The following is a 56,737-nucleotide window of genomic DNA, read 5'->3' as shown; positions in this document are numbered from 1 at the left end:
CACCCACCACAACAAACGTGATGAGGTCCTGCCAGCGGTAAAGCGGGCCGTTCAGCGCATACAGCATACACACGATGCCCGTCAGCCAATAGCGGCCGTTTGAGGGCTTGTACTTTTCAATCATGTCCTGCTTGCGCGGCGCTTTTTTCGGCTGCTGCACGGGCGCACCGTTCTGCGAAACGGTATTTCGCGGCGCTGTGCCGCGCGGCGGATTATACGGTCCGCCGGGCGCGCTGCTCGGAGCCTGATTCGGGTTTGTATTCGGGCGCTTGTAATTCGAGTACGCCGTCTGCGTGTAGGAATAGTGGTACGTACCGTCCGGATTCTGCCCCTGCGGCGACTGATAATTTGTCCGCGCGTTCGTGTTAAACTTGCGGTTTACGGTCTCCGCCACACGGTTCACTTCGTTTACAACGCCGTTCACCGCACCCTGCACCTCGCGGGAAATCTTCTCCCCATCGAGGTTATTCACGCTCTCCGTCACCTTGTCGCCCACCTTGTGGATAACGCGGTACGTTGCGGAGTTTTCAAACTCGTTTTGGAGCGGGTTCGTGTAATTCGCGCCGTTCGGCGTATTCGCGTTTCTGTTTTGTTCGTTCGGATTTTGTGTGTTCGTTTTTGGCACCGCCTTTCTAACGGTAATACTTCATAAATCTCCATTTTTGCTGTGGTGTGTCCCGACAAAGCCGGAACACGCCTACTTATTCGACTTTACTCCATTATTGTACGTTTTTCTGAAACCCGGGTCAAGAACTTCCGGGTGAATTTCAGAGTTTTTTTAGGAATTTTCCGGCGCGGGAGTCGGCGTTACCTGCACGGGATCTTTTCCGTCCTGCACAAGGTAATATTCCACCGTCTCTTCACCCGCTATGTGCAGCACGTTGTACTTTACATCCAGCAAGAATTCCGGTGCCGCGCCGAAGGATTGTAACGACGCCTCCGCGTCAAAACGCGTCATTAGAAGCTGCCGGTCGGAGGGCTCGCCCGCCGTGCCGCGCAGACCGAGCACAACGCCCGCGAAAATCAGGATTGCAGAAAGCAGCCACGCGCCGAGCGGGGCCATCCAGTTTGCACCCGTAAGCTTGCCCAGTACACTCACGCGTCTCTTTAAAAGGCTACGCGTCAGCGTAAAATGCAGCACCGGCACCACAATCATCAAAAGCGAAAAAAGCCAATTCTGCCCGATGATCTGCACAAGCCCGGCTAAAAATTCCAGCCCTTTTATACCGGCCTTCAGTCCCATGCAGACGCCGAACATCTGCCGGTATAAAAACTGCACGAACGTAAAGCCCCAAAGGCCCACCGTCCACACGGTTAAAAGCAGAAAGTTCAGCCCTTTTAACGGCGTCGTGCGCGAAAGCGCCAGCGCGACGCCGCCAAGTCCCAGCGCCATCCATACCTTCACGGGCGTTATGGGCATATGCGCAAAATATGCAAAAATAAATTCACTGTATAAAACCGATAAAAACGGAAGCAGCGATGCCAAAACCGAGACGCTTTTCTCCCGTTCCGCAGCCTGATGCCGCGCCATACTTCCCACCTCCAAATGCGAAACGTGCTGTTTTCAGCCGCTTTGTTCACAGTATACTATAAAAGCTTGAACTTTTCAATCATTTCCGGCAAACCGAAGAAAACGCATCGTTTTCGGCGTTTATTCCGCAAAAAGGCGGGCATTCTATGGGTAACGCGGCATACCGCCGCGCACGCTATTTTTGTAGAAAGGATCGATCCGATATGAAAAGAATTTTTCCCGCTCTGCTTGCTTTGCTCTTGGTGCTTTCATTCACGGGCTGCGCAAGCCGAACGACCGAAAGCTCGTCCTCCTCATCTGCCGCAAGTGAAAAGCCCGCGCAGTCTGCGTCGCCTTCCCCGGATGTGAGTGAATCCCCGAACGACACTTCCGTTATGCCGGAGACCGCGCTCGGCCTTTCCGCCTTCCGCGATGCCCTGCGTGAAGCCTATGGCGACAAATATTATCCCGATACGAAACTGACCGAAGATGAAATTCGCTCAGAGCTCGGCATGGACGACTCGCTTTACGAAGAGGTCTACGCCGAAACCACCGCGCAAAAGGCCCACCCGGATACGTTCATCGCCGTAAAAGTCAAAGAAGGCAAAACGGACGAAGTCAAAGAGAAACTCGCGGCTTATAAGCAGCGCCTGCTTGCAGATGAAGATTTCACCGCAAGCAAAGACAAAATAGAGGCCGCCGAAATTTACGCCGACGGCGATTACGTATTCTTCCTTCTGCTCGGCGAGCCGGAAACGAGCGGTGAAAGCAGCGAAGGCATGGCAGAGGCCTTCGGTAAAGAAGTACAACACGGCATAGACGCCATTAAAAAGGTCATTGGCATGGAGTAATTTTGTGTCGAAAAGCTCCATAAAACGCCCCTTATATCCTTGAAATACCCCCGCCTGCGTGGTATACTTCTAATGTATATGCACGTGGGCGGGCTTTTTTGTCCGCCTTTTTGAAAGGAGCTTTCATGTTCAAAGATTCCGAAAAGATCCGCGCCGCCATTTTTGATGTGGACGGTACGCTTTTAAACAGCACACCCATGTGGAATAAACTCACGTTCGCGTTCGCCGAAAAAATGGGCATCGCAGCACCCGACGATCTGTTCCGCACCCTAAACAGCCTCTCGCTTGAGCAATGCGCCAAGTATTACCACGATGTACTCCATGTTGAGGGCACCGTTGAGGAAATTCATGAGGGCATCATCGCACTCGCCCGCGAGGGCTACGCCAAAGAAGTGCCCGAGATCACCGGCGCGGCGGCGTTTTTAAAAGCGCTCTCAGAGCGCCATATTCCCGCAGCCGTCGCAACCGCCTCGGACATTGCGTCCTTAAGGCCCGCGTTCGATCGCCTTGATATGTCGCCGTACATTTCCGTCATCGAAAGCTGCACCACCATCGGCAAAAGCAAAGAGCACCCGGATATTTATTTAAAGTGCGCGGCCGATTTAAATGCCGCCCCGCATGAGACCGTTGTGTTTGAAGACGCGCTCTACGCCGCCAAAACGGCAAAAGCCGCCGGCTTTTCGGTCATCGGCGTGTTGAGCGAAGCTGTGGAAGAAGGCGACCGCATAGCGCTTCAAAAGCTCTGCGACCGCTGCATCACAGACTACACAGCGCTTTTGGGCGAGCTTTTGCCGCCCGAAGACCGATAAAAACCGTCAAACGGACGGTTTTCTTTTGGGAACAGAACAGACGCACGCAGCCGTGTCACGCGAAGCTCTGTTTTGATGATATAAATTTTTAAAAATCAAGCTTTAGGATATTTTGGAGGAGTTATGTTCAAAAAATACAAAGAAAAATTCATCGGCGACCGGGAGTTTTACGCAAACCTCATCCGCCTCATCATCCCGATGATCGTGCAGCAGGGCATCACAAGCTTTGTCAGCCTGCTCGATAACGTCATGGTCGGCCGCCTCGGCACCGAATCCATGAGCGGTGTCGCCATCGTCAATCAGCTTTTGTTCGTCTTTAACCTCACCATCTTCGGCGGCCTCGCGGGCGCGTCCATTTTCGGCGCGCAGTTCTACGGCAAGGGCGACCACAAGGGCGTGCGCTTTGCGCTGCGTTTCAAGCTCATTTTCAGCGTTTTAATGGCCGTCATCGCCATCGTCGCGCTTCTGTTCTTCAATAACCCGCTCATTTCGCTGTTCCTCTCGGAAAGCGAATCCGGCGGCGACCTCGTCTTAACGCTTTCCGAAGCGAAAAACTACCTGTTTGTCATGCTGATCGGTCTCATACCGTTCAGCTTCTCGCAAAGCTATTCCAGCACTCTGCGTGAAACCGGCGAGACCGTATCCCCGATGACCGCCAGCATCATCGCCATCGTCACAAACTTTGTCTTAAACTACATTCTCATTTTCGGCAGCTTTGGCGCACCACGCCTCGGCGTCGTCGGCGCAGCCATCGCCACCGTTATCGCAAGATATATCGAAGCAATCTATCTCATCATACATACCCACCGCCGCGAAAAAACATTTATTTTTGCACAGGGCTTATATAAAAGCCTGTATTTGCCCGGTGCCGTCGTGAAAAAGATCCTCCTCACCGGCACGCCGCTCATGCTTAACGAGCTCTTCTGGAGTATCGGCACCACGATGATCAACCAAAGCTACTCCACGCGCGGTCTGACCGTCGTCGCCGCCACGAACATTGCCGGCACAGTATGGAATCTCTTCTGCGTCATCATGTTCGCCATGGGCAACGCCGTTTCCATCATCATCGGCCAGCAGCTCGGCGCGGGTGAGATTGAAGAAGCAAAGCGCACGGATAATAAGCTTCTGTTTTTTACCGTCGTGCTGCACATCGGCGTTGGCGCGCTCATCGCCATCACCGCGCCGTTTATCCCGCTCATTTACAACACCACGCCGGAGGTACAGCGCCTCACAACCGAGCTTCTGTTCGTCGCCGGCGCAGCACTGCCTATTCAGGCATTTGCGCATGTCACGTACTTCACCATTCGCTCCGGCGGCAAAACGTTCATCACGTTTCTGTTTGACTGCGTATTTACTTGGCTCATCCCGCTGCCCATCGCGTTTTTCTGCAGCCGCTACACAGCGCTGTCCATCATCGGCATCTATGCGCTCGTGCAGTTTGCAGATATCATCAAGGTCATCATCGGCTCCATCCTGCTGCGCTCGGGCATTTGGGCGAACAATGTGGTTTCCGACGTTGACTGATCCCACATGAAGGAGAATTTATTATGGAACAAAGCAAGATAGACCGCATCAACGCCCTCGCAAAGAAAGCAAAAACCGAGGGTCTCACCGAAGCGGAGACCGCAGAGCGCAAAGCTCTGCGCGAAGAATATATCGCAGCCTACCGCAAAAACCTGCGTGCACAGCTCGATAACATGGTCATCGTAGAGCCGAACGGTGAGCGCCGTAAATTAAAGCCGAAAAAATAAGTGGAAGAAGGCATCCTTATGCTGTATAAATACGAGATGCACGTGCACGACAGCCTGTGCAGCCGCTGCGGCCACAACCCGCCGGAGGTCATTGCCGAGGTCTATTATGACCGCGGCTACGCCGGCATGTGCTTTACAAATCACTTTTTGCAGGGCAGCACCGCCATCGACAAAACCCTGCCGTGGGAAGACAAGGTCCGCGCCTACTGGAACGCCTACCTGCGCGTAAAGGACTGGGCAAAGGATAAGGATTTCGATATTCTGTTCGGCCTTGAGCACCACTACGGCTCCGGCAAAGAGGTGCTCACCTACGGCATCGATCTCGATTTTCTGCTCGCACACCCGAATATCGACGTCGCGCCCATCAAAGACTATTGTGACGCCGTGCACGAAGCGGGCGGATTCATCTCGCAGGCGCATCCGTTCCGCCGTGCGCCGTACATCGACCCCAACGTACTCCCGCAGCCGGAGCTATTGGACGCCGCCGAAATTTACAACGCCGGCAGCTCCGACGAAGACAACAGCCGTGGCTATGATTTTGCAAAAGAAAATCATCTTTACGGCACCAGCGGCGGCGATACGCACGAGCAGCACGAGCCGAACATCGGCAAAGCCGGCATGGCGTTCCCGTATCGCATCAAAACCGAAAAAGAGCTTGCAAACGCGCTGTTTCGCCACGACGGCCGCTGCATCATCAACGGTGTCATTCAGCCCCCGCAAGATATTTGACCCGATTTCTGAAAGGAAAACACATGGAATCACTCAAGGAACTTTACCGCATCGGCACAGGCCCCTCCAGCTCCCACACCATGGGGCCGGAGCGCGCCGCACGCCGCTTTAAAGAAAAACACCCGCAGGCAGACCGTTTTCTCGTCACTCTGTACGGTTCGCTCGCCAAAACGGGCAAAGGCCACTTGACGGACGACATTCTCGTCAAGACCTTTGCACCGCTGCCGGTGGAAATTCGGTTCGACCTTTCGGATAAACCTCTCCCCCACCCGAATACGCTGGAGCTCACCGCCATTGAAAACGACAAAGAGATCGGCTTTGAGCGCGTCATGAGCGTCGGCGGCGGTAAAATTCTCTCGGAGGGCGAAACGGAAGACGCCCCCGCAGACGTTTACCCGCTTTCCACATTCGCCGACATCAAAGCTTACTGCGCCTCGCGTCACATGCGCCTTTGGCAGTATGCGGAAGAGTGCGAGGGCGCAGAGATTTGGGACTATTTAAAGGAAGTCTGGCGCTGCATGCGCGAAGCCGTCACCCGCGGTTTAGAGACCGAAGGTACCTTAAAAGGCGGTTTAGACGTGCAGCGCAAAGCGAAAATGCTCTATCGCCAGAACCATATCGATGAAAGCGCCGAAACACGCGAAAACCGCCTTGTGTGCGCCTATGCCTACGCCGTCAGCGAAGAAAACGCGGCAGGCGGCATCATCGTCACCGCGCCCACGTGCGGTTCCTGTGGCGTGCTGCCGAGCGTTCTTTTGTATATGCAGGAACGCCGCGGCTTTACGGATACCGAGATTCTCCACGCGCTCGCGGCGGGCGGCATCATCGGCAATCTTATCAAGACGAACGCCTCCATCAGCGGCGCGGAGTGCGGCTGTCAGGCAGAGATCGGCAGCGCATGTTCCATGGCGGCGGCAGCCCTCGCGGAGCTGCACGGCATGGAGTTAGACCAGATTGAATACGCTGCCGAGGTCGCTATGGAGCACCACCTCGGCCTTACGTGCGACCCCGTGCGCGGACTCGTGCAGATTCCGTGCATCGAACGCAACGCCGTCGCCGCCATGCGCGCCATCAACGCGCTGAGCCTTGCGAATTTCCTCACCTATACAAGAAAAATCTCGTTCGACGTCGTCGTCAACACCATGTACGAGACCGGCAGAGATTTGTTCTCCAAATACAGAGAAACCGGCGAAGGCGGGCTTGCGAAGTATTATACGGGCAAGAAATAACACAAAGCTTACGTGAAAGCGTGTCTAAAAGTTTTTGATCCAACTTTTTTCAAAAAGTCGGTCAGGTTCCAAGGGTGAAGCCCTTGGTCGCTTTCCGCAGAAAGCGAAACCCTTTTGCTTACCCAAAATCAGGACTGGGAGAAACCAATGCTTCGCATTGCTATTAAGCAGTCCGGTGGACTGTTTACTCGTGGGAGACCCAATTAGGGGGTCTCCCGAAGAGCTTGCAAAAAGCAAGCTCTTAAAAAGAACACATATCAAAAAGTAAAGCGCACAGCCTCGAAAAGAAGCTGTGCGCTTTCGTTTTATATAAATTCTTTACTGATTCAAGATCTCCATAAACTCTTCGCCGGTGATGGTCTCTTTCTCGTACAGGAACTTTGCAAGCTCGTCGAGCTTCGGGCGGTTCTCCTGTAAAATCTGCACCGCCTTCGCGTGCTGCTTCTTCACAAGGTCAACCACCTGCCTGTCGATCTCTGCCTGCGTTTCGGCGCTGCACGCCAGTGAAGCATCGCCGCCGAGGTACTGGTTCGTCACCGTCTCCAGCGCGACCATATCAAAGTTGTCGCTCATGCCGTAGCGCGTGATCATTGCGCGGGCAAGCTTTGTCGCCTGCTCAATGTCATTCGATGCACCCGTTGTAACGGAATGGAACACGACTTCCTCCGCGGCTCTGCCGCCCGTGAACGTCGCAATCTTGTTTTCAATCTCCTCGCGGCTCATCAGGTAATGGTCGCCGTCCTCCACCTGCATGGTGTAGCCCAGCGCGCCGGACGTGCGCGGAATAATTGTAATCTTCTGCACCGGCGCAGAGTTCGTCTGCTTCGCCGCCACCAGCGCGTGACCGATTTCGTGGTACGAAACGATGAGCTTTTCGCGCGTTGTGAGAATAGAGTTTTTCTTTTGATAGCCCGCAATAACAACCTCGATACTCTCCTCAAGGTCGGCCTGCGTTGCGGAAGCACGGCCGTCACGCACGGCGCGCAGCGCAGCTTCGTTCACAATGTTCGCAAGCTCTGCGCCGGAAGCGCCGGAAGCCATGCGCGCGATCTTCGCAAGGTCAACGTCGGGTGCAACCTTAATCTTCTTTGCGTGTACACGCAAAATCGCCTCACGGCCCGCAAGGTCGGGCAGCTCCACCGGCACGCGGCGGTCAAAACGACCCGGACGCGTCAAGGCGGGGTCAAGCGACTCCGGGCGGTTCGTCGCGGCAAGGATAATAACGCCGTTGTTGCCCTCAAAACCGTCCATTTCGGTCAAAAGCTGATTTAAGGTCTGCTCGCGCTCATCATTCGTGCTCAGCTGATTATCGCGCTTTTTACCGATGGCGTCGATTTCATCGATGAACACGATGCAAGGCGCTTTTTCCTTTGCCTGCCTAAAGAGGTCACGTACTTTCGATGCGCCCATGCCAACGAACATCTCGACAAATTCCGAGCCGGACATGGAGAAAAACGGCACGTTCGCTTCGCCGGCGACCGCCTTAGCCAGCATTGTTTTGCCGGTTCCCGGAGGGCCCACAAGCAAAATGCCCTTCGGCATGGAAGCGCCAATCTCTTTATATTTATTCGGGTTATGCAGGTAATCGACAACTTCGGAAAGGTTCTCCTTCGCTTCGTCCTCGCCCGCAACGTCCGCAAACTTAATGCCGTCCGAAGACTGCACATACACCTTCGCACTGCTCTTGCCCATGTCGAACTTCATGGCGTTCGGGCCGCCCATTTTCTTCATGAGCTGCCGCGACAAAAGCTGTCCCAGCACCACAAAGAGCACAACCGGCAGCACCCAGCTCACGATAAAGCTCATCAGCGGGGACATCTGCTCCACAATCTCGCCGGAAAATTCCGCGCCGGAATCGTAAAGGCGCTGTACAAGGCCGTCGTCATTCAAAAGGCCGGTTTTATAAATCTTGCTCTTGTCCTTATTTGTGAACAAAATCTGGTTGTCTTCAATCTCCACCTGGCCGATTTCTTTGTTCTCCGTCATCTTGATGAACGTGCCATAGTCCACTTCTTCCACCTGGTGCTGTGTAATCAGTGGCATCACCAGCATGTTTAAAAGCAGCAAAACGACCATCGCAATGCCGTAATAAAAAACAAGCGGCTTTTTCGGCGTTTTCACTTCGTTCATGTTCTCTCTCCTCTCGCGCGCGATTAAAATAGGCGCGATGTTATTTTAGCCTATTCTATGCGTTTTTTGGCGGAAAGTCAATCTCAAAATTTCCAACTTTTCGTGAACAAATCATGAAAGCACGCGGATATTCTCCTGCACCGTTCCCGCGGGCAGCGCTCCTCTCCGGTCATAATCAGTCGCTTCTCGGCAAGGCCGGCAAAAACTCCCGAGAAAATATCGTCCTTGCCACAAAACAGCACCGCCCGGGTTGACACTTCACCCCGGCGGTGCTATGCTTTTTCCAAATTTACGATTTGTATTTGAGCTTTTAGGGGGTATTTTCATGAGCACTGTTTTGATTCGTGACGCCAAGCTTTCCGACGCACCGCGCCTTCTGGAAATTTACAGCTATTACGTAAAAAACACTGCCATCACCTTTGAGTACAACGTGCCGTCGTTCGAAGAGTTCCGACACCGCATGAAAAACATCACGCTGCGCTACCCGTACATCGTCCTCGAAGCGGACGGCAAGGTCATGGGCTACGCCTACGCGGGCTCATTCATCGGCCGCGCCGCCTACGATTGGTCATGCGAAATGACCGTTTACCTTGACCGCACCGCCAAAAAACTGGGCTTCGGCAGAAAGATCTACGAAGCCATGGAGCAGCGCCTCAAAGATATGGGCATTTTAAACCTTTACGCCTGCATCGGCTATATTGACAAGGAGGACGAGTACCTAAACCACAACAGTGCCGATTTTCACGCACACCTCGGCTACAAAACGGTCGGTATATTCAAAAAATGCGGCTATAAATTCGGCCGCTGGTACGACATGATCTGGATGGAAAAGTGCATCGGCACGCACACCGATACCCCTGCCCCCGTCCGCTTTTTGACCGATGCACCCGACCCAAACGCGCATTGATTTTATGCACCCCATACCTTACCGCATGGCAAGCAGCGCTGCGGACTTCTTCAATCTTGTTTTCGCGCGGTTTGCGCAGGCGGAAAGCTCCGCGGCGGCGCGGCAATCGTCCATTTTTAAAATGCGTTCCAAACGTAAGAGGGCTTTTTCGTCCCACTCTGCCTTGTTCTGCGCCGCAGCGCCCAGAAGCGCCATCGCATCCAGATAAACCTTTTCGGGCGTGCGCAGGCGGCGCAGCGTCTTTATAAGCGTTCTGCAGTCCATCTGGCCCTCGCTCTGTTTGTGTGCAAAGGCGAAAAGCTCGTCCGGGCGGTCGTGCAGCGTCTCGTACACGGCCTGCACCATGTCGGCGCTCATCATCTCGCCCAGCACCTCGCGCTCCGTGTTTTCTTCACCCGCAAGGCTCGCGCCAAGTGCCATGCTGCCGTCTTCTCCCTCAAGCTCACGGTCTAAGCTGTCCGGCACGGCTTTTTTAAAGCGATCGCCGAGGATATTATTCATCACATACGCGAACAGCGTCGGGATAAAATGCGCCTCCCCCTTTTTGAAAAATAAATCAAGGCGCACTGCGCCCTTGTTTTCGCCCTTTGTAATGGGGCTCATCAGGCCGATGAACGTCTCGTGCGTGTATTCGGTCTGCGCCGTCTCCGCTTCGCCGCCGCAAAAAGCGCACAGTGCGCGCAGCTTTACACCCGCCGCAGCACTGCCCAAAACGTCCTTTAAAAGAAACGCATACAGGGTTTCCTGAAAGCGTGCGGAAAGGGCCGCGTCCGCCCACAGCACAGCAACGCTGTTTTTTCCGCTTTCGTACACTTCTTTTAAAACCGCGCGGAACGTTGTTTCCTCCGCGCTCTTTTCAAATACCTTCGCTGCCATATCCGTTCCTCCTTAAAGCGTTTTTCTTGTGCTTTAAGGATAAAAAACGGTTCTCGGTACTATCCCGAAACGGTCTCGATTTTTTCTCGATTTTCGCCGAACAGCGTTGAAGAACCGCACATTCAATGCTATAATCGGGTTATCCATAAAAAAGGAGGAAACGCGGTGGACGAGCTTTATAAAATCCAAAACGTCACGTATAACGCCACGGGCGGTACTTTAAAAAACGATAAAGCGGTCATCGACCTCACCGCACAGCAAAACCGCCTGCTGCACTACCTTGTCTTAAACGCCGGGCAAACGCTCACAAAAGAGCAGATCACCGCGCATGTGTGGGGGTATGATGTCGATTCGGACGTCAGCAACCTCATTTACGATACCGTCTCCGCCGTGCGCCGCCTGCTGAAAAAAGCCGGGCTAAACGGCGCCGTCACCACCAAAACCGGCATCGGCTACGCGTTTACGGAAAGCGTCGAAAAAGTCAAACCCACAGCCGCCAAAACCGAAGAAACATGCGAAAGCCTGCCGCCCGTTTTTGCGGAAAGCGCCCCGAAATTCACGCTCGATACGGTCTATCTGCTGCTTATGGGCGACAGTATGTATAAAAAAGCGTGGTTTTTGCAGTCCGTCGGCCATGTTGAAAAGCTTCCGCCGCTCAGCTTGGAGCCCGGCTCAGCCGACACCGTCGCCGAGGACGCGTTTTACAGCTGGATTTTACCCGAAAGCATCTGGGCGCGCATTTTGTGCACATACCCCGAAGAAAGCGACCGCAGAGCGTTGTATGGCGGCGAAGGTGCAAGCGAACTGCTCCTCGACTTAAAGCAGGATTTTCAAAACGACAGCGGCTGGCGCGGGCGTGAGCTTACACGAAACTGCAAAACGTATTTGGAGCGTATGCTGATTCCGAGCGTGATTGAGACCACACTCGGCGCCGTGCTGCAAAATTCGCCGCAGCTAAGCGAGCTTTACCACCTGTGGCAACGGTGCAGCGAAGAAAACAACGTTCATCGCGGCGTCGCACTCGTCATTCTCTGCGCCCTGCTCGGCGAGCGGAATTTCAAAATGCTTGCGGAAACCTGCGATGTCATTGAACTGCTGAATGAAAATTTCTGACCGCAAACGACGAATAAAGTTTTTGATCGACCTTTTTTCAAAAAGGTCGTGGGGTCTCGGGGCAATGCCCTGAATCGCCATTCGCAAATGGCGAAACCCTTTTGCCTCCAAAAAATCAGGAGGGGAAAACGGAACAGTCCGGTGGACTGTTCCGTTTAGGGGAACCCTATTAAGGGGTTCCCCTAACGGCTCTCCCAGAGCCGTTCAAAAACAAACAAACCCATATAAAAAGAGGTGCAAAGCCACATGGAAACCCCTGTTAAAACTATCGCCCAAAACACACTGCATATCTGCTCCGCCGCAGAAGCGCTCGCTTTGCTCAGAAAGCACGGCGGGCACGGCAACGCCGCGTTCATGCGCAGCCTTGCGGATGCCGTCTCGGATGAAAACAACCACATCACCGGCACTGTCGGCGATTTCAACAACCTCATCGACCGCTTTGAGGCGCTCGGCGATTATTTCGACGCTTTGCGCGTGTGTGATTTTGCACTTAAAATCTATCCCCGCAGCGCAACGTTACTCGCCATCACGCTCAATACCTGCGCCCGCAGCGGCGCGGACGGCGAAACCTATCTTGCCGCAGCCGAAAGCCTCGGGCGCGAAAACTGGAACGAGCCGCGGCTTTTTAAAGACGCCGCCGAGTATTGCCGCACCCGCGCCTTGTGCTGCCCGCCGGAGCAGACCGAAGCGTATTTTGAAAAAGCGCTCTCCGTCTGCCGTGATTTTCAGCGTATTTTCCCGCTTGATGAGCGTGGTTACATGAAAGAAGCCACCGTGCTGCTCGACAAAAACCGCACCGCAGATGCCGAAAACGTCCTGCGCCGCGTCATTTTTGAGAAAATCACCGCAAACGGCCGCCCGCAGCCCTTAAACGCCGCAAACTGCTGCAAGCTGTACCTTACGGAAATTCTGAAGAAAAGCCTTGAATACGACCTCATCCTGCGCATTGCGCAAAAGGGACTTTCGTTCTCTGCCGCCGAGCAGAATTCCGAGCACATGGGCTACTTCAGCTACCGTCTGGCGCTCGCCAAAACAGCGCTCGTCATTGAAAGCGATTACCGCAATAAGGCCGATATTGAAGAAGCGCTCACGTGCTGCCAGCGCGCGTTCGACCTTGTGACGTTCCAAAGCTACGCGGATGATTTAAAGCGCTGCTACGTACAGCTGTGCGAAAACCCGCAGAATCCCATCGACCTCAAAACGCACCGCCTTGTAAAGCACGTTTTAAACACCGCAGAGACCGCTTCCGCACCGACGCAAAACTAAATTTAAGCTTTAAAATGCCTTGTTCTGTGAAAAGAACAGGGCATTTTTCTTTTGTGCGCTCAAAATTTCGTCTGCGCCGTTCGTAGTAAAGGTGAAAACAAACGGATCTAAGGAGGTTTTTACTTTGCCTACACAAAACAGCACCCAAACCTACGAAATGCTCAAAACATATTTGGATGAGACCGCGGACAGCTTTGAAAAGCTCGACGAGGAACCCGGTTTTTTGTACCGCAAAACGGACGGCCGCACCTCGCTCGTTTTCTGCGCCCGCGTGGATAAAGAGCTCGGCTTTCTGCTTTTAAGCGCCTACCCCGGCATTTTAGTCCGCACGTCTTACGTGCCGATGGTCGCCGATTACTGCCAGCGCATCACGCCGGAGGTCGGCGTCGTGTGTGTAGAATCCAATTTGTGCGAGGTCTATTACCGCACGGAGGTCGCCTTTGAGCACGCGCCCGTCTCCCGCGCCACACTGGAGCTTTTGGAGCGCACCGCGTTCGCCGCACTCACGCCGCACATCAGCGCTCTGCGTTCGCTCAGCGCGGGCGTACTGCCGGAGGCGCTCCCGGAGCCGCAGGAGATCCACATTCCGTCTCCCGCCCCGTCCCACGCGGAAGATTTTCTGCCCCTCATGGAGGAATATTTTCAAAAAACGCACTTTACCGTGCTTGCAAAACATGCGCCCGATGAAACCGGCGCGTGCTACCTCTACGAGTTTCTGGCCGCGCACCGCCGCTGGAAGCTGCACGTCACCTTAAATGATGAGAAGACCTTTTTCATCCTGCGCCTGTTTCCCGGCCGCAACGCCCTTGTTTTTGATCCACGCTACCTGCACGCCGCCGCGCAGATCTGCAACGCGGAAAACGATTCCGTAAAGTCCGGCGCACTCTTCGTCGGCCGCCGCCCGGAGGGTCTGTGCGCAAAAATGGCCCTTTCCGCACTGGAAGTTCCTACATCACTCGAAGAAACGCTGTACTCCGCCGTTTCCATCCTCGTTTCGCTTTTGTATAGCCGCGAAGCAGAGCTGCAAAAAGCCGCCGCAGGCGTGATTTTTCCGACAGGGTTTGATGCTGAGAAGCTAAAGCCCTCCGCGTCAGACCGCAAAAAACGGCTTGAAGACGCGCAACGATTTTTGGCCATGACCGCCCGCCCAAAGCCGCTTGATCCCGCGTCTGCCGAAAAAGAATTCGATGCCCTGTTCGGCGGCGACATCGCCGAGACCGATGACGACGACCCCGAACCGTTCCGATAAGGAGGCTCTTATGCCGGATTATTACATTGCCGAAGACGGCACCATCCACGACCGCGAAGCCGAGCACCGCAGCCGCACACAGCACACCGCAGCCCCCGCCGTTGCCGATACCACCGCCGAGGACACCCCCGAAGTCAGCTTTGCGCGCCAATTCGTTTACTGGCTTTTCGCGCTTTCCGCTTCCGTCTTTGCTGCTGTTTGCGTGTTTCATGAGATGCAGGCAGCGTTCACCCCGCCCGCGCACCTCGATTTTTTGGAAGACTACGTACAGCAGTTCGTGTTTGAGCACGCCAAAGCGCTCGTTATCATCCTAACCGTATTCTGCATCTATCTTTACGGCAAAACGGGCGCGAAAAAACACCGCTATAACGTGCTTGCCTACCTCTGCACCGTCTCCGTCTGCTGCTTTGCGCCGCCCGCCGCCGTGTTCGTACTCATGGCCGCGCCCATCCTTATGGCGCTCGCGCTTGCCGTGCTCGTGCTCGGCATCGTCGGGCTCGTCAAAATGGCGTTCGGCTAAATTTTTCGAAAAGGAGTTTTCCCATGAATGCACCGTTTTCCGCCGTTTTCCGCACGTTAAACGGCACCGCCGCTTCGCTTTCCGCGCTGCACGAAACGCTCCGCCGCATGGAAGCGGAGACCCGCACCGCGCTGCGCCTGAACGACCAAAACAGAGAACGCCGCGTCTGCGCCGTACAGGACGCAACCGACGAGCTTTTAGAAGACTTCGCGCACGAGCACGACACACTTAAAGGCGATGCCGAAAGCCTGATTTCCGCCGCCGAGATTGCGATGAACGACATTCTCGATCCGCACTTTCACCGCATGCAGCCGCAGTATTTTTCCGCCGCCATGCAAAAGCCGTACAACACCGCAAACGTGTGCGCGGAAGCACTCATTACACGCATGCAAAAAGCGCTTTCCGCCATTCAAGCCGGCGCAAAGAAAATCAAAAACGCGTTTTTGCTGCCGGACGCCGCGGGGCTCATCGGCTCCGTTTCTCCGGATTTCCGCAAATCGCTCTACATGCCCATCCTCGACGCCTACGCGCACATGCGCCGCTGCGCGGAGGCCATAGAAAACGCGCCCGCGTTTACCGAAAAAACCGCCCGCGCCCGCGCTGTCTGCACGCGCAAAACGCGGCAGATTGAAGCCGAATGTACCAATCGCCGCGCGGAGATTCTGCAAAAATTAAAGGTCGATACCGAAGCCGCAATCGCCCGCACAAACGCTGTGCTCTGCACACCGCCAAGCGCTGCAATTTTCGCCGAAAACGCCGAACATGCCCCGCTTTCCCTCGGCACGCTGCGCATCGCGCTCCCCTCCGGCAAAATGTTTGCAGCGCCGTTTACCTGTACAAAGCTCGACCGCAGCGTGCTGTTTTTAACGGATAACACCGCCCCGCACGCGCTCTTTTGCAGTTTGGCGCTCGATCTGCTTAAAAGCGATCCTGCCGCCGTCGTGCACCTTGCAGATCCCGCCCACTGCGGCAATGCGTACAAGGACGTTTTCGCCGCGTTTACGCCGAGCGGCCGCGCGGAAATTTGGTGCAGCACGCAGGAATTTACCCGCGGCATAGAAGCCTTGTGTCGCGCCGCCGCAGAAAATACGCCGAACTCGATGCACTACGTCTTCATCGAAAACATGGAGCAGAATATCCCGGAGCAGATGCTGGAAGATCTCATCCGGCTCATGCGCGCCAACACCTGCGTGCGTGTGCTCGTTTCCGTGCGCAAGGCGATCTCCCTGCCGCACGGTTTTCAACAGAAATTTCCCGCGCTCGTGCAAAACGCCGCGTGCTGCACCGCAAAAAACGACGGAATTTACATCTCCGAAGACGTTTTCACCGTCCCGCCGGAGGATCTCCCCGCCCGCCGCGCAGCAGCGCTTTCTGCCGTCACCGCGCAGGTTAAAAAAGCCGCCGTGCTGCCCCTCAACGCCCGTTTGCCGCATGCCGAAGGCTGGCAGAAAAAGAGCAGCGAAGCGGGCATTTTCCTTCCCATCGGCCAAAGCGATGTCACTCGTCAGCCCGTCACGCTTGCGTTTACGGAAGAAAAGCCGTATGCGCTCGTCATCGGCGATGTAAACTCCGGCAAAAGCGCACTTCTGCATACCGTTGCCTTGCAGATTTTCGCAAACTACACGCCGGGCGAAGTGAAGCTCGCCATTGCCGATTTCAAAGAGGGCGCGGAGTTCGCGCTTTACGGCGCATCGCGCCTGCCCGCAGTCGAAGCCGTCGTTGAAAACGATGACCCCGATTGCGCCGCATCCTTTCTTCGGTACTACGTTTCGGAGCTGCACCGCCGCCAAACCTGCTTTACGGCGCTCTCCGCCGAGACCGGCCGCCTCATCCGCAAGTACGAGACCTACCGCGCCGTGCAGCGCGAAACGGGTGCGTTGTCCGAAATTCTGCCGCGCATTTTGCTTATGATTGACGAATACCAGTCGCTTTTTGAGGGCAACACAGAGACTGCCGCGCTTTTAAGCGAGCTTGTCCGCAAAGGGCGCACCTACGGCGTGCACCTCATCATGGCGAGCCAGCGCGGCGTAAGCGAAAGCGCGCGCAACACGTTCACGGCCGAGCTGAAGGACCACTTTTCCACACGCCTCGTTTTCCGCTGCCCGCCTACCGCCGCCCGCCGCCTTTTCAGCGACCGCGCGGTCGATACTGGGCGCGAAAACACCGGCATTGCGGCTGCCGTGCTGCTGAAAACCGGCCACGCGCTTTTAAACGACGAAGCGGGCCAAACCGAGCGCGCCACCGTCTCCGCGCAATGCTTTTACGCCGGGGATGACCTCATCGGGCGCATGTGCAGCCTGCTGCCACGCGTAAACGGCACGGGCGAAACCGCGTGGCTGCGGTATAACGCCGCCTCCCGTGCTGCACCGAGCGCACTCCCGCACGGCGAAGTCACCTTCGGCGACTCCGTATGCCTGCATAAGGACCGCGCCGCTTCCGATGCGGATAGCTTAAAAGACGACGGCTTTGTCTCGCTTACACCGAACGGCACGCACATTCTGTGCACGGGCAGCGACCTGCGCGTGCCGGTCTCTGTGCTGTGCAGCGCCGTGCGGTTTGCGGAACAGGAAGGGCTTTCGCTGCATGTTTTCTGCGTGGAAAGCCACCCGCTGCTGCGGCTTTGCCCGGAAACCGCCACGGTTTATACCACACTTGCCGCACAGAGAGAAGCGCTTTCCCGTCAGCTTCGGGAAGGTCAAAACCGCGCCGTCAACGTGTTTTTGGAGATGAGCGCGGAAAAAGAATTCACCCAGCCGCTCGGCACACTGCGCCCCTCCGCGGATGTGGCGCTTCTCAAAAACGCCGTCGCACACAGCCGCCTTTCCGTCGTGTTTGAGCGCCGGTGCAAAATCGTGCGCAGCGAGCTGCCCCAGATTTTGGCGCTTGCGCCCATCCACATTACAGCCGTCGGCGACAGCGAAAATCTGCGTGCCGCCCTGCCCGATACCGCCCGCATTACAGCAACAGCCTTTGACGTCCCGCAAAAGGACAGCATCCACGCGTATTACTGTAATCGGGATACGGAAAAATGGGGTAAGGTCGTGCTGTTTCAGCCCTTTTCCTCTTGTCAAGGACATCTTTTCAAATCTCCTTGAGGTGTCGCAAAAAACAGACACCTGCCCTTTAAAACCTCGTTTTCCGAAAAAATCTTTGAATGTTCGATTGACAAATTACGAACATTTGTTTATAATACGAGATAGCAAAGAAACAAATGTTCGTAAAGCGCTGATATGCCGCACAGAACCGTCTGTACCATGCATCAACGCACAAGCGAAACTCGGATGGGGGTATTTTTATGATTCTGTTTCTCTTTAGTATTGCCGTTTCCTGCCTGTTGATCGCGCTTGCACAGGGTGCGGTTTTCTTGATCTCTCTTGTAGCGAAATCTGCGCACCGCGCGAAAAGCACCTCCGTGCGCCGCAGCGTGCAGAAATTTACGGGGCTGCCGAACCGTGAAGAAGTGAAGAACATATATTCCCTTTCAGACCAGTTTGCAGACCGCCTGCGAGAGGTCGTGCAGTCTTGACCGATACAGAATTGAACGCCGTGAAGGCGTTTTTATCCGCCTACCGCTACACGGAACTCGACCTCCGTGTACGCAGGGCGGAGCTCACCCGGCTGACAGCGCGCAAAGAAGCGCTGATTTTGGAAGGAAACACCGACCTTGTTTTTCACTTAGAGCACGCGATATGCGCAGCAAAAGACGCCATACGCGTGCTTTGCACAAGGCAGGCAGAAATTGAAGCCGCCATAGACACGGTGGAAAGTGCCGCTTTGCGTGAGATTTTGACACAGCACTACATCTGTGCGCTCGACCTCAAGGAGATTGCAGAGCGCATGCACTACTCGGACCGCCACATGCGGCGGCTGCACCGAAAGGCGATTGAAAGCGTTTCGCTTTCCGCCGTTTCGCCCTTTAAAAAGCGGGGATCCTCTCCGCGCACACTTCCTCTTGTCAAAAGAATTTGAGACTGCCGCGGCAAAGTCGTGGGGTCTCTTTTCTTTTCCTGAATTTCGGCATCTGCTCCGCACGGCAGACGCCGCCCGTTTTGCCGTGCCGTACCGCGGTGAAAACGGAGACTTTGAAAAGGAGTTTATTTGGAATTTATGAAACCGACTATGTTAAAAACCGCTTTTACCGTGGTGTTGGCAGGGCTTTCCTCGTACTTTGGTATGCTGACGCAGCCGCTTTTGGTGTTGTTTTTTGCCATGGTGCTCGATTACCTCACCGGCATGACAAAAGCCTATATTTTCTCACAGCTCAGCTCGCGCATCGGCGTGAAGGGTATTCTCAAGAAGCTTTGCTATATGGCCATGGTCGCCGTAGGCGCGGCGGTGGATTACCTGCTGCACGGCGCACTGAAGCAGGCAGGCATCGACCTGCACATCGAGCTTTTCTGCGGCCTGCTCGTCACCGTTTGGCTCATCATCAACGAGCTCATCTCGGTGCTGGAAAACTTAGCCGCCATCGGTGTGCCGGGCTTTCCTCGCCTCAATCGGTTACTCTCTCGCCTGAAAAGCACCGTGAACGAAAAGGAAGACGAACATGACACATGAAATGAGATTGAAAAACTGCAATGCCTATCATGCCGAGGCCCCTTTGAGCCTTGGCACAAAGAGCAGCAAGGTCAAAATCCGGGGCGCAAAAGCGTGAGGAGGAGCTATGGTACCAATCAAAGAAAATCTTGTGCCAAAGGACAAATATGCCATTAAATGCCCGTACACCCGCACACCGACGCGCGTTGTCATCCACAACACGGCAAACGATGCGCCCGCCGCAAATGAGATCTCCTACATGCGGTATAACGACCTTGAGATCTCGTTTCACTACGCAGTGGACGATGTAAACATTGTGCAGGGCATCCCGGAAAACCGCAACGCGTGGGCAAGCGGCGACGGGCACGGCAAGGGCAACATGGAGGGCATCCATATTGAAATTTGTTATTCCAAATCGGGCGGTAAAAAGTTCGATAAGGCCGAGCAGAATGCGGCCGAGTTCACCGCGAGTTTGCTCAAAAAGTACGGCTGGGGCATCGATAAGGTGACAAAGCACCGGGACTATGACGGCAAGTACTGCCCGCACAGGACGCTCGACCGCGGCTGGCAGCGCTTTTTGAGCATGGTGAAACGCTATATGGAGCCGGCAAAAGCGCCCGTCGCGAGCAAGTTTACCCCCTATCTCATCCGCAAAAATTGCCGCGATGCGCTCAACATCCGCAAGGGTCCGAACACGAACTACGGCATTTTAGGGCAGATCAAAGATACGCTGCGCTACACAATCGTTGAAGAGCGCAGCGGCCCCGGATCCGATAAAGGCTGGGGCAGACTAAAGGCCGGCGGCTGGATTGCACTCGACTGGGTGAAGAAGGCTTAAACTCATTGCAGCGCACAAATTATACATTTCAAATGTGACGTTATGCGCTGCAATGGCAGATTTACTCGAACGAAAGTGGGCACTCTTTTCCCCTCTGCCGCTTATACTGGGGTTAGGTAAAAGGAGGGACTTTATGGACAGAGACGTCAAGCAGAACATAGCGGAAAACGCGCCGATTGAAAATCCGCCGGAGGGCGGCGCGGGGCGCGATCCTTTGCAGGATCTCTCACCCGAGGCGCGCACGTTTGAGGTGTTTCAACAGCTAAATTCCAAAACGGGCACGCTGCGCGTGCAGGCGTATGCGGGACAGCGGACATTCCCCGTCCCCGGCGCTTCGGTACTTGTGACGCACGACTTTGCGGACGGCACGCGGCGGTTTTCTGCCGGGGTGACGGACGAGAGCGGTGTTTTCGGCGACATTTTGCTGCCCGCGCCGAATAACGCGTTGGCGCAGTCGCCGACGGGCGAGATGCCGTATGCGCTTTACGACATACGCGTGAGCCACCCGGGATGCCGCACGGAAATTTACCGCGCGGTGCCTGTTTTCCCCGGTGTGACGTCGATACAGCCGGTGCAGTTTTTGGCGGTCGGTGAGGGGTGATGCTATGCCGAACAATATAGACACGCCCGTTGTGCCGGAATACATCACGGTGCACCTTGGGCTACCGGACCAACCGGCCGAGAATGTGCGCGTACCGTTTGCGGCGTACATTAAAAACGTTGCTTCGAGCGAGATCTACCCGAACTGGCCGGAAAGCGCGATACATGCGAATATTCTGGCGCAGATTTCTTACGCAATGAACCGCATTTACACGGAGTATTACCGCAGCCGCGGGTATGACTTTGACATCACCTCGACAACGCAGTACGATCAGAAGTTTATTTTGAACCGCGATATTTTTGAAAACATCTCGCAGATCGTCGATAATATTTTCAACGATTATGTCGTAAAGCAAGGCACGGTGCAGCCGTATTTTACGCAGTACTGCAACGGCACGACCTCGACATGCCCGGGGCTTTCGCAGTGGGGCACGGTGGGATTAGCGCGGCAAGGGCTTGTGCCGTATGAGATTTTACAGCATTTCTACGGCGATGACATCAACATTGTGTTCAACGCACCTGTTGGGAACAACGAGGAATCATACCCCGGCGTGGCGTTAAGACTTGGGAACATCGGCGAAAGTGTGCGTGTGCTGCAAAGAGAGCTGAACCGCATCGGCGACAATTACCCGGCAATTCCGCGCATTCCGCAGATCAGCGTGTATTACGACCTGCCGACCGAAAATGCGGTGCGGGCGTTCCAGAAAATTTTCAATTTAACGCCAGACGGCGTGGTTGGTAAGGCGACATGGTACAAAATCAAGCTCATATACAGCGGCATCAAGCAATTAAACGAGCTGATGAGCGAGGGCATCACGCCCGAGGAGGCCGAGCGATTCTACCCGCCGGAGCTGAAAGAGGGCGACAGCGGCACGGCGGTGGAACAGATGCAGGACTTACTGACGATCATTGCGTATTTTGACAATTCCATTCCCCTGCCCGCAATGAACGGCGTATTTGACGCACGAACGAAAAATTCGCTCACGGCCTTCCAAACGCAGTACGGACTGGAGCCGACGGGCGTACTCAACCGGCAAAGCGTGAATATGCTTCTTTCCGTTTACCGCGACACGCGGGCGATGGCGACGGAAAACGGGAAATCCGTAAGTCGTCTTATCTACCCCGGGCGGGCAATCCTCAGGGGACGTACAGGCGCGGATGTGGAAGATTTGCAATCGCTCATCAACCGCGCAGCGGCACAAAACGCATTTATCCCGCAGGTCGCGGAAGACGGGATCTTCGGCGAGGCAACGGAGAATGCCGTGAAGGCCGTGCAGGCGCACGAAGGGTTAGACGTGAACGGAGTCGTAGGGCCGCTGACGTGGCAGGCTTTGCTGCGGCTTAGCGGGCTTTCTCCGTAGTGACAAAATGAAAAAGCACGCAGGAATTTAAGCCTGCGTGCTTTTATTTTGCCCTAACTATTACTCTTTGCCGATAAAGATGTATTCGCGGATGAGGATGAGGATGAGGATGCCGCAGAGGGTAAGGGCGGCACTTTACAGGGCTCATTTTATACGAAAACCGTGGGAAAAGCCACCATGTCAACTTGGAATTTCCGCAATTTTGAGTTGCGGCGGGCGATTTTCGGGGAATTTTGCAGACTTTTTGGGGGAAAGGCGTTATTTTGCTTCGTATTCTGCGTACATATCGCGGACGTAGCGGGAGACGTTTTCGTCGTAATCGGGATAGGTGTAGCCGTATTTTGCAGCGAAATTTTTAGCGGCATCTCGGAAGAGCTCGTGGCAGGTGAAAAGCGACCGCCATGTGTTTTCCACAGAATCCGTGCGATACGTGGAAAGAAGCGCTTGCCACTGCTCTGCGGGGAGATATTGATTGATGAATTTATAGTTTTTGCCGACGCTGAACGTGAAGCCGTATGCGCTGCCGACCTGCCACGAGAGCATGCGAAGAAGTTCATTGCGCATCATTGCGAGCAAGTCAATGGCGAATAACAATTCGCGGCGACAGAGGCCCTTGACGACATATGTCGTGATATTCCAGAACTCGTTGCAGCAGTCGTCAAAGCTGCGGGCGCCGGGCTTTTGAATGTGATATTCTTTGTCTGTAGGGGTGGGCTTTTCTTCGACGCGACCGTCTTTATCGAGCAAAATCTCGCGCAGGCCGTCGCCGTTTAAATAGTCTTCGAGCGCGGTGAGGGGCAAAATCGTGAGGTCGATCTTGTTGTAATCCGTGAAGAACATCAAGAAGCTGTACCCCTCCTCGACGGCGGGGAAAAGCTCCATGTCCTCGGGCTTTTGCATGATGAGGCGCTCGCCGAAGACATTTACCCATGTGTCGTCTTTGGTGTAGAGCGCGGGGTCATCGACAAAATAGGTGACATCGAAATCCTGAAAACGGTCTTTCGGGATGTTTTGATTTGTGCGCGAACCTTCCATGCCGACGACACGGATGTGCGCGTCGTTTTCGGCACGGGAGAGGATGAGATTCATCATTTCTTCGGGGGTTCTTTGGGTCATGGCGAGCTCCTTTTTATCGGTCTGCATCAAAAACGATCCGGACCGTTTTGTTAAAGTCTGTATGTTTTTATCAGTTGTCCGTGATCACAAATGATGAAGATCACCGATCTTCATCATTGGGAAAGTGATCCCAAAAGTTTTCAAATTCTGTGTTTGTGATGGTGCCGCTGTTGACTAAAATTTCGTACTGCTCGCCCTGCCAGATGTAACGTACCTCGGACGGGGTGTAGCCGTTGCGCAGGTAGAATGCGCGGCGCAGGTGGCGCTGGGGCTCGTTTTCGGCGGTAGGGATGTCGAGTTCCAAGTCAGCGATGAAGCGGTTTTTCGGGTACAGCGTGTGCATGAGCTTTAGCGCTTCACTGCCGTAGCCGTGCTCGCGATACTGCTCATCGATGGCGAAATACAGAATGTGCGTGATGTCTCCGTAGGTGAGCAGGCTTGCAAAGCCGCAGAAGTTTTCGTCTTTGTCGTAGAAGCCGACGAAATCGTGGCCGTCGTGCCGCATGAGACCGCAAATGGGCGTGCGCTCGTTTGCGGGGAACGCGCGGACGTAGAGGTTTTCGGTGCGGTGAAAATCTTTAGAGTGCTCCGTGATCTTTTCCATGTGGAGTGCGGACATATCAAGGTTCCTTTCGGTGTTTTTCGGCGGCAAGCTCCATGAGCTCGCGCTCGGTTTCGACATCGGCGAGAGCGGGATAACGCAGCGCGACGCGCTCGAATTGCAGGCGGATTTTTCGCGCGGCTTCGGCGTCGTTCCCATACAGAAGCGCCATAGCATACTCCGTACGCAGGGCAGCGAGGTTTCCCCCATTGTGCGAGCGAAAAAGCTCCCACGCGGGCGTTTTATAGCCTGCGGCGGACTTGTCTTCCATGAGGCAGAGGTAAACACAGTTATTGAGCAGATCGCCCTGCAATGGGAAGGGGCCTTCTGTGTTCTGCGCGAAAATGCGGTCGGCAATCTCTAAAGCCTCCGTGAAACGGTGCTCATCCATGCGTTTGCAGTGAAGCTGAAACGCTTCCTCTGCGCCGTCTGCCATGCGGAGCTCATAATCGCGCGGCATGTGAAGCCAGTCTTTCGGCATATCGCGCATACGCACGCCGGAGAGCTCGGCAGCAAGGCGGTTTAACTTTGCGTGGCAACGTGAAAGACTTTCTTCCGTTTTGCCGGCCATGACGGCGCTGCACGCGTGGTTGATGTAGTTTTCCGTGCGCAGCGGGATGAAATTTATAAGCGCCGACCAGAAGAAGAGAAACGCGGCTTCTGCGGCTGCGCAAAGCGCGAGGGGCACTACGCGAAACCGCACGGCCAAAAACGCGGCACAGGCGGCGAGGAGCAGGTTGAAAATGCTGCCGCCGAGGTAATAGAGCTTATACGGGAAACGTCCGTTTTCCATGGGCGGCGGCACCATGATGCAGTTGAGCTTTTTGGATGATGTGCGGCACAGGCGCAGCTTTCCCCTTTGCTTTGCGAGTGTGAACCGACCGAAAGAGAAGGACGAAAACTTGTAGCCCGTTAAAAGCCCGCAAAGCAGGCGACCGAGCTCCTCCGTAAAGGCCGCGAGGTAGTATAAAAACGCCATTAAAAACACTAAAATAAGCGTGACGGCGGCCGCTTTTCCGGAGCTGAAATGCCCCGGGTAAAACGTTTTTTCCAGATACCGAATGCACAAAAGGCAAGCGACGACGGGCATGCAATCGAGGGCAGTCAGAATACGGGACTTGATGAACATGGCAGCGCCTCCCCTTTTTCTTTGATTGTAGCGGAAAAAACACAAAAATGTCAAGCAAAAAGCGCGTATTCTTTTGCAATTTCTTCCTTTTTAGGGTGAAACTGTGATATACCACGTATGTATGCGGCATGATATTTCCATTTGGGGGGAAATTAATATAGCCGTCTTCGACCGATATGATAATGGAGGCACACTTCACAAGAAAGTGTGCCTCCAAATTCGTTTACAGGATTTTCTTAACCCCGGGGATCTTCTTCAGAATCCACGTTAGGATGAACGAGGCAAGGAAGATGCCGAGGGTCAGGCCGATCAAAACAAACGGACTGCCTGCGCCGTAGGGGTGGAGCTTCGTGTGCTTTAAAATACCGCGCACAAAGATCATGTGGATGAGATAAATGCCGAACGAACATTTATCAATCTCCAAAACGAACTTGCCGAAAACGCCGGGAGATTTTTCTTTTCGCGGTGCGCCGGTTTTGTCTGCCGCGCAGCCAAACAGCGTGAACACGCCGATGGACTGGAGAATGACAAAAATGGAAGAATAGCTGTAGAACACGCCTGCGGCCTTTATGGTGCCGTTTTCTTTCAGCACGGTGAACAGGACGACCGTCGCTGTGCCGATGAGGAGAAACAGCAGGCCAAGCCCGCGATTCACGCGCCACACGCCCTGCCGCAATGCGTAGCCGCAGAAGAGGTAGAACGGGTAAATGGTAGAAACGCAGATATAAAACCCGACGGAGATGCCGAACGTTTTTAAAACGGGCACAAGCGACAGGAAGATGACGTAGACAATCATGAGGTAGCGCAGCTCCCCTGCCGTGCTGTTTGACGCGATTTTGTGGTAGAACGGCAAAAGGAGATAGATGCCGATCATGAGGTAGAGATACCAGACGTGCGACCACGAGGTGCCGGAGAAAATCTCATAAAAGCCCGAAAGCAGCGTTTCGGCATTGACGGACTCATGATTGACGAGGATCTCCAATGCGCGGAACAGGAGACAGAACACGACGAGCGCGATGAACATGCGCGGAATGTACTTTGTGAGGCATTTTTTCACCGTGACGGGGCGCTCCGGGTTTAAAAGCAGCGCACCCGAAACCATCAAAAAGCACGGCACTGCCCACATCATGTTGTTGACGACGATGTTGGAGAGGAGGGCCTGCATGGCAGATGCTTCCTCCGGGAAAAGCGACACGGCACAGAACACCGTGTGCAGAAGCACGATGGCAAGGCACGCCGCAGCGCGCAGATAAGAGAACGAATAGACGCGGGAGTTGTTTGCGGAAGTCCCTGCTTCCGCTCTCATGTGGCGGCTCATCAGTTGAACAGCGCGCCGTTCACGCAGCCTTCCTGCCCGCCGTTATCCGGGTTTTCCGGGGCAGCGGGTTCTTCATAGCTCGGTTCCTCGTAGGAAGGCTCCTCATAAGAGGGCTCTTCATACGACGGTTCTTCGTAGGTGGGCTCTTCCGTAACGACCTCTGCCGCAGATGCGGGCTTTTCTTCGGTCTGTACGGAAACTTCGCCGTTTTCCGCTTCCTTTGTGGCGCGCTCCGCTTCTTTGGTATCGATCTTTTCCTTCGTGGAAACGGAGGTGTATGTGATGTAGGTAATGTCATCCTCTAAAAGAACAGTGCCTTCTTTGATATCTTCAAACGGGAAGCCGTGCAAAACGTAGGTCTTGCCGTCCTTCAGGGTGAGCTGCACATCATAGCGCGGGGAGACAAAATATTCGTCGCCGGAACCGGAGGATTCCTCTTCCGCTTTGGGCGTGTAGTAAAGCTCGAACTTTTCGTCCTTTGCGAGGGTCTCGCCCTTTTTCATCATGCTCTCCGGGAACTTTTCCTCGCTGCCGGTCTTAACGGACACGGCGGTGATCTCCTGCTTTGTACCGTTTTCAAGCGTGACGCAGAAGGTATCTTTGCTGTCGGACTTTTCGCCGACGACTTTCAGCTCCGGAACAGGTGTGGCGGTGGGCTCTGCCGTAGCCGTGGGGGCTGCGATGGGAGACGGTGTGGCCTCTGCGGAAGACGAATTCTCCGCAGCGGAGCAGCCGGCGCAAAGCACGAGCGCCGCGCAGACGAACGCCAACGCGCCCGTTTTCATTTTATTGTACATGGGGTAAATTTCCTTTCCGATTTAGGGTTTGCCGTTAATCTACACGGGCATAGTCGATATACTTGAACGTACCGGACATACCGTAGTTGATCTGGTAGCCGTTGCCGTAACCGCCGTACTCGAAGTTCGGGTCGAACACGTAGGTGGTGCCGTTCATGTCAATCTCAACCCACCCGTGGCGGCCGCGGCCGTTATACGTGCGGATGTAGCCCTCAACAAGGTGTGCATCATAGCCGAGCAGCTTTGCCATTTTCTGGAATGTGGCTGCCATGACGTAGCAGTTGCCCTTGTGATTGTCAAAGCCGAAGTTTGCGTACCACTCGGAATGAACGCTGTTGCCGGTGACCTCCGGGCCGAGCGTGTAATACGGAAGCGCGTGTGCGGACCAGTTGTAGGCCGCGCGCAGGTCCCAGCCGATCGTATCGAGGACGGCTTTTGCTTTCTGTTCGGCTTCGGTGAGCGTGGAGGGATCGGTGGTCTCCTCTTTCTTGACGCTGTTGATGTCGCCGGAGGTGACGGTGACATACTGGGCATAGAGGTAACCCTCTGTGCCATCGGAAAGTTTTACTTTATACCAGGTGTTGGTGGCTTCCGTGACCGTGACGGCGGTGTTATTGCCGACAACGCGGATAACGCCGTAATTTGTGCCTGCACCCTTGCGCAGGTTGACGTCTGCCGTGGTCTTGGCACGGACGGTGCCGTCTGCCGGGGCCTCGGTAGGCGCGGGCATTGCGGTAGCGGAAGTAATCTTGATGTACTGTGCGAAAATGTAGCCCGTGGAGCCGTCAGCAAGGCGCACGGCATACCACTGGGAGTTGCTCGTATCCGTTACGGTAATCGCAGTGCCGGATGGAATGACGCCCTTAGAGCTGTAATTTGTGCCCGGGCCCGTGCGGAAGTTGACGTATTCCGTTGTCTTGGCGGTCTGTTCTTTAGACGGATCGGACGGCGCGGGGGTCGGTGTGGGCGCAGGCGTTGCCGTTGCGGACGGTGTACTCGTGATTTTGATGTACTGTGCGAAAATGTAGCCCGTGGAGCCGTTAGCAAGGCGGACGGCATACCACTGGGAGTTGCTCGTGTCCGTTACGGTGACGGTGGTGCCGAGGGAAATGACACCCTTGGAGCTGTAATTTGTGCCCGGGCCCGTGCGGAAGTTGACGTACTCCGTTGTCTTGGCGGTCTTTTCATTTGCCGGGTCGGACGGCGCGGGCGTAGCCGTAGGCGCGGACGTATTGCCCGTGAGCTTCAAATACTGCGCGAAAATGTAGCCGGTGGAACCGTTAGACAGGCGAACGGCGTACCACTGGGAATTGCTCGTATCCGTCACGGTGACGGTGGTGCCGAGGGAAATGACACCCTTGGAGCTGTAATTTGTACCGGGGCCGGTGCGGAAATTGACGTACTCCGTCGTTTTCGCAGTCTGCTCCGCTTCGGGGTTAGAAGGTGCAGGTGTTGGTTCTGCCGGTGCGGACGGCATGCCGACATCGCCCGTGATGCGGATATACTCCGCATAGATATAGCCGGTGGAGCCGTTTGTAAGGCGCACGGCGTACCACTGGGAATTGCTCGTATCGGTAACGATGATGCCGGTGCCGGAGCCGATAACGGCTTTGGAATTATAATTCGTGCCGGGGCCGGAGCGGAAGTTCACATCCGCAGTGGTTTTAGCATTTACCTCCCCGTCTTCGGTAGTATTGCTGCCGGAAACGGAAATGTACTCGGCGTAAATGTAGCCGGTGGAGCCGTCAGAGAGGCGCACGGCGTACCACTCGGAATTGCTCGTATCCGTTACGGTGATGCCGGTGCCGGACGGAATGACGCCCTTAGAGCTGTAATTTGTACCGGGGCCGGTGCGGAAATTGACATATTCCGTCGTTTTGGCGGAGACCTCCTCCGCAGAGACCGCAAACGGCATTGCCGAAGCGAGCAGCAACGCGGAAAGTAACAGCGCCGTACCCTTTCGGATCATACGTTTTCTGTATTGCATTTGTTTTCACCTATCCTTAAAAACCCTGAGTTCGATCTGTTTTAAATGCAGATCTTTACAAGCTGATTTGATTATAACGCATTTTAGCGTTTGATGCAATTTATCCGTGCAAATTTATTGCAAAAAGTTATCTTCTGCGGCTCCAGGTGTCGGGGCTGAGGAGGAGCAGGAGAGGGAAAATCTCGAGTCTGCCGAGGAGCATATCGAGCGAAAGGACAATCTTCGAGAGATCGCTGTAAATGCTGAAATTTTGTGTGGCGCCGACAAGCTCAAAGCCGGGGCCGATGTTGTTGAAGCAGGACGCGACGGCGGAGAAATTGGTACCGATGGAAAAGCCGTCCACCGAGATGACGGCGAAGCTGAGCACGAGGATGACGCAGTAAATGGCGAGATAGGCGTTGACGTTGTCGCAGACCTCTTCGCTGACGGCGCGGCCGTCCATATAAACGGGCTGCACGCGGCGCGGGTGGAGCGCCTTGCGGATGGTGCGGCGAATGCTCTTCATCAGGAGCAAAACACGGGAGACCTTGAGACCGCCGCCCGTGCTGCCTGCGCTGGCACCGATGAACATGAGCGAAAGCAGGATTGCTTTGGAAAACGCCGGCCACTGCTCGAAATCGACCGTGCCGTAGCCCGTTGTGGTCATGATGCTGACGACCTGAAACGCCGCGTGGTGCACGGCCTCGTAGACCGTATTGTACATGCGGCTGATATTGATGGCGATGAGAACGATGGAGCTTGCGGCGATGCCGAAATACAGGCGAAGCTCCTCGTTTTTGAACACCGCTTTGAACTTGCGGAGCAAGAGCATGTAATAAAGGCTGAAGTTCACGCCGAAGAGGAACATGAACACGGTGACGACGGTTTGCAGGAAGTAGCTGTACCCGCCCATGCTGCTGTTTTTAATGGCGAAGCCGCCGGTGCCGGCCGTGCCGAACGCGATGCAGAAGCTGTCGAACACGGGCATACCGCCGAGCAAAAGACACACAATGCACAGCGCGGTAAGCAAAATGTAGATTCCGTATAAAATCATAGCGGTTTGGCGCAGGTGCGGCGTTAATTTATCGACGCTCGGTCCGGGGCTTTCCGCACGCATGAGGTAGATGCCGGTGCCGCCGTTTTTGCGCGCGCCGGGCACGACTGCCAAGAGGAACACGAGCACGCCCATACCGCCGAGCCAATGGCTGAAGCTGCGCCAGAAAAGGTTGCAGCGCGAGAGCGCTTCAACATCCGTCAGGATAGACGCGCCGGTCGTTGTAAAGCCGGAGACCATCTCAAAAAACGCATCGACGTAGCTCGGGATCTGGCCGCTTAAAAAGAACGGCAGTGCGCCGAACGCGGACATAAAAATCCACGAAAGACCCGTTGCGGCAAAGCCCTCCTGCGCGGAGAACATGCGGTTGCCGCCGCGGCTGAACAGCAAAAGCGCGCTGCCGACGAGCAGAATGAGACACAGCGACTCGATGTAGGCGAGTACATTTCTCGGCTCGTGATCGATGACGGCGATGAGCAGCGGGAAAAGCTGAAAAATGCCCGTGATGAGCAAAATCAAGCCGACGGTGCGGCTGATACTTTTAACATTCATTGTGCAGCCGCTCCTTTACACAAAAATGTCGTTGAACTGCAAAACCGGCTGCTCGCGCGTGGTGACGACGATGACGGTATCGCCGAGCTGATAGTATGATTCGCCGTCCGGAATGACCGTGTTGCCGTGGTGTGTGATGCAGGAGATCAGAATATTTTTCTTTAAGCGCAGGCGCAGGTTTTTCAGCGGCTCGCCGATATACTTCGACTGCTTATTGACGATGAACTCCAGCGCTTCGGCACGGCCGTCTGCAATGCGGTGCAGCGTGACGGCGGCACCCGTTTGGTGCTGCATGGCGCGCACATACTGCACGATATTCGCGCTGCACAGCTCCTTCGGGCTGACGACGCTGCCGATGGGGAGCGTTTCCACCATGCCGGTCGTCATGATGCGATTGACCTTTGTGACAATATGCGGCACGCCCTTTGCGTTGCCGACCATGGAGGTGATGATGTTCTGCTCATCGATGCCGGTGAGCGTGACAAGAGCGTCCGTTTCGTTGAGACCCTCCGCCTCCAGAATTTCCTGATTGGCGCCGTCTGCGCAGATGACCGCCGCCTCCGGCAGCATCTGTGCGAGCTGTTCGCTGCGCTGGGGGTTGTTTTCGATGATCTTGACATGGACGTCCGCGCCGATGAGCATTTGCGCAAGGTAATAGCTGACGCGGCCGCCGCCGATGAGCATGGCGTGGCGGATCTTTTTCTGCGTGATGCCGAGGCGCTTCATGAGGTAGGAAAGCACCGTGACCGGCGCGGTGACGTAGATGTGGTCGCCGCGGCGCAGCATGGTATCGCCGGACGGAATGAGTGCGTGGCCGTCACGGATGACGGCGCAGACGAGCACCTTGCAGCCCAGCACGTGCGGCAGGTGATTTAAAATGACGTTTTCGAGCGGGCTGCGCTCCAAAACGCGCAGCTCGACAATCTCTACACGGCCTTTTGCGAATGTTTCGCGCTTTAAGAAGCCCGGTAATTGCAGAAGACGGAAAATCTCCTTTGCCGCCTCGCGCTCCGGGTTGATGATGAGCGAAAGGCCGAACTCGCCGCGCATCATGTAGAGCTGTTCTCTGTATTCAGGGCTGCGCACACGCGCGATGGTGTGCAGCGTGGGGTTCATTTTTCTTGCTGTAAGACAGCACAGCAGGTTGATTTCATCGGCGCTTGTGGCGGCGATGAGCACTTCTGCCTGCTGTACCTTCGCTTCGTTCAGCGTGGCCATGGTGGCGCAGTTGCCCACCACGGTCATGACGTCGAACTGCTGCATATCCCGTTCCAAAACCGCCCGATTGGAATCGATGGTCACAAGGTCGTGGCCCTCCTGTGAGAGCAAACGCGTAAGCGCAAGACCCACTTTTCCGTCACCGGCAATAATGATCCTCATTTTTTTTCCTTTCTCGAACCGCTTTCGGTATATCCCGAACCGAAAACTTCCTAAACACGTAATACTCCGCCCGGGACGACACGTTTCCCCTTTGTATCGCCATGGGCATACATGGGTAGTATACACCCAAAGCGGTATATTGTACAGTGGCATTTTGTCCGTTTTTACGGGGCGGCTTTCGGCGAGTTTGTAGAAAGTCTGCGGGAAGATGGAATCCACGTAAAAGTGCAGCCGGTGTGTTAAATACACGGCTGCGCTTTTTACGATCGGTAATATTTTTTGTCCGGGCGCGTGAGGGGGTGCTCGTAACGGTAAAAAAGATGCGGGGCTTCGCCGCACTGCACGACGCGAGATGTGCCGTCGCGCGTAAAGCCGGCGGCTTCAAAGAATTCGCGGGCGCGGCGGTTTCCGGCGGGCAGCCAGACCTTGCAGATCTTAAAGCCGCTGATGTAGAGGATGGCGAGGGCGTCCTCTACAAAAGCGCGACCAATACCGCTGTGCTGCGCTTTCGGAAGGACGCACAGCGAGAAAATTTCCGCGCAGTACGGGGTGTCGGCATCCCGGCAGGCGTAGCGGCAGCAAAAGCCGACGACTTCGCCGTTTTGCTCTGCGGCCATGATGTACTCGAACCCGACCTTTTTATCTTCGAGCAGTTTATTCGGGTCAAAAAGTGCCGAAATATCTTCGGTCAGCGTTGTGCGCGCGATGTGTTTGAAAGCGGGCAGGTCTTCCCAATCGGCGGGACGGAGCGTAAAGCTTTGCATAAAATCACCTCGGCTTGACTACGAACGAAGCCGACGGATTTTACGGCTTCTCCCCCATAAATCTTTGCGGCCGCGCACCGAAATTTACGGTTTGCACGGCGGCGATGATCTCCTCTTTCCGTGATAAAAGGCTTGCGTCATCTATGCGCACGTCGTTTAAATCGTACGGGCCGTTGCGGAAGTGGCCGACGACCGCGCCGTGGAACACGCCGTCGATGAGAAGATATTGCAGTGGGTCACAATCATACGGCAAACCCTCTGTGAGGGATTTTGCAAGCGATTTTAACGCCGGCTCGAACGCTTTATAGAGCGGGTCATTGCGGTGGAGCGCATAGACGCTGTGAAATTCGGGTTCGGTGTAGGTTTTGAGCGTTTCTGCGTCTTCTTTTAGGAGATAGCCGCCGTCGGACTCGACCAAAACGTCTTCGGACACGAGTCCGGCTATCGCGAGCTTGATCTCTTTTTCGGGCAATTTGTAAAACGATTTCGCCATGGCGGGCGTGAACCACACAAAGCGGTGCGCAAAACGGCGGAGGACGATTTTGAGGGCTTCCGTTTTGGAATAGCGGTCGAGGCTAAAATCGGAAAAAAATTCGCCGAAGCGATACCAGCCGCGATCCCACTCGCCGTCGTACTGGTCTTCGTAGATGAGAAATGCCTCCTGCAAGCGGTGCAGGGCGGGCGTGATCTCCTTGACGAGCAGTCCGCTTTCCTCTTTCAGCTGCCCGATGGTGTACGGGCCGGACATTTCGATGCGCTCTAACAGCATTTGCTGCGTCATCGTCGCGTTTTTGAGCGGCTTGCGGTACAGCGCTGCGAAAAGCTCGAGGTCTTCGGGCAAGATCCAGCCGAGGTTGCCGCCCGCAAAGCGCCCTTTGATGAGTTCACGGCGGAACTGGCAGCTTTTATTATAGGCGAGGTCGTCGAAATCCGCGCGGAACGAAAGCGTGGGCGGTTGCCCAAAGCCGTTCCAGTAGACATTCTGCCCGGGCTGGAGGTCGCGGTACAACGCGTCGTATTCGGTTTCATTCGCCGGAGTAAGGAGATGCTGGCGCTCCATGCGCAGGGCGCGTATTTTTTCATCGTACATTACGGTTTTCCTTTCGTTTCCGCGCGCCATATTCGGCACTGTTCCACGCGTGCGCCGTGCGGCGTATCGCCCTGCTCGGGATCGCATGTATAGCTCCATAACAACTCACAGGGCAGTTCCGGACATTCTCCGCAGTGGTAAAAGCCTTTTTCCTGACAGCACTGCGCCACAGGGCAGGCTCCGTGGAACGGGTGTCCGTTTGTCTCTATACAGCCGCCGCACCCGCAGGGCTCTTTATACGTACAGGTCGTGCAATGCAGTCCGCATCTTGAATCGATCATGTGTGTTCCTCCTAAATTATGATATTCAGATCGTAACACACAGAATATGACAGCGGGGTGTCATGTTTTATAGCGCTTTTTCATTTTTTTGATCGCAGAACGCATTTTCTTTACCATTTCGGGCGGGGCTGTCACCTGCACGTCGACGCCGAAGCTCAAAAGCCAACGCAGGGCGTCCTCCGGGGTAGAAAATCCCCATTCGGTGTAGAGCTTGCCGTCTTCCCGCGTGATGAACGACGCGGGGCCGTATTCTTCCACAAGGCGGTATTTTACGGCGGGCTCGTAAACGGCCGTGACAATGTAATCATCCGTCATGCTTTCGGTGCGGCTGCGGTTCGGCTCTTTTTCAGGCGGGACTTCACGCGGGGTGAAAAATTCATCGGTCACGTTTAAATTCCACAGGCGGCGGAGCTTATAGAGGCGGAAATCCTCGCGTGCGGGGCAAAAGCCGAAAACGTACCAGTCCCCCCAGCGGAACACGACGCGATAGGGCTCGACAAGCTTATCCGCCTCCCCTTTGGCGTAATAATAGTGAAACACGATGCGGCGCGTCTCTTTTACGGCGCGGCGGATCGTCTCGATCTTCTCCGCCAAGTCGTTTTTGTAGAACGACGCGAGATCGATCTCCATGTCCCGCGGTATATCGGTATCTGCGCCGAGCTTTGCGGCGAGCAGGTCGGATGCAGGGGCTTTGGAAACGCTGTCGAGCGAGCGCAGCCCTGTGAGGACGGCGGAAAGCTCCTGCCGCGTGAGCACGGCGGCATCGAGCGAAAAGCCTTCCATGATGGAAACACCGCCGCCCGCGCCCTGTTTGGTAAGGAGCGGGATGCCGGCTTTGCAGATGTCTTCGATATCACGGTTGATGGTGCGGCGCGACACGCCGAATTTTTCCGCGAGATACGGCGCGGTAACAGTGCCTTTTTGCTGAATGGTCGTAATGATGCCGATGAGGCGGTCGGTTTTCAAATTAAAGCCCCCTTTTATCCACAGTATAGCACACCTATGTGGAAAACAAAACGAAAAACTTGCAATGCAAACGAAAATGTGGTATAGTACCTTAGAAATCAACAGGAACACGCCGTCTGCCACCGGGTAGGCGGAAGAACGTGCCCACAGAAAACCGATAGGTCTGCGCTTTTAAAGTGCTCAGCAGGTTTTCTGCGGGCACGTTTTGTTTTGGAGGGACTATGCGCAAATATCTTCGTTTTGTTTCCCAGAGCGTTTTGGGCATGCTGGGGCTTTCCGTCTACATTTTGGCGGACACATTTTTCATTGCAAATTACATCGGTGCGGACGGGTTGGCGTCTTTAAACCTCGCGCTGCCGATCTACGGTATCATCAACGGCACGGGGCTGCTCATCGGCATTGGCGGCGGTGTGCGGTACACGCTGCGGCACACGCGCGGCGACGAAAACGCAGACAGCGTATTTACGGCAAGCTTACTGATGGGCGCTGTTTTGTCGTTCATTTATGTGCTGTGCGGCGTGTTCGGGGCGGAGCATCTGGCAAGATTGCTTGGCGCTTCCGGCACGGTTTTACAGCCGACAACCGTCTATTTGAAGGTTTGCTGCCTGTTTTCGCCGTTTTTTATTTTGAATAACATCTTAACGGCGTTCACGCGCAACGACGATGCGCCCGGGCGCGCGATGGCGGCGATGCTGACGGGCTCTTTTGCGAATATTGTGATGGATTGGTACATGGTGTGCGTCTTGAACGCCGGTATGCTGGGTGCGGTGCTTGCGACCGGCATGTCGCCGATTTTCGGCGTAGCGATCTGCCTGACGCGAAAGCGCGGGTATCACATCGGGAAGCACCGTATTTTTGAGGAAATTCCGAAAATTTCTGCGGCGGGTTTTTCCGCGTTCATCGGAGAGTTTTCTTCGACGGTCGTTATTTTGATATTTAACTATCTGCTATTATCACTTGCGGGCAGCACGGGTGTTGCGGCTTACGGCATCATTGCAAACGTGGCGCTTGTGGCAACGGCGGTGCTGACCGGCGCGGCGCAGGGCGTGCAGCCGCTGATCAGCATTGCGTTTGCGGAGCATGACCGCAGCACGCTTACAAAGCAGACGCGGCACGGCGTTGTGACGGCGGTTTTACTGGGCGCGCTGTTTACCGTGGGCGCTTTGCTCTTCCCGCGGCAGGTGACGGCGGTGTTCAGCAAGGGCAGCGCGGAGCTGACGGCGCTTGCCGTGCCGGGACTGATGCTGTACTTCTTAAACTATCTTGTGAGCGGTGTGAATCTGCTGCTTATCGCGCGGTTTGCGGCAGCGGCGCGCAGCCGGGACGCGGCTGTTTTGTCTCTTTTGCGCGGTGTGATCTTAGTTGTGCCGTGTGCGGTGGTGCTTGCAAATATATTCGGGCTGACGGGCTTGTGGCTTGCCGTGCCGACGGCGGAGGTGCTTTCTCTTCTTTGCGGGCTTTATCTTTTATACCGCGAAAAGAAAAGCGAAAAAACAGCTTTGCAGGCGGCATAAAACGCGGTATAATCTTTTAAAAGACGACGATTTGCGACAAAAGGAGACCGACATGCACATTCCGAAAAGCGACACGCAGCACACCGAAATTCTGACATTTGAAGAAGCACAGAAGCACCGCGAAGAAAGCGCCGTTTACGACCGCGAAAAATGGCTTTATATCCCGGATTTTTACTCCGAATACCGTTACATACTGGGTACCGCCGGTAAAAAGCCGCTCATTACCATCGGCATCAACCCCTCGACGGCGGAGCCGGATAACCTCGACAACACACTGAAATCCGTAGAGCGCATTGCGCTTTTTAACGGGTTTGACTCGTTTATCATGTTCAACGTCTACGCGCAGCGTGCGACAAACCCCGACCACATGGATAAGGCGTTTAACCGTGCGCTGCACGAGGAAAACATGAACGCGTTTCGCTGGGTGCTTTCGCGCAGCGGCGGAGAGCCCGGCATTTGGGCGGCATGGGGCACGATTGTGGAAAAGCGCGACTATCTTAAAACCTGCCTTGCGGACATGACGGCCATCGGCGACGCATTCCATGCAAAGTGGTATCAGGCAGGCAAGCCCTCTAAAAAGGGACACCCGCACCACCCGCTGTATCTGCGAAAGGACTCGAAATTGGAGGGCTTTGACATGGCGGCATATTTGAAGGCGCTTTAAAAAACTTGAAAATTTAATTTTGACTATAAAAAACGCTCCTTATGGTTCGTAGATCAGGTGGAAGCCGAAAACGGCAAGCCTAAACGAACTTTGAAGGAGCATTTTTTATGAAAACTTTTATCCCGCACTCTTATTTTTCCGCACCCGAAGACACCGTAGGCGACCTTGTGAACCAGATCCGCCGCGAGAGCGAGATCCCCGGCACGGCAGAACCGAAGCCGGAAATGAAGGACAGCGGCAAGAAAAACATCATTCCAAAGACGGTCGTTTCCGCTGCGAAAAGCGAGCTTGACCGCGTTTATGACCTGCTGACAAGCGGCGAAGACCTGCAGATGAACCCGGACGGCACGCTGAGCCCCGCCTCTTCCCCGAAAAAGCGCGCAAAGCCCGCGCCGGGCAGCGAGCCGAAAGCGCCGGTGAAGACGAAAAAGGAGATCATTCCGCACACGGTGGTCTCCGCGCCCGAAAAGGACACCGTGGGCGACCTTATCGAGCAGCTGCACAAGGAGCCTGAGCCGCTTCCGGAAGAACAGCCCGAGGAAAAGGCAGAAACGCCGGAGAAGACCGACGGCAAGAAATCCATTATTCCGAAGACGGTCGTTTCCGCGCCCGTGCAGCAGTGGTACAAGACGAACAAGGCGCTTTATAACGCGGAGGTCGCCGCCATGCGCAAGGAATTCAACGACCCGAACATGCAGCCGCATTTTATGTCGGACGGCCGCATGTACTGGCTTGTGAAGACCCGCCCGAACCTCGGCCGCGGCTTTAACACCATGACATACACAATGAAGCTTGTCTACGACCCCGACCACCCGAAGGTGCGCTATTCTTCCTCCGTGAAGCCGTATCTTGTTTCGCCGACGCTCGGCGAATTGCAGAAAATCGTCAACATGCTGCCGCACATTCCGCTGGACGCGGACGGCAAAAAACTCATCCCGCACACGCTGACGGACAACCGCGGCGAGCGCTATATTTGCTCCAGCGACGTGGCGGACGTACATGCGGAGGACACCTGCACCACGAGCGCCGTGACCTCCTTCCGCTTTGCCTACCGTTGGCTGATGGTGTTTGAGCTTGCCATCCGCAAGCCGGAAGCATGGAAGGATTTTCAGGCGCATGGGAAGATTTAACGGAGGCTTTTTTATGAAACTCTTTTCGACCCCGCCGGTGCTTTCCGGCAAGAAAAACAAGAAGCGCAAAAAGCTTTTAAAGGCGCAGCGCAAGGCGTTAAAGCGCGCCGACCACCCGTTTGAATCCGACAAAGCTGCCGACTGCCGCGGCGTAGTGCTTTCAAACCGCGCGTATCTCTCTGTTCTGAGCGAGGTGTATTCCCGCGACCCGTTGGAGACGGGCGGCATTTTCTTCGGCAACGTGAAAAACGGCGTGTGGTATGTGGCGGAAGCGAGTGACCCCGGCGTTTACACACTACACACGCGCGCCCACCACGAGATGGACAATAACTACCACAACCACATTTACCCGGTGCTTTCGCGCTTATATCAGCACGGGCTGTGCCTTTTGGGGCTTTGGCACCGCCACCCCGGCTCGCTCGACACGTTTTCAAGCGACGACGACCGCACAAATCACAGCTTTGCCGAGGTCATCGGAAACGGTGCGGTTTCGATGCTCGTCAACCTCGACCCCACTGCGCGCCTGACATGCTATTACCTCAGTAAAAACGGCGAATACCGCACCGTGCCGGTCATGGTCGGCGACAAATACTTTGCGGGTACCGGCTTTTTGGAGCTGACAACATCCGAGGCGCTTTTAAAGAACAAAGACCGTCTGCAAGCTGAAATTTTTGACCCCGAGGAGGCTTAACTGTGGAAAAAATCATCATCACACGTCGTGAGCTTATCAGACAAATTCCGGCTGATCTATCCGAACACGACAGAACCGTGTCACTTTTAAACGCACTTTCCGAGTACCTGCCGAAAAACACGGAAAAAGAGGACGTTGACTTACAGTCCGGCGACTTTGACGAGGCGTTTCGTTTGCTAAACGCGTTTGACCCGCGCACGTACAGCACCGTGCAGCTCGGCGAGAGCCTGCGCGAGGAGCAGACGGATACGGCAAAGGAGCACGTGGGCGTGCTGGGACTTTCCGACACGGCTTTGCCCGGCAATGATTATGTGGGTGAAGTGACCGGCGCGGGCAGCGCAGACACCGGCTACTACTACCTTTTGGCTACCGATGAGACCTATGCCGATACGTTCAAAAATCCCGACCACACCACCCGCGGTTTGATCGTATCGGGTACTGCATACACGGCGCTTTTGAGTGAAAACGTGGTGCTGACGGGCTACGATTACTTTGGCACCTATAAGGACGGCGGCTGGCTTTTCAACCGTTGCGACGAAGCGAAAAGCACGCTGACGGTGGACAGCTTTACGCTCATCCACGACCTTTTCAGTCGCAACACGGGCCTGTTTGAATCTGCCGAGATGCTGAAAAAGTTCGCTGTCATCATCGGCTGCGGCTCTGTGGGCGCACGCGCCGCTTTGGAACTGGCCCGCGCCGGTGTGGGCAAATTTCTGCTCATCGACGACGACATTTTAAAGCCGCACAACATCTGCCGCCACACGCACGGTATGCGCGACCTCGGCCGCTTTAAGGCTGACCTTCTGCGCAAGGATATTCTGAACATTGACCCCGCAGCCGAAGTGACGGCTTTCCGCGGCAAGCTGGAAAACGCGCCGCTTTCTCTCTTTGAAAATCTCGGCAAGAACGGCATTGTCTTTGCGACAGCGGATGACAGAAGCGCGAATGCGCTTGCAAATGCGCTCTCCAACACACTCGGCATGCCGTTTATTGCCGTAGGCTGCTGGGCACGCGCCCACGCGGGCGAGGTGTTCTACCACATTCCAAACCGCGGCATGAGAACCTACGGCGAGACCTTCTCCTCGCTTTTAAAGGACGCCCCGGCGCGCGACACGCACGGCGATTATTTTGGCGAAGCAGATGCCCGCGAACGCCTTCATTTTGAGCCCGGCACCTCTACGGACATCGGCTTTGTGACGCTGGTCGGCGTGAAATTCGCGCTTGACCTTTTGAACCTTGAAAGCGAAGCCTATACCCCGCGCGTTTTGAACGACTACACGCCGTATACGCTCGTCTGCAACACAAACCGCCCGGAAATCGGCGGTGAAAACGCGAAGATCTTCCCGTACCCGCTGTACATCAGCCGCTCCATTCGCCCGGCGGGTGAAGCATGACGGACACGGACGCGCTCACGGCTTACCTGCGGCAGCTTGAGCGCATAAAGGACGAGTGGGACGACCGCAAATACGCGGAAATCGAAAAAGACTGTCTTTTGCCGCTTTGGCAGCTCTGCCGCCGTATGCAGGAGACCGAGCAGGACATTTATGCGTTCATCTTCGGCACAGAGCACGAACTTGCACACATAGACACCGACATTTATTCTTGAAAGAAGGCATCGTTATGGCAAACGGAAGCGTTGTGGTACACGACATTGATTCCCTTGAAAAATTCGGCATGGAGCTTGCGGCGCGCAGCGCGGAGCTGGAATCGCTTTATAATGCGCTTACGGTGAGCTGCGCGGCACAGGAAACAAACTGGCACGACCCGCAGTACGACCTCTTGCACGAGCGCGTAGAGCTGTACGCCGGTGAAGCCCGCGCACAGCTGCTTGCGCTGAACGACGCGGTGCAGTATATTTCCGTGCTGGCCGCAAAGCTGCGCGCTTTGTGATATGAGCGACGTAAACGTATTGCTCTGCGCGGTGGACAGCGCCATGAATGCGCTTGCGGCCTTTGACCATGATCGCGCCGATGTGACCGCCCGCGTTTCGTTCGCGCTGGGCTCCGTGTTAGCGCGTGTGGCACTGGAGACCGAGCAGTGCCGCCGTGCGCTTGCAGACGCAGAAGCTACTTCCTATACGGACGAAGAAACCGGCAATACGGCAGAAAACCCGGAGGCCGCCCGCCTGCGCGCCAAATTGGATGCCTTGGAGGCCCTGAACGAGCGCTGCATTTTAGCCGGCGGTGCACTTTCCGCCGCATGGGCACAGGAAAGCCGTCAATCCGAAATGCACGTAAGCGATGCTCTGCACCGCTGCGGCGTTTATCTGAAAAAGCTGAACCGCATTGCACTTTCGCCCGGCCCCGGCAGCATAACAGTTTCAAACCACGGTGACGCGCCCGTTTTCGTCTGCATCGTGGACAGCGCACTGTACCCCGAAACTGCCGAGCACATCCGCGTGGCGCAGGACATCGGCTTTCCGGATATACTGACGCTGGACCGCGGCGGCGCGGCAGAGCGCAGAAAGGCCTCCCTTGCGCCGATCAAGGCGAGCCGCATCTGGGACCGCGACGAATACCCCTGCGCGTGCTTTAAAGAGGGCGGCGCAGGTGCGCACGTGATGTACGTTGCGGGCACGGATAACCGCGGCGCAGGTTCTTACATGGGCTGGCAGATGCGCGGCCTGCCCGACGGCGCAAAAGTGCGCGTGCGCGTGATATAAGGAGAAAACTATGACCCCGAACACTAAGATTTTCACAGACCTTTTAAGAGAAAGCCGCGCATTTCTTACCGTTTCGGCGGCGGAATACGGCGCGGGCCATAACGCCGCAGAAGCGTTTCGCATTCTGCCGGATTCCATGCTCGGCGTCCTTGTTTGCCACTGCGAAACGGTCTCCTGTGCGGGCGGCTTGCTGCACCTTTACGGCGGCGGGCAGCTTCTCGCCCGCAACACAAAAGACAACAAGCCGTTTTCTGAGTTGCTTTTCCTCGGCGACCTTGCAGACGGCGGCCTTTTCGCCGTCTCCCGCATCGATACTGCGAGTGCAAAGCGCGGCGAGATGCTGTTTCTCTCCCCGGGCGCGCTGAACTTTGAGCCTATGGGGATTGACACGGCGGAGTTCATCCGCTGGGCGCTCGAAAGCTGCGAAGAGACGCTGAAAGACGTTTGGCTGACAGGGGAGATTTTATCGCCCCGCGCGCTCAAAAAGCACATCACCGCAAAGCTTGACCTTTTAGACCGCCTTGACATGCTGAAAACGGAGGGAGACGCATGAAATTCTTTCCAAAATCCGCAGACGGCTTTCTTTCTGCCATGATGATGGCGGAAAACGCGCTTCTGCGTGATTTTTCACTGAACTGCCCTGCTTCGCTTTTTGGCGCAGAGCCCATGGAAAGCGCCAAAAAAGCCGTGAAAAGCTGCATGACGCTTTCATCGTTTCCATGTGCGCAAATGCTGAAAACAAACACGCGCTACGTGCACGACTTTGCAAAGCGAACGCTGACCGTGACGGTCAACGCGCGGTACATGAGCACCGGCAAAGAGGTGAACGACCTGCGGTGCATTGCGGCGGATATTGCGGAGAGCATAAAGCGCGGTCTGCCGGAAAACACCGACTTTTTTCAGGTGATTGCGGCTTATCAAAGCTGGCTGAAACGCTTTTTCGTCTACAAAAAGACCGGTGCTACGCGCGACCACGCCGCTGTGGGGCTCTTGCAAACGCGGCAGGGCGTGTGCCAGGCAATCGCCGCGCTTTCCATGGTGATTTTGCCGCACCTTGGCATTTTGGCGCGGTACGTTTGCGGCGAAGGGTATTCCGGCACGGATTGGGGCCCGCACGCGTGGAACGCGGTATGGGCGCCGAACGGCGCATGGCACCAGGTCGATTTCACATTCGGCCTGCACCGCAAAACGACGCCGAACACGTTTACTCTGCGGGACGACCTTTCCTTTCGCGAGCTGCACCGCTGGGACGAAGTAGCGCAAAGCCCCGCGCTGTTTCAAAACGTGCAGACCCTCGAAAACCGCCTGCAAGCTAAGACCGTTTTGCTGTTCGCGAACAACCCGTTCAAAGCCGAGATCGGCGGCGTCCCGATGCTGTTTGACGAACCTGTGTTGCAAAACGGCTGCGTGCGCCTTTTGCCGCTCCTCACCCTGCTCGGCGGCGGGTGCGAGCTGCTCGAAGACATGCTGCACATTGTGCTCGGCGGAAAAACGCACCGCATTCCGTGCGGCACGCCGATTTCAAACGGCTTTGTGCCGATAAACGAGGTCTTAGCGCAAAGCGGCTTTTGCACCGCAGAACAGCGCGGCGGGATGGTTGTGGTGAAGCTTAAGCCATGACCGCCTGTTTTTTCAGTAACAAGAAGATTCCCACGCATGTGTTTTAAAAAGGAACTCCCCGCGATGATGCAGAGAGTTTCTTTTTTACACCAATTTTTCCAGCAGCGCGATTTTCTCCGCGTCTTTTTTGCCGCGGGTGTTCACGCGGTAGCCGTCTTTTGCGGAGGCCTTGTAGACGGCGAGATACTGTTTTACGGAGAGCAGACGGTACTTTGCGCCGCTTTCCGTGCGCGTTTCGATCTCTGGAATCGGAACCTCGGCGAAGGTCTCGAGCTCCTCTAATGCGGCAAAGGAGCAGTGCACGCCACGTTTTTCAAATGTGTGCTCGTGCGCGTCAATCAGGCGCCAATCCTCCGCTTGCAGCAGGGTTTGAAACGCGCTCCACTGCTCGGAAAGCCACGTTTCCGGAAGCAGGACGTCGATGTCATCGGCGAAAATCGCCTCGCCTGTGCGGTGCCACAGCCCGAGCGAGCCGTACAAAAGCGGCGTTGCTCCGCGGCGGTTCAGCGTGCGTGCGACCTCTAAAAACAGCTTCCATTTTTCTTCGTTCATTTTGGACACCCCTTATGTTTTCGTCTGCCCGCCGGAAAACAAAAAATCTTCCGGCACGAGCAGCATAAGCCCCCGAACGCGCGGTTCGGCAGCTTTGCCATTCATGCGGAAGATTTCGCCTCCGTCATTATTTTCGGTTGACCCGGCAGACGCGCGCGAATGGTCGAATTGCGTGTCTGCGCGTTTACTGTACCATACCGCGCCGGGTTTGTCAACGCGTTTTTGCACGCGCCGACACTTGACATTTTCTCCCCCTCTGGGTTATAATACGTTTTACGGGACACGCCCGCTTTTAAAACAGAACACCGAGGTGTAGCGCAGATGGTAGCGCGCTTGGTTTGGGAGTGCCGTGGTTGTATCCGGGATAGGGTGAGGCGAAACGCCGCAAAGCCTTGCAGCGCCTGCGTTTGCGGGATTTCCCCCGGTTGCAGAAAACGGCACAAAAGCGGTTTTGACCACAGGAATGACCACAGACAGAAAAATCTTTGATTTTTCTTCTCGCCGTGATATAATGGCAGAAAAATGAATATCCGGGTATAGCGAAGTTGGTATCGCGCCTGGTTTGGGACCAGGAGACCGTGCGTTCGAGCCGCACTACTCGGACCAAAATCCCTCTGAAATCAACGATTTCAGAGGGGTTTTTCTTATTCTTTGTCTATTGCGGCGCAGAATTTGAGTTTGTCATTCTTAACATATCTTTTCGACAGTTCTTGTGCAAAGTGTGAAACGATTATACAAGTTATCAGATTGTCCTCTATTTTTAGCTGTATGCGAACTCCGTCAAGTCGACTAAGTAACTTTACTTTTCGCACAGAAAGTGCAGACCAAATATGTAGACAGGCATGCTTAATTACTATATAATGATTCTATATAATGCTATAACGACGGTAACTCAGTTGCCCTGCGCCTTGCGTAAAGAATCAGTCTATACTAAAGTGCAGCGGGAAGGGGAACAAATATGAACGAGGAGAATCGAATTACTTTAATCTTAATTGACACATGCGCCTTTAGGGATGCAAATAGTGATTTCCCTGGCATAGTAAAAAGTTTGCTTCCCTCTTTTTTCTCGACAGCAGATGAGAAAGGCATTACCTTGTTAACGCATCCAGTGCTCGAAAATGAAATTCATAAACATATTGAAGATTCCGGCATATTTAAAGACTACCAGTCACTACTTACTCAGCTTCGCAAGTGCACCAGCACTTTAAAACATTACAAACTTGATGATGTACTATTGTCTTCCAAGATTTCGGAGTTGGATATTCAGACTAAACTTTTCGAAGCTTATCAACAATATTACCAAGATGCGATTCGTCTTGATTTTGGTGACCCTGCTTCTGTATTTGAGCTTTATTTTAATAGTAAAGCCCCTTTTGCGATGTCTGGTAAAAAGAAAGCTGAATTTCCAGATGCCTTTGTTTTTGATGCTACAAGAAAATACCTTGAAAAGCATCCGAATGATATCTTGCTGGTCATATCTAAAGACAGTGATTGGACGACCGCATTTAATCAGATAGAGAATGTCATAATCTGCGATTCTATTTCTAATGCGCTAACTAAAATCAGCAATATCGATAGCATACTAAGTCAAGAAATGCTCAGCCAAATTTTCAGAGGTGCATATAAAGAAATAATTTCAAACGCACAGCAGAACGTTGAATGTGAATGTTTTGAACTTGATGATTACGAAAACCTCAACGAGTTGGAAATTGAGTCTGTAAAGATCGATTGTGTTAGCGATAATTTTATCCCGCTAAAGATTGCCCGTGATAGCTTGCTGCTAAGCACCAATGTCACAATTAAAGTTTCTGGCTATGCTGAAGTATTTGATGAGGAGAACTCAATTTGGGATAGCGTTGACAGAGAATATTTCTATATGGCATATGCTGATATAGATTTCACGGATGCTGAAGCAGAAGTTGACTGCGAAATTCTTATTTCATTTGACTTTGATGATCCCGAAAATACCGCTCAAGTAATGGAATTTCATCTTCTTAATCAAGGTAATATTTGCATTGACTGCGAAGGCGCATCAATTAGAGAGATTGATGAAGAGGAGTTGTCGGTAAGGGTCTTGCGTGAAGATAAAGGGTACCCTCGTAGAAATACAAAATAGTTTTTGTATGTAACTCAAAATGCCGCCTTGAATACTCAAGGCGGCATTTTACTTAATTATTTCTTCTTTCCCCGCTTGCCCTCCTTTCCCTCTATTGGCCGCCCATCACCTTTGCCCTCGTCCTTCAGCCGCTGCGCTTCCGCAATCTCTGCCTTCATCTCTACGATCAGCACCTTTAGCTTTTCCTCGCACTCCTCGCGGGTGTGGGCGTAGACATTGCGGGCGTGCTTTTTGCCGTCGGGCTATTTGGGAGAATAGCGTCCTTCAAAGAGGTGGTCGTTGATCTCACTGACGCAGCCGGTACCGGATCTGCGCTTGCGGCCCACGTAGGGCTTGAAGTCGGTCATACACGGCTTTTCCGCCTGGGCTGGGGCAGTTTCCTGCCCCGGCTCTGAAGCGTCCTCCTGCGGCGCTGCTTTGCCGATGCCACGGTCGATGTTGGCGGCGGCCGTGAGCCGCATATCGTCGGTGATGTGGGTATAGATGTCCAGTGTGGTGGCCGCCGACACATGCCCCAGCATGGCGGAGAGTGTTTTCACATCCATGCCGTTTTCCAGTGCCAGCGTCGCGAATGTATGCCCTTACGGTATAATAAGGACAAACGGAAAAACCCAGTGTTTTCAAGGGTTTCAGCGTTTGTCGTTGCCTATTCAATTCCTTTTCCAACCTTGATAGCCAGCGAAAAATCTGTCGAATGATGGGAGGTGTCACTTAAAAGACAAAATTGAATACTGCTGCAACGGTGCGGTGTTTTACCGGACCGCTGCTTATCAGGGCGTTTCATCTGATCTGATGGGCGCCCTTTTTTTTGCGCCCATTTTCAGAAATAGGAGGAAATTTACATGGAACTGAATGAAGAAGAAAAGAGGCAGTTGTTTCAGGTTGACGGCGACTGCCAGGCCAAAGTGCTGGATGAACTGTATATGACAGCCCGTTTTACCCGTAACCCGGAGCAGCGCGATATGGTGCGGGGACTCATGGCAAAGCTGCGGATTCTGTCAAATGAACAGTGCATGGATCTGGTGAAGGACATCCAGAAGAACTATCATCTGCCTTACCCCCGCACTATGGGTGAGCGGATCGCACTGGCCCGGCAGCAATCCGGGGCCGAAAAGTTGAAAGGGCATGACATCATGGCCCTGGAGCGGTTTGACCCGGAGGTACGCCACATGGTTGTCTTTGATGTGCTTTCTTTTGAATCCCCTGTCGGAGATAAAGGCGATAAGATGCGCCTGTTTCTCACAGACGAGGGGTATCGGAAAGCAAAGGAAAATCAGGAACGTGGCTTTATTAAAATTCAAAACCATGCCAAAGTACACAATGGCTATCTGAATTACGACCATAAGGACAGGGTCTTGTAGCTGCTTGCCCTGTATCAAACTTAGCAGAAAGGAGGCTATCACAATGGCTGTTTTTCGCGTTGAACGCACGAAAGGCTTTACAGTGATGTCAAATTATCACCTTAATGATAAGACTATCAGCTTGAAAGCTAAGGGCCTTTTGTCTCAGATGCTTTCTCTGCCTGATTCCTGGGATTTTACCTTGCGTGGGCTGGCAAGTATCAACAAGGAAAACCTTGACGCCATTCGGACAGCGGTTTTGGAATTGGAAAAGCATGGGTATATTACCCGCCGCCAAATGCGTAATTCGAGTGGAAAACTCGCCAAGATCGAATACACCATTTATGAACAGCCTCAGCAGGCAAGTCCATTGTCACCGCGTTTGGAAAATCCCAACACGGCGCTCCCGCCGCATTTGGGAAAACCGTGTTTGGAAAATCCGAACACGGTAAATCCAAATACAGAGAAACCGAATACGGATATTCCAACGCAATTAAATACTAAAAAACAAACTACTGAAAAATCAATTACGGATATATCAAATACCCATCAATCAATCTATCCGGCTTCTGGAAAGACGCCTGGTGATAACGCGGAGATGGATAGGGATAGGATTGATCGGATAGATACCTACCGGGAGATCATCAAAGAAAATATTGAATTTGAGGCTCTTGTCCACCGGTACGGGTATGAGCGTGTGGACGAACTGGTTGAACTGATGCTGCAAACCGTCCTCTCCCAACGGCCATATATCCGCATTGCCGGGGATGACTACCCCCGTGAGGTAGTAAAAAGCCGCTTCCTGAAAGTGAACTTCTCCCATGTGGAGTATGTGTTTGACTGCCTGGATAACAACACGACCAAGGTGCGGAATATCAAGTCTTACCTGCTGGCGGCTCTCTATAATGCCCCAACGACCATGGACAGCTATTACCGAGCCGAAGTCAATCACGATCTTTACGGATAGAGGGAGCGGCTTTGATGACAGAAAATATCGCAGAAAGGAGGCTGCGCGCCATGAAAAACCATGAAACGCCGAAATTATGCCGAGCTTGACCCAGGAACAGATCACCCAGGCAAGGGAAACGGATCTGTTAGATTATCTGCTTTCCCACGAAAGCGGCGTGCTGAAACAGGAAGGCGCCAATTACCGCCATAATGAGCATGACAGCCTGGTTTATGTGGCAAGCAAGAATTACTGGTATTGGAACAGCCGCGGACGAAAGATCAACGCCGTGGATTACCTCATGGAAATCCGCGGGTACAGCTTTGTGGACGCTGTGGAACATCTGATAGGCAGTGGAACCCCTGTCGTTTCCCATTATACAGCTCCCAGCAGACGGGAACAGCGGAAACCAGTGGAGAAAAAGCCCTTCCATCTCCCCAGAGAAAAACGCTGCGCCACCTTTGCTGTTTCTTACCTTCAACGCCGGGGAGTCCATTCGGACATCATCAGGCGGTGTATGCAGTTGGGCCTTTTCTATGAGTCCCGCTATAACAACGAGGCGGTTTGTGTTTTTGTTGGCCGGAATGATACCGGCACGGGCCGGTTTGCCTGTGTCCGCGGCATAGCGGGTGATTTGAAAAAAGACATCAGCGGCAGTGATAAGCGGTTTAGCTTCTGCTACCCGCCGGATCAGCCAGGCAGCCGCCACCTGGCGGTTTTTGAAGCTCCGATTGACGCCCTTTCCCACGCAACGCTCCAAAAGCTGGAGGGATGGCAATGGAATGGCTACCGCCTTTCCCTGGGTGGGACCTCCCATGTGGCCCTGGTCGCTTTTCTGGAGCGCCACCCGGAGATCACCCGTGTTGCCCTCTATCTGGACAATGACCTTGCCGGTCGGGTCAACGCCCGGAAAATCAAGTCGCTGCTGAAATCAGACCAGCGGTTTTCTAAAATCCGGGTGTCTGTCAACCCTCCCCGCGGCGTGAAAGACTACAATGAGAAATTACAGCACACGCTTCAAACGATCCGTGAAGAAAAACACGCAAGCCGCCAGAAACAGGCGGCTGTTTCAATTTAGGAGGAAAACACGATGAATAACGAAAAGTCTGCGATTCAGGTAATCGCCGGGGCTGCCCGCTGCCCGGAATACAGCCCGTCCATGGTTAAGGCTTTGATGAAAAAGCTGGAAACCAATGAAAAAGCCTTCGCCCTGCTGATGAATGTCACCCCTTCCACGGTGCGCCTTTGGACAACGGGCGCTGCCCAGCCCTGCGGCATGGCCCGGAGGCTGATGCAGATTTATGAATCCGGGCCGGAAATCGTAAGTAAGATTGCCGGGGAAAGCTGCTCGGAGAAAGGAGGACGCCGGACGAGTGAAACGAAGGAACAAACAGCTTCTTGCAGAAAATGAATATGTAAAAGAACTGCTGGCCGTCCTGAAAGAGAATCCTTCCCCAAGCGGCAGGGATTTTGCTGAAATGGTTGCCCATGTAGGCGAGCTGGAAAACCGGCTGGCCGAGGCCGTAGAGGAATTGAGAACCATGCGCCAGGAGCTTTTGCAGGTGCAGAACCGCTCCCTGAAAGCTGTTCTGCAAAGAAGCTGTAAAGCGTTGGAACAGAACATTTCTAATATGAGCCGGAAATTGTCAGAACTAAAGGAGCTCATAATTGGAGGGTGTAAAGAAGCCCTTGCTGCCTTTAAGAAACATGGTACGGCTGCCCTGGATGGCCTTTCCCGCTTTTTTCACATCAAGCCGCTGCTGGAGGGGATCAAAAAGGCGGCAGACGCCAGCATCCGTATTGACGATAACGCTGTCTCCAAAATCCAGAATTTTGCTGCGGAGTATCACCAGGCGGGCAGGCATTTAAAGAATATGGGCCGGACCCTGATAGGAAAAGAACCGGTGCCGGAGCCTAAAGCCCCCGGCAGACTGTCTAAAGCGATTGCCGCTCCGTACAAAGTCAACCGGGCCTGCATGACCGCCGCAAAGCGGAATATTGAAAAAGCTATCGGCAGTCTGGACCGTTTACAGGAATCCTCAGAGCGCAGGCCATCCGTTTTGAAGGCCATGCAGGAAAATAGTGAAAAGGTACAGCCTGCGGCAAAAAAGGAGGCGCCGGTTAAGGCGGCGGACCGGGTGGAATTATGATGATGCGTACAAATACTGATTTATTAGATACAATCGCAAGACGGTTAGGGGTGTCCCTTCCAGACCTGCGGGACTGGTGCCCGCTGTTATCTTTGCAGGCGCTTCTTGAAGTAGATAACCGTGCCTTTCCCGTAGAGGAATGGAACCGGGCGCTGGCTTACCTTTTAGGCAGACCTTGCGCCTTTTCTTATGTCTTTGAGGCAAAAGCATATACCAAAACCGTGATAAGGAGGTGGTGGTTTTAGTTGGCGAAGGAAATTGTGCATGAAGATTTTGGTGAAAAGATCGGCGGCGCTAAAAAAGACCTTTGGGCTGCCCGCGGGCTGTATGTGGATGACCTGCTGGGGATGAATGAACGCGAGGCCGAAAAGTATGTGAAAAAAGATAATGTCTGGAAAAAGCCGGATTATAACGCCTTGATTCAATCCGGTGTCCCGGTGGACATTCTGTATTTTCAGAAAGTGGTGCGTGACAGCCTGAACGCCTCCCCGCGGTATCTGCGTTCTGATGATACGCCTCAGAAGCGCCTGGCGCGGCAGAAAGAATATATCGCAACCGTCCGGCAGGTACAGGAAGCCGTTGAAAAGGTTCAGACAGTGCAGGATGCCATGGATGTATTCGACACCCTTATTATCGACGGTGGTTACTGCGAGCGTATTTCCCATGGGATCGGCGGCGGTTATATCCGGGCCACCCAAAAGGGCCGGGATAATCCGGTCATTACCGATAAGCTGGTAAATGCCCTGTATTTCCGTGGGGAACGGGACTTTGAAAGAAGAATCGTCCAGGGGGCCGTAAAAAAGCAGTTTGGCGTTCCCGCTGAACAAAAGGTCCCCCGCGGCTATGACATCCGGTTCAATGACGGCAAAAGGACCTACTCGAAAAACAATGACTGGCTTCCCGATACTTACTATGTCACAAAAGGCTATACGATCCTGAAAACGAACTTTGCCACCCGTGAGGAAGCCCTGAAATGGGTACAGGATCTTGCCCGGCAGCGCGGAGCCAGCGGAAAACAGCGGTTTGTCCCGCAGCAGCTTTCCCGCGTCCGGCGCACTGGCCCGGATTACCGCGGAAATCGTGATGTGATCGGGCAGGATTATCTTGACGCCTTTGCTTTCCGCGGCGGTGAATTTGGGAACTGGATGACGCAGAATGACCGGCGCGCTTCCCTGAACATGGGGTTTGACGCCCTCAAAGACCTGGCGGCTATCCTTAAAATCAGCGAAAAAGATATTTCTTATCAGGGAACGCTTTCGATTGCCTTTGGCGCCCGCGGCAGCGGCAACGCCGCCGCCCATTACGAACCACTTCGGAAGGTTATCAACCTTACCAAGATGCACGGGGCTGGTTCCCTGGCGCATGAGTGGTGGCATGGCCTGGATGATTACCTGGGTGTGAAAATGGGAGCAAAAGGCTTTCTTTCCGAACATTCCCACTTGTACGAGCCATTCAAGAAGCTGATTGAAACCATGAAATATAAGCCGGAAACGCCGGAGCAGGCCGCGGCCCGGACAGAGGCGCAGGCAGAGCGTATCCGGAAAAATGCGGCGGGCTGGCTGGATTCGGCGGTCCTTGCCCCGCTCAAACGGGCAGCGAATGACGAGATGCACATGGAGGCTTACGCAGTCCTTCGGGAAGAATTTCTTTCAGGCGTTCCCGGTTCTGTGGAACAGCTAAGCGCCTTTAAAAAGTCTGTGACCGGACGCGTTATTCCCAAAAGCGAACGTGACCGGCTGGAAATTTTTGAGCGTATGCTGTCCGGGATGCAGGATCAGGAACCTCCGCAGATTGGCCGTGTGGAAACGGATTTTTATAAAAACTCGGTCCGTATGGGCAAAGAGTGTGAAAAAGACGGCGGCTATTGGGAAAGCAATACAGAGATGACAGCCAGGGCTTTCGCCTGCTATATCAAAGATAAGCTGTCTCCTGAAATTTCGGATTACCTGGCAGGCCACGCGGACAGCGCCGCTGCTTTTGTCACCGGTAAAGATGGGAAAATGGAAATCTTGAAAGCTTTCCCGGAGGGTGAGGAACGGAAAGCCATCAATGCGGTTTTTGATGAAGTTTTTGCAGATCTAAAGCGGCAGCATTTTCTTACCCATTCCGACCACCCGCAGACATTAGAGGCAATCCGGCCGGCGGCGCCTGCGCCTTCCCGCATGGATTCCATGCCGGTTATCACGGATGCAGAACAGCTTTCCCTCTTTGGCGGGGAGAAGCCTTCCCTCTTAGGGCAGCTTGCCGCTGCTAAGGGACAGGGCAAAACGCCGGCAGAGCCAAAGCAGACGAAAGCCCATGAGCCGGAACTTTGATGGAGGTGAAAATTTGGAAGAAAACAAGGATTACCGTGTTTATCGTTATGGGGATGACTTAAAGCCTGGATATGAATTAAAAGTGGAACATAGTGTTTCCTGCGAAAATATTGATATTTCTGCTCTGATCGCCATGGGCACGGAAAGTTTGGAAGCCATGCGCCAGGGAAATATTGACGGGGAGCAGAAAGCCTATGAGATCGTTTTAGCCGCGGCTAAGCAATGGGAACAGCAGGCGGCGGCGACACAGGCCATCAACCGGGCGCTGGAATATCTTCGGATACCGGAGGTTTCCCATACGGCGAACCAGTGGCAATCAAAGGATAACAGGCGAAATAGTGAGGTAATCAGCAACCGCGTTTACAAGATGACCTGCAGTGTTTGGGAAGATACGAAATATGACCGGGAAACGAAACAGAGCATACCGGTTGCCTGGTATGTCACCTGGGATGTCTATGTAAATTCCCCTAAACGGGGGTACGGAAAAAGGATCGCCGGGCAGAACCAGAAACGCTATACCGATAAAAATGCTGCCATGAAGTATCTGGAAGGCCGGAAAAAAGCCTATTCTCATTTGTTCACGGAGATTTCCCCTCCGGTCCCAGAGCAATACAAAGACCATTTTACCGTACATGGCGCCCTTTTGCCCGGATATACCGTGGAAGGACAGGAACCGGAAAAGACTGTAACTGCGCCGGGGCGTGATTCGGGCAAGACAGGACGGGCTTCGGTGCTGGAAAAACTCTCAGACGCAAAGAGGCAGGAAAAAGCAGCGCCGCTAAAAGCGCCGGATAAGAAAAAGGAGGATATTCATAGATGAAAGTTTTAATGGTGCAGCCTGGGAAAATCCCCCATGAAACAGATATTGAGCCGGGGCTTGAATCTTTGCAGGCTGCGGTGGACGGCCCTATCCAGGCGGTTTATCCGTATGAGGACCCTGTGGCCCTGATCTGCAATGAGGAAGGGAAATTCCTGGGGCTGCCTTTGAACCGTGCGCTTCGGGATGATACCGGAGAGATTTACGACATCATTGCCGGTAATTTTCTTATCACCGGGCTTGGGGAAGAAAGTTTTTCAGATCTTCCCCCTGACCTGCTGGAAAAATATAAGGAGCAATTTCTGGCGCCGGAATCGTTTGCGCAGATCGGCGGTAAGATCCTTGCCGTCAAGCAGCCGGTCCCCTCGCCGGAAGATAAAGAGAGGACACAGAAGCCGCCCCATAAATCCGGGCCGGAGCTTTAGGAAGGAGGCCAAAGATGCTGACAGCGACACGCGGCCCGTATGTGCTGGTGATCCAGCCGGACGATGACCCGTTCAATCCCCGTGAGGATGATAATTTCGGGAGAATGGTCTGCTTCCACCGGCGCTATTCCCTGGGCGACCATCACAATTACATAGATAAAGATGACTTTCTCCGGGACCTGTACCTGAAAACAGTGGGTGACAATGAACGGGGCGCCCATCGTTATGAGCGGGCACTGGACCTAATGAATTACAAGATCAAAGCCCCTTTTGGTTCTCCGGCCTATGAGCGTGAGGTGGATGAACGGCTGATGAAGGTGATCTCACAGAAGTTTCTTATGCTGCCGCTGTATCTTTACGACCACAGCGGCATTACCATGAATACCACTGGCTTTTCCTGCCCCTGGGACAGCGGGCAGGTCGGATGGATCTACGCCTCCAAGGAAGATGCCCTCCGGGAGTTTGGCGGCAAGACCTTCACTGCCGCTACCCGGAAGAAGGCGGAGGACCGTATGCGCGGCGAGGTGGAATATTACGATTCCTACCTTCGCGGCGAGGCGTATGGTTTTGAACTGTATAAAGACGGCGAGCTGGAGGATAGCTGCTGGGGCTTTATCGGCAGTAACGAGGAAGCCTTAAAAGGCATTGAGGATTACCTGCCTGACGCGTGCAGCGGCATGACCGGTGAACTGGTGGAAAGGGATTCCCCCCGATCCATGCTGAAAATGTTTCTCGACCACGCCCGTGTGCAGGTGGCGCAGGCGGCCAAAGACTTTGAAAAGACGCCCCGGCAGCAAACCCTCCAAACGGAGGTCCGGTGATTTCTACTTATTATATATATCATGCGAAAGGAGGATGTGATTGCAGGAAGAACTTGAACGGAAATCCATATCCGTAACGATCCAGGCCACGAAGCTGACGGGCCGTGTGATGCGGGCCGCTGTTGCCGCCGCCCTGCGGAAGATTGAAAAAGAGCGCACTACCCCAAAAGTCGGCCGGAACAGTATGCGCCGCCTTACGGCGCAGACGCCGGACGCCCATAAGATCGAGGTTGAGGACCGGATTCGCTCTTTTGAGCGGTACGCGAAGAAATATAAAGTCCGTTACCATGTGGAGAAAGACATCACCGTTTCCCCGCCTAAGTGGACCGTGTATTTTAAGGCAAGCCAGGCTGACGCGATTGAAGCCGCCTTCAAGAAATATACGCAAAAGACGGTAAAACGCGAAAACAGGCCGTCCCTTCTCTCCCAGCTATCGAAATTCAAAGAGATGGCAAGGAAGCTGGCCCGCGACCCTGTAAAAAACAAGGAGCATGGAGGGCCGGAACGATGAAGATGACGGATATTCTGAAAAAGTATGTGCTTCCGAACCTCCCTTATCTTATATTCCTTTGGTTCTTTGCCAAGGTTGGCGAAGCGGTGCGGCTGGCCCCTGGTATTGACGCTTCTACAAAGCTGCTGGGGCTGGCGGATGGCTTTACCCTGGCCTTTCAGACTTCTATGCCCGGCGCGGCGGTTGACTGGCTGGTTGGGCTGGTCGGCGCTGCGCTGGTCCGTCTGGTGGTCTATGTGAAAGGGAAAAATGCCAAAAAGTACCGGAAGGATGTGGAATACGGGAGCGCCCGCTGGGGCACAAAGGCGGATATTGCCCCCTTTATGGACCCCAAGCCGGAAAACAACATCATCCTGACCCAGACGGAGGGGCTGATGATGTCCGGCAGGCCCAAAAATCCGGCTTTTGCCCGGAATAAAAATGTCCTTGTCGTTGGAGGAAGCGGCAGTGGTGGACTGACAGGCAATGCTTGAAATGCGCGAATGGGCGTTGCTTTCGCCGCCTCGACCAATACCGGCTGCAGGTCGAGGGTATCAGCGCGGAAGAAACCTGGGAGGGTGTCGCGCCCTAATCAGAGTGGAAGGCTTGCCCGTAAAAAGGAAGCCACACGCAACGCATAGAGCCTGAACCTGTTTCGGCAGAATATAACGGCTCCACGAGTCCGCGCCGCCTGCCGGTCTTTGCTGGGTGAAAAGGTATGCTATGCCGGGCATGGACGCCATGCCGATGGAAATGGGCGAAAGCCCCGGAGGGATAGATAAAAAGCTATCCGGTAATCACGAACAGAAAACCCGCTTCTTCATTAAGCCGAACCTGATGCAGCTCCATTCTTCCTATGTAGTGACAGATCCGAAGGGTACTGTCCTGGTGGAGTGCGGAAAGCTGCTCTCCCGCGGTTCTCCCAGGCTGGGCAAGGACGGAAAGCCCTTACGCAATAAGAAAGGCAAGATCATCTATGAGCCTTATCAGATCAAGGTATTCAATACCATTAACTTTAAGAAAAGTATGCACTATAATCCCTTCGCGTATCTACATTCGGAGAAGGATATATTAAAGCTGGTGACAGTGTTGATCGCCAATACCAAAGGGGAAGGAAAATCCGGGGACGATTTTTGGGTGAAGGCCGAAACGCTGCTTTATACGGCGCTGATCGGCTACATCTATTATGAGGCTC

The 56,737-nt window shown here is 54.3% G+C and carries 57 protein-coding genes, 1 tRNA gene and 3 pseudogenes (2 of these 61 only partly in view); 42 read left to right on the top strand and 19 right to left on the bottom strand.

All coding sequences use genetic code 11. The annotated features are described in order from the left end of the window. On the bottom strand, positions 1 to 625 hold the 5' portion of the coding sequence (locus R2K26_RS11410; protein ID WP_316521238.1) for a 5-bromo-4-chloroindolyl phosphate hydrolysis family protein. It extends 623 nt beyond the left edge of the window; the window shows 625 of its 1,248 coding nt (coding positions 1-625); its start codon is at positions 623 to 625; its stop codon lies off the left edge, out of view. A gap of 153 nt (positions 626 to 778) precedes the next feature. Continuing rightward, positions 779 to 1,531, bottom strand: coding sequence for a hypothetical protein (locus tag R2K26_RS11405; protein ID WP_316521236.1), 753 nt, complete (start codon positions 1,529 to 1,531; stop codon positions 779 to 781). Between the two features lie 203 nt (positions 1,532 to 1,734). On the opposite strand from R2K26_RS11405, the gene R2K26_RS11400 reads away from it, so the two are divergent. The 6 genes from R2K26_RS11400 (at position 1,735) to R2K26_RS11375 (ending at position 6,879) form a co-directional block, all read left to right on the top strand. After that, on the top strand, positions 1,735 to 2,361 hold the full coding sequence (locus R2K26_RS11400) for a DUF4358 domain-containing protein (RefSeq protein ID WP_316521234.1): 627 nt from the start codon (positions 1,735 to 1,737) through the stop codon (positions 2,359 to 2,361). 125 nt (positions 2,362 to 2,486) lie between these two features. Then, entirely contained in the window at positions 2,487 to 3,170 is a 684-nt protein-coding gene (locus R2K26_RS11395; protein ID WP_316521231.1) for an HAD family phosphatase, read from the top strand. Between the two features lie 123 nt (positions 3,171 to 3,293). Then, a complete protein-coding gene (locus R2K26_RS11390; RefSeq protein WP_316521229.1) occupies positions 3,294 to 4,694 on the top strand; it encodes an MATE family efflux transporter in 1,401 nt (466 codons plus the stop codon). 23 nt (positions 4,695 to 4,717) lie between these two features. Then, positions 4,718 to 4,921, top strand: coding sequence for a DUF896 domain-containing protein (locus tag R2K26_RS11385; RefSeq protein WP_316521227.1), 204 nt, complete (start codon positions 4,718 to 4,720; stop codon positions 4,919 to 4,921). Positions 4,922 to 4,939: 18 nt separating this feature from the next. Then, a complete protein-coding gene (locus tag R2K26_RS11380; protein WP_316521225.1) occupies positions 4,940 to 5,650 on the top strand; it encodes a PHP domain-containing protein in 711 nt (236 codons plus the stop codon). A 23-nt stretch (positions 5,651 to 5,673) separates the two neighbouring features. Then, positions 5,674 to 6,879 (top strand): L-serine ammonia-lyase, iron-sulfur-dependent, subunit alpha, encoded by a 1,206-nt coding sequence (locus R2K26_RS11375; RefSeq protein ID WP_316521222.1) that lies wholly within the window; start codon positions 5,674 to 5,676, stop codon positions 6,877 to 6,879. Between the two features lie 318 nt (positions 6,880 to 7,197). Here the strand turns inward: R2K26_RS11375 and ftsH are convergent, their stop codons facing one another. Then, positions 7,198 to 9,009 carry an ATP-dependent zinc metalloprotease FtsH gene (gene ftsH / locus R2K26_RS11370; RefSeq protein WP_316521220.1) on the bottom strand — a complete coding sequence of 604 codons (1,812 nt, stop codon included), beginning with the start codon at positions 9,007 to 9,009 and terminating at the stop codon, positions 7,198 to 7,200. Positions 9,010 to 9,334: 325 nt separating this feature from the next. Between ftsH and R2K26_RS11365 the strand changes: the two genes are divergently transcribed. After that, a complete protein-coding gene (locus R2K26_RS11365) occupies positions 9,335 to 9,916 on the top strand; it encodes an N-acetyltransferase family protein (RefSeq protein WP_316521217.1) in 582 nt (193 codons plus the stop codon). A gap of 18 nt (positions 9,917 to 9,934) precedes the next feature. Here the strand turns inward: R2K26_RS11365 and R2K26_RS11360 are convergent, their stop codons facing one another. Further along, complete coding sequence (locus R2K26_RS11360; RefSeq protein WP_316521214.1) at positions 9,935 to 10,792, bottom strand: hypothetical protein; 858 nt, start codon at positions 10,790 to 10,792, stop codon at positions 9,935 to 9,937. 165 nt (positions 10,793 to 10,957) lie between these two features. Between R2K26_RS11360 and R2K26_RS11355 the strand changes: the two genes are divergently transcribed. The 11 genes from R2K26_RS11355 to R2K26_RS11305 all read left to right on the top strand — a co-directional run bounded on the left by R2K26_RS11355 (position 10,958) and on the right by R2K26_RS11305 (position 22,275). After that, positions 10,958 to 11,905 (top strand): helix-turn-helix domain-containing protein, encoded by a 948-nt coding sequence (locus R2K26_RS11355; protein WP_316521211.1) that lies wholly within the window; start codon positions 10,958 to 10,960, stop codon positions 11,903 to 11,905. Positions 11,906 to 12,151: 246 nt separating this feature from the next. Then, positions 12,152 to 13,171: a hypothetical protein gene (locus tag R2K26_RS11350; protein WP_316521209.1), complete on the top strand. Its 1,020-nt coding sequence runs from the start codon at positions 12,152 to 12,154 to the stop codon at positions 13,169 to 13,171. 124 nt (positions 13,172 to 13,295) lie between these two features. Further along, positions 13,296 to 14,420 carry a hypothetical protein gene (locus R2K26_RS11345; RefSeq protein ID WP_316521206.1) on the top strand — a complete coding sequence of 375 codons (1,125 nt, stop codon included), beginning with the start codon at positions 13,296 to 13,298 and terminating at the stop codon, positions 14,418 to 14,420. 10 nt (positions 14,421 to 14,430) lie between these two features. Next, positions 14,431 to 14,940, top strand: coding sequence for a hypothetical protein (locus tag R2K26_RS11340; protein ID WP_316521204.1), 510 nt, complete (start codon positions 14,431 to 14,433; stop codon positions 14,938 to 14,940). Between the two features lie 23 nt (positions 14,941 to 14,963). Beyond that, positions 14,964 to 18,035 (top strand): FtsK/SpoIIIE domain-containing protein, encoded by a 3,072-nt coding sequence (locus tag R2K26_RS11335; protein WP_316521201.1) that lies wholly within the window; start codon positions 14,964 to 14,966, stop codon positions 18,033 to 18,035. Positions 18,036 to 18,235: 200 nt separating this feature from the next. Continuing rightward, entirely contained in the window at positions 18,236 to 18,466 is a 231-nt protein-coding gene (locus R2K26_RS11330) for a hypothetical protein (RefSeq protein ID WP_316521198.1), read from the top strand. Further along, the gene (locus R2K26_RS11325) at positions 18,463 to 18,909 is read left to right on the top strand and encodes a sigma factor-like helix-turn-helix DNA-binding protein (RefSeq protein ID WP_316521196.1); all 447 of its coding nucleotides are present in this window, start codon (positions 18,463 to 18,465) and stop codon (positions 18,907 to 18,909) included. Before R2K26_RS11330 ends, R2K26_RS11325 begins: the two co-directional genes overlap by 4 nt. 138 nt (positions 18,910 to 19,047) lie before the next feature. Then, entirely contained in the window at positions 19,048 to 19,497 is a 450-nt protein-coding gene (locus R2K26_RS11320; RefSeq protein ID WP_308449301.1) for a phage holin family protein, read from the top strand. A gap of 106 nt (positions 19,498 to 19,603) precedes the next feature. Continuing rightward, positions 19,604 to 20,314, top strand: coding sequence for an N-acetylmuramoyl-L-alanine amidase (locus tag R2K26_RS11315; protein ID WP_316521193.1), 711 nt, complete (start codon positions 19,604 to 19,606; stop codon positions 20,312 to 20,314). Positions 20,315 to 20,447: 133 nt separating this feature from the next. Continuing rightward, positions 20,448 to 20,915: a carboxypeptidase-like regulatory domain-containing protein gene (locus R2K26_RS11310; protein WP_316521190.1), complete on the top strand. Its 468-nt coding sequence runs from the start codon at positions 20,448 to 20,450 to the stop codon at positions 20,913 to 20,915. Between the two features lie 4 nt (positions 20,916 to 20,919). Continuing rightward, complete coding sequence (locus tag R2K26_RS11305; protein ID WP_316521187.1) at positions 20,920 to 22,275, top strand: peptidoglycan-binding protein; 1,356 nt, start codon at positions 20,920 to 20,922, stop codon at positions 22,273 to 22,275. A gap of 258 nt (positions 22,276 to 22,533) precedes the next feature. Here R2K26_RS11305 and ant(6) read toward each other — a convergent pair whose 3' ends face one another. The 12 genes from ant(6) to R2K26_RS11245 all read right to left on the bottom strand — a co-directional run bounded on the left by ant(6) (position 22,534) and on the right by R2K26_RS11245 (position 35,289). Continuing rightward, a complete protein-coding gene (ant(6), locus tag R2K26_RS11300) occupies positions 22,534 to 23,391 on the bottom strand; it encodes an aminoglycoside 6-adenylyltransferase (RefSeq protein ID WP_316521182.1) in 858 nt (285 codons plus the stop codon). Between the two features lie 100 nt (positions 23,392 to 23,491). Further along, positions 23,492 to 24,010 (bottom strand): GNAT family N-acetyltransferase, encoded by a 519-nt coding sequence (locus tag R2K26_RS11295; protein WP_316521180.1) that lies wholly within the window; start codon positions 24,008 to 24,010, stop codon positions 23,492 to 23,494. A gap of 1 nt (position 24,011) precedes the next feature. Then, positions 24,012 to 25,121 carry a hypothetical protein gene (locus tag R2K26_RS11290; RefSeq protein WP_316521177.1) on the bottom strand — a complete coding sequence of 370 codons (1,110 nt, stop codon included), beginning with the start codon at positions 25,119 to 25,121 and terminating at the stop codon, positions 24,012 to 24,014. A 223-nt stretch (positions 25,122 to 25,344) separates the two neighbouring features. After that, the gene (locus R2K26_RS11285) at positions 25,345 to 26,427 is read right to left on the bottom strand and encodes an acyltransferase (protein WP_316521175.1); all 1,083 of its coding nucleotides are present in this window, start codon (positions 26,425 to 26,427) and stop codon (positions 25,345 to 25,347) included. Between the two features lie 11 nt (positions 26,428 to 26,438). Continuing rightward, positions 26,439 to 27,236: a hypothetical protein gene (locus R2K26_RS11280; protein WP_316521173.1), complete on the bottom strand. Its 798-nt coding sequence runs from the start codon at positions 27,234 to 27,236 to the stop codon at positions 26,439 to 26,441. Positions 27,237 to 27,270: 34 nt separating this feature from the next. After that, positions 27,271 to 29,223 carry an SH3 domain-containing protein gene (locus tag R2K26_RS11275; RefSeq protein WP_316521170.1) on the bottom strand — a complete coding sequence of 651 codons (1,953 nt, stop codon included), beginning with the start codon at positions 29,221 to 29,223 and terminating at the stop codon, positions 27,271 to 27,273. Positions 29,224 to 29,350: 127 nt separating this feature from the next. Next, positions 29,351 to 30,808, bottom strand: a complete 1,458-nt coding sequence (locus R2K26_RS11270; protein ID WP_316521168.1) for a TrkH family potassium uptake protein — start codon at positions 30,806 to 30,808, stop codon at positions 29,351 to 29,353. A 15-nt stretch (positions 30,809 to 30,823) separates the two neighbouring features. Further along, positions 30,824 to 32,188 (bottom strand): Trk system potassium transporter TrkA, encoded by a 1,365-nt coding sequence (gene trkA, locus R2K26_RS11265; protein ID WP_316521166.1) that lies wholly within the window; start codon positions 32,186 to 32,188, stop codon positions 30,824 to 30,826. Positions 32,189 to 32,448: 260 nt separating this feature from the next. Next, a complete protein-coding gene (locus R2K26_RS11260; RefSeq protein ID WP_316521164.1) occupies positions 32,449 to 32,952 on the bottom strand; it encodes a GNAT family N-acetyltransferase in 504 nt (167 codons plus the stop codon). A gap of 40 nt (positions 32,953 to 32,992) precedes the next feature. Further along, positions 32,993 to 34,042 (bottom strand): hypothetical protein, encoded by a 1,050-nt coding sequence (locus R2K26_RS11255; RefSeq protein WP_316521162.1) that lies wholly within the window; start codon positions 34,040 to 34,042, stop codon positions 32,993 to 32,995. Continuing rightward, positions 34,042 to 34,323 carry a DUF3795 domain-containing protein gene (locus tag R2K26_RS11250; protein ID WP_308449222.1) on the bottom strand — a complete coding sequence of 94 codons (282 nt, stop codon included), beginning with the start codon at positions 34,321 to 34,323 and terminating at the stop codon, positions 34,042 to 34,044. Before R2K26_RS11250 ends, R2K26_RS11255 begins: the two co-directional genes overlap by 1 nt. Positions 34,324 to 34,383: 60 nt before the next feature. Then, a complete protein-coding gene (locus tag R2K26_RS11245; protein ID WP_316521158.1) occupies positions 34,384 to 35,289 on the bottom strand; it encodes a YafY family protein in 906 nt (301 codons plus the stop codon). 221 nt (positions 35,290 to 35,510) lie between these two features. Between R2K26_RS11245 and R2K26_RS11240 the strand changes: the two genes are divergently transcribed. The 10 genes from R2K26_RS11240 (at position 35,511) to R2K26_RS11195 (ending at position 43,570) form a co-directional block, all read left to right on the top strand. Then, positions 35,511 to 36,803, top strand: a complete 1,293-nt coding sequence (locus tag R2K26_RS11240) for an MATE family efflux transporter (RefSeq protein WP_316521156.1) — start codon at positions 35,511 to 35,513, stop codon at positions 36,801 to 36,803. Between the two features lie 52 nt (positions 36,804 to 36,855). Then, positions 36,856 to 37,467 (top strand): DUF1643 domain-containing protein, encoded by a 612-nt coding sequence (locus R2K26_RS11235; protein ID WP_316521154.1) that lies wholly within the window; start codon positions 36,856 to 36,858, stop codon positions 37,465 to 37,467. A gap of 107 nt (positions 37,468 to 37,574) precedes the next feature. After that, a complete protein-coding gene (locus tag R2K26_RS11230; RefSeq protein WP_316521152.1) occupies positions 37,575 to 38,597 on the top strand; it encodes a hypothetical protein in 1,023 nt (340 codons plus the stop codon). A gap of 13 nt (positions 38,598 to 38,610) precedes the next feature. Then, complete coding sequence (locus R2K26_RS11225) at positions 38,611 to 39,288, top strand: Mov34/MPN/PAD-1 family protein (RefSeq protein WP_316521150.1); 678 nt, start codon at positions 38,611 to 38,613, stop codon at positions 39,286 to 39,288. 2 nt (positions 39,289 to 39,290) lie between these two features. Then, positions 39,291 to 40,682 (top strand): ThiF family adenylyltransferase, encoded by a 1,392-nt coding sequence (locus R2K26_RS11220; RefSeq protein WP_316521146.1) that lies wholly within the window; start codon positions 39,291 to 39,293, stop codon positions 40,680 to 40,682. Further along, a complete protein-coding gene (locus R2K26_RS11215; protein WP_316521142.1) occupies positions 40,679 to 40,894 on the top strand; it encodes a hypothetical protein in 216 nt (71 codons plus the stop codon). Before R2K26_RS11220 ends, R2K26_RS11215 begins: the two co-directional genes overlap by 4 nt. A 14-nt stretch (positions 40,895 to 40,908) precedes the next feature. After that, on the top strand, positions 40,909 to 41,178 hold the full coding sequence (locus tag R2K26_RS11210) for a hypothetical protein (RefSeq protein WP_316521139.1): 270 nt from the start codon (positions 40,909 to 40,911) through the stop codon (positions 41,176 to 41,178). Between the two features lies 1 nt (position 41,179). Then, positions 41,180 to 41,950, top strand: a complete 771-nt coding sequence (locus R2K26_RS11205) for a NucA/NucB deoxyribonuclease domain-containing protein (protein WP_316521136.1) — start codon at positions 41,180 to 41,182, stop codon at positions 41,948 to 41,950. Positions 41,951 to 41,960: 10 nt separating this feature from the next. Further along, entirely contained in the window at positions 41,961 to 42,503 is a 543-nt protein-coding gene (locus R2K26_RS11200; RefSeq protein ID WP_316521133.1) for a DUF2625 family protein, read from the top strand. Then, positions 42,500 to 43,570: a transglutaminase-like domain-containing protein gene (locus R2K26_RS11195; RefSeq protein WP_316521131.1), complete on the top strand. Its 1,071-nt coding sequence runs from the start codon at positions 42,500 to 42,502 to the stop codon at positions 43,568 to 43,570. The genes R2K26_RS11200 and R2K26_RS11195 overlap by 4 nt, the downstream gene beginning before the upstream one ends. Positions 43,571 to 43,654: 84 nt before the next feature. On the opposite strand, the gene R2K26_RS11190 is transcribed toward R2K26_RS11195, so the two are convergent. Further along, complete coding sequence (locus R2K26_RS11190; protein ID WP_316521129.1) at positions 43,655 to 44,122, bottom strand: hypothetical protein; 468 nt, start codon at positions 44,120 to 44,122, stop codon at positions 43,655 to 43,657. A 101-nt stretch (positions 44,123 to 44,223) separates the two neighbouring features. Next, a complete protein-coding gene (locus R2K26_RS11185; protein ID WP_316521127.1) occupies positions 44,224 to 44,367 on the bottom strand; it encodes a hypothetical protein in 144 nt (47 codons plus the stop codon). A gap of 285 nt (positions 44,368 to 44,652) precedes the next feature. On the opposite strand from R2K26_RS11185, the gene R2K26_RS11180 reads away from it, so the two are divergent. Together R2K26_RS11180 and R2K26_RS11175 are read left to right on the top strand one after the other, a co-directional pair. Continuing rightward, positions 44,653 to 44,728 (top strand) — tRNA-Pro (locus R2K26_RS11180). A gap of 352 nt (positions 44,729 to 45,080) precedes the next feature. Next, positions 45,081 to 46,238: a PIN domain-containing protein gene (locus R2K26_RS11175; RefSeq protein WP_316521124.1), complete on the top strand. Its 1,158-nt coding sequence runs from the start codon at positions 45,081 to 45,083 to the stop codon at positions 46,236 to 46,238. Between the two features lie 56 nt (positions 46,239 to 46,294). Here R2K26_RS11175 and R2K26_RS11170 read toward each other — a convergent pair. Further along, a pseudogene (locus R2K26_RS11170) lies at positions 46,295 to 46,816 on the bottom strand (tyrosine-type recombinase/integrase); the annotation flags it as partial. 264 nt (positions 46,817 to 47,080) lie between these two features. Between R2K26_RS11170 and R2K26_RS11165 the strand changes: the two are divergent. The 12 genes and pseudogenes from R2K26_RS11165 to R2K26_RS11110 all read left to right on the top strand — a co-directional run. Next, positions 47,081 to 47,599, top strand: a complete 519-nt coding sequence (locus tag R2K26_RS11165) for a DUF5720 family protein (protein WP_316521122.1) — start codon at positions 47,081 to 47,083, stop codon at positions 47,597 to 47,599. Between the two features lie 43 nt (positions 47,600 to 47,642). Beyond that, positions 47,643 to 48,545: a DUF6017 domain-containing protein gene (locus R2K26_RS11160; RefSeq protein WP_316521120.1), complete on the top strand. Its 903-nt coding sequence runs from the start codon at positions 47,643 to 47,645 to the stop codon at positions 48,543 to 48,545. A gap of 76 nt (positions 48,546 to 48,621) precedes the next feature. Beyond that, a complete protein-coding gene (locus R2K26_RS11155; RefSeq protein WP_316521118.1) occupies positions 48,622 to 49,602 on the top strand; it encodes a toprim domain-containing protein in 981 nt (326 codons plus the stop codon). 12 nt (positions 49,603 to 49,614) lie between these two features. Next, positions 49,615 to 49,935, top strand: a complete 321-nt coding sequence (locus R2K26_RS11150) for an XRE family transcriptional regulator (protein WP_316521116.1) — start codon at positions 49,615 to 49,617, stop codon at positions 49,933 to 49,935. Continuing rightward, the gene (locus R2K26_RS11145) at positions 49,898 to 50,674 is read left to right on the top strand and encodes a DUF6674 family protein (RefSeq protein ID WP_316521114.1); all 777 of its coding nucleotides are present in this window, start codon (positions 49,898 to 49,900) and stop codon (positions 50,672 to 50,674) included. Before R2K26_RS11150 ends, R2K26_RS11145 begins: the two co-directional genes overlap by 38 nt. A gap of 245 nt (positions 50,675 to 50,919) precedes the next feature. Next, positions 50,920 to 52,989, top strand: a complete 2,070-nt coding sequence (locus R2K26_RS11140) for an LPD1 domain-containing protein (protein ID WP_316521111.1) — start codon at positions 50,920 to 50,922, stop codon at positions 52,987 to 52,989. Positions 52,990 to 53,002: 13 nt separating this feature from the next. Further along, positions 53,003 to 53,809: a hypothetical protein gene (locus R2K26_RS11135; protein WP_316521109.1), complete on the top strand. Its 807-nt coding sequence runs from the start codon at positions 53,003 to 53,005 to the stop codon at positions 53,807 to 53,809. Next, positions 53,806 to 54,231, top strand: coding sequence for a DUF3846 domain-containing protein (locus tag R2K26_RS11130; protein WP_316521106.1), 426 nt, complete (start codon positions 53,806 to 53,808; stop codon positions 54,229 to 54,231). Before R2K26_RS11135 ends, R2K26_RS11130 begins: the two co-directional genes overlap by 4 nt. Positions 54,232 to 54,245: 14 nt before the next feature. After that, positions 54,246 to 55,052, top strand: a complete 807-nt coding sequence (locus tag R2K26_RS11125; RefSeq protein WP_316521104.1) for a hypothetical protein — start codon at positions 54,246 to 54,248, stop codon at positions 55,050 to 55,052. 40 nt (positions 55,053 to 55,092) lie between these two features. Continuing rightward, a complete protein-coding gene (locus R2K26_RS11120; protein WP_316521102.1) occupies positions 55,093 to 55,563 on the top strand; it encodes a PcfB family protein in 471 nt (156 codons plus the stop codon). Beyond that, positions 55,560 to 56,015 (top strand): annotated as a pseudogene (locus tag R2K26_RS11115) (type IV secretory system conjugative DNA transfer family protein); the annotation flags it as partial. The gene R2K26_RS11120 and the pseudogene R2K26_RS11115, both read left to right, overlap by 4 nt. Positions 56,016 to 56,343: 328 nt before the next feature. Beyond that, positions 56,344 to 56,737 (top strand): annotated as a pseudogene (locus R2K26_RS11110) (VirD4-like conjugal transfer protein, CD1115 family) (its annotated part continues 1,010 nt past the right edge of the window); the annotation flags it as partial.

The sequence above is a fragment of the Neglectibacter sp. CSJ-5 genome, assembly GCF_032490475.1.
In the GTDB taxonomy this organism is placed as follows: Bacteria; Bacillota; Clostridia; order Oscillospirales; family Acutalibacteraceae; genus Hominenteromicrobium; species Hominenteromicrobium mulieris.
This window is presented reverse-complemented; position numbering and strand designations above follow the sequence as displayed.

Bases quoted from the DNA above. Each gene is read 5' to 3' on its own strand.
- R2K26_RS11405 (WP_316521236.1), bottom strand. From the start codon at position 1,531: ATGGCGCGGCATCAGGCTGCGGAACGGGAGAAAAGCGTCTCGGTTTTG.
- R2K26_RS11400 (WP_316521234.1), top strand. From the start codon at position 1,735: ATGAAAAGAATTTTTCCCGCTCTGCTTGCTTTGCTCTTGGTGCTTTCA.
- R2K26_RS11395 (WP_316521231.1), top strand. From the start codon at position 2,487: ATGTTCAAAGATTCCGAAAAGATCCGCGCCGCCATTTTTGATGTGGAC.
- R2K26_RS11390 (WP_316521229.1), top strand. From the start codon at position 3,294: ATGTTCAAAAAATACAAAGAAAAATTCATCGGCGACCGGGAGTTTTAC.
- R2K26_RS11385 (WP_316521227.1), top strand. From the start codon at position 4,718: ATGGAACAAAGCAAGATAGACCGCATCAACGCCCTCGCAAAGAAAGCA.
- R2K26_RS11380 (WP_316521225.1), top strand. From the start codon at position 4,940: ATGCTGTATAAATACGAGATGCACGTGCACGACAGCCTGTGCAGCCGC.
- R2K26_RS11375 (WP_316521222.1), top strand. From the start codon at position 5,674: ATGGAATCACTCAAGGAACTTTACCGCATCGGCACAGGCCCCTCCAGC.
- ftsH (WP_316521220.1), bottom strand. From the start codon at position 9,009: ATGAACGAAGTGAAAACGCCGAAAAAGCCGCTTGTTTTTTATTACGGC.
- R2K26_RS11365 (WP_316521217.1), top strand. From the start codon at position 9,335: ATGAGCACTGTTTTGATTCGTGACGCCAAGCTTTCCGACGCACCGCGC.
- R2K26_RS11360 (WP_316521214.1), bottom strand. From the start codon at position 10,792: ATGGCAGCGAAGGTATTTGAAAAGAGCGCGGAGGAAACAACGTTCCGC.
- R2K26_RS11350 (WP_316521209.1), top strand. From the start codon at position 12,152: ATGGAAACCCCTGTTAAAACTATCGCCCAAAACACACTGCATATCTGC.
- R2K26_RS11340 (WP_316521204.1), top strand. From the start codon at position 14,431: ATGCCGGATTATTACATTGCCGAAGACGGCACCATCCACGACCGCGAA.
- R2K26_RS11335 (WP_316521201.1), top strand. From the start codon at position 14,964: ATGAATGCACCGTTTTCCGCCGTTTTCCGCACGTTAAACGGCACCGCC.
- R2K26_RS11330 (WP_316521198.1), top strand. From the start codon at position 18,236: ATGATTCTGTTTCTCTTTAGTATTGCCGTTTCCTGCCTGTTGATCGCG.
- R2K26_RS11320 (WP_308449301.1), top strand. From the start codon at position 19,048: ATGAAACCGACTATGTTAAAAACCGCTTTTACCGTGGTGTTGGCAGGG.
- R2K26_RS11315 (WP_316521193.1), top strand. From the start codon at position 19,604: ATGGTACCAATCAAAGAAAATCTTGTGCCAAAGGACAAATATGCCATT.
- R2K26_RS11310 (WP_316521190.1), top strand. From the start codon at position 20,448: ATGGACAGAGACGTCAAGCAGAACATAGCGGAAAACGCGCCGATTGAA.
- R2K26_RS11305 (WP_316521187.1), top strand. From the start codon at position 20,920: ATGCCGAACAATATAGACACGCCCGTTGTGCCGGAATACATCACGGTG.
- R2K26_RS11295 (WP_316521180.1), bottom strand. From the start codon at position 24,010: ATGTCCGCACTCCACATGGAAAAGATCACGGAGCACTCTAAAGATTTT.
- R2K26_RS11290 (WP_316521177.1), bottom strand. From the start codon at position 25,121: ATGTTCATCAAGTCCCGTATTCTGACTGCCCTCGATTGCATGCCCGTC.
- R2K26_RS11285 (WP_316521175.1), bottom strand. From the start codon at position 26,427: ATGAGAGCGGAAGCAGGGACTTCCGCAAACAACTCCCGCGTCTATTCG.
- R2K26_RS11280 (WP_316521173.1), bottom strand. From the start codon at position 27,236: ATGTACAATAAAATGAAAACGGGCGCGTTGGCGTTCGTCTGCGCGGCG.
- R2K26_RS11275 (WP_316521170.1), bottom strand. From the start codon at position 29,223: ATGCAATACAGAAAACGTATGATCCGAAAGGGTACGGCGCTGTTACTT.
- R2K26_RS11270 (WP_316521168.1), bottom strand. From the start codon at position 30,808: ATGAATGTTAAAAGTATCAGCCGCACCGTCGGCTTGATTTTGCTCATC.
- trkA (WP_316521166.1), bottom strand. From the start codon at position 32,188: ATGAGGATCATTATTGCCGGTGACGGAAAAGTGGGTCTTGCGCTTACG.
- R2K26_RS11260 (WP_316521164.1), bottom strand. From the start codon at position 32,952: ATGCAAAGCTTTACGCTCCGTCCCGCCGATTGGGAAGACCTGCCCGCT.
- R2K26_RS11255 (WP_316521162.1), bottom strand. From the start codon at position 34,042: ATGTACGATGAAAAAATACGCGCCCTGCGCATGGAGCGCCAGCATCTC.
- R2K26_RS11250 (WP_308449222.1), bottom strand. From the start codon at position 34,323: ATGATCGATTCAAGATGCGGACTGCATTGCACGACCTGTACGTATAAA.
- R2K26_RS11240 (WP_316521156.1), top strand. From the start codon at position 35,511: ATGCGCAAATATCTTCGTTTTGTTTCCCAGAGCGTTTTGGGCATGCTG.
- R2K26_RS11235 (WP_316521154.1), top strand. From the start codon at position 36,856: ATGCACATTCCGAAAAGCGACACGCAGCACACCGAAATTCTGACATTT.
- R2K26_RS11230 (WP_316521152.1), top strand. From the start codon at position 37,575: ATGAAAACTTTTATCCCGCACTCTTATTTTTCCGCACCCGAAGACACC.
- R2K26_RS11225 (WP_316521150.1), top strand. From the start codon at position 38,611: ATGAAACTCTTTTCGACCCCGCCGGTGCTTTCCGGCAAGAAAAACAAG.
- R2K26_RS11215 (WP_316521142.1), top strand. From the start codon at position 40,679: ATGACGGACACGGACGCGCTCACGGCTTACCTGCGGCAGCTTGAGCGC.
- R2K26_RS11210 (WP_316521139.1), top strand. From the start codon at position 40,909: ATGGCAAACGGAAGCGTTGTGGTACACGACATTGATTCCCTTGAAAAA.
- R2K26_RS11205 (WP_316521136.1), top strand. From the start codon at position 41,180: ATGAGCGACGTAAACGTATTGCTCTGCGCGGTGGACAGCGCCATGAAT.
- R2K26_RS11200 (WP_316521133.1), top strand. From the start codon at position 41,961: ATGACCCCGAACACTAAGATTTTCACAGACCTTTTAAGAGAAAGCCGC.
- R2K26_RS11195 (WP_316521131.1), top strand. From the start codon at position 42,500: ATGAAATTCTTTCCAAAATCCGCAGACGGCTTTCTTTCTGCCATGATG.
- R2K26_RS11190 (WP_316521129.1), bottom strand. From the start codon at position 44,122: ATGAACGAAGAAAAATGGAAGCTGTTTTTAGAGGTCGCACGCACGCTG.
- R2K26_RS11185 (WP_316521127.1), bottom strand. From the start codon at position 44,367: ATGTCAAGTGTCGGCGCGTGCAAAAACGCGTTGACAAACCCGGCGCGG.
- R2K26_RS11175 (WP_316521124.1), top strand. From the start codon at position 45,081: ATGAACGAGGAGAATCGAATTACTTTAATCTTAATTGACACATGCGCC.
- R2K26_RS11165 (WP_316521122.1), top strand. From the start codon at position 47,081: ATGGAACTGAATGAAGAAGAAAAGAGGCAGTTGTTTCAGGTTGACGGC.
- R2K26_RS11160 (WP_316521120.1), top strand. From the start codon at position 47,643: ATGGCTGTTTTTCGCGTTGAACGCACGAAAGGCTTTACAGTGATGTCA.
- R2K26_RS11155 (WP_316521118.1), top strand. From the start codon at position 48,622: ATGCCGAGCTTGACCCAGGAACAGATCACCCAGGCAAGGGAAACGGAT.
- R2K26_RS11150 (WP_316521116.1), top strand. From the start codon at position 49,615: ATGAATAACGAAAAGTCTGCGATTCAGGTAATCGCCGGGGCTGCCCGC.
- R2K26_RS11130 (WP_316521106.1), top strand. From the start codon at position 53,806: ATGAAAGTTTTAATGGTGCAGCCTGGGAAAATCCCCCATGAAACAGAT.
- R2K26_RS11125 (WP_316521104.1), top strand. From the start codon at position 54,246: ATGCTGACAGCGACACGCGGCCCGTATGTGCTGGTGATCCAGCCGGAC.